Here is a 56001-nt window from a genome sequence, read left to right on the forward strand (position 1 = left end):
ACCAACTGCACCGGCAGGTAGCGCAGGCCGATCAGCCGGCCGATCGGCGGCTTGTCGCCGTCCATGTCGACGATGCGGATACCCAGCATGCGCTTGCCCCAGGTCTGGCCATTGGCGTTGAGCGGAACCCATTGCACGGCCACGAATACGGCAAATCCGACCGCCGCCCACAGCAGCGCGGTCCCGAACGGGATCTCCCCACCGCCCGACATCGCCACCTGCCAGTAGCCGCCCACGAACATCAGCGGAACCAGGATCACCAGCAGGATGAGCGTGTCGATGATGGCCCCGCCCAGCCGCTCACCACGACCGGCGAGGTTGGTGTCGCCCAGGTCTGCGACCACCGCCTCGGGGCTGCCATACGGGTTTTGCTCGTTCATCGTGCTGCGTCCTTGCGGTTGTGGATTCGATGTCGGGAATGGCTGTGCGCGGCCTGCACTCAGGTCCGCGGCAGGGTCACGCCGGTCTGGCCCTGGTATTTTCCGCCCCGGTCGCGATAGGACGTCTCGCAGACGTCATCGGCGTCGGACTGGAAGAACAGCATCTGCGCCACGCCCTCGTTGGCGTAGATGCGCGCGGGCAGCGGCGTGGTGTTGCTGAATTCAAGCGTGACGTGGCCTTCCCATTCGGGCTCGAGCGGAGTCACGTTGACGATGATCCCGCAGCGCGCATAGGTGCTCTTGCCCAGGCACACCACCAGCGTGTCGCGCGGGATGCGGAAGTACTCGATCGTGCGTGCCAGTGCAAACGAATTGGGCGGGATGATGCACTCGTCGGCTTCGATGTCGACGAAGCTCTTGGGGTCGAAATTCTTGGGATCGACGATCGTGGAGTTGATGTTGGTGAAGATCTTGAACTCGCGCGAGCAACGCACGTCGTAGCCGTAGCTGGAGGTGCCGTAGCTGACGATGCGGCCGCCGTTCGCTTCCTTCACCTGGCCGGGCTCGTAGGGCTCGATCATGCCGTGCTGCTCCGACATCCGCCGGATCCAGCGGTCGCTCTTGATGCTCATGCGCGGTTCTCTGCGGCCGATGCGGCCAATCGCCGCATTGTAGGGCGCTTGCCGGGCGGCAGGAACCGTTGCGACCGCGCAGACGCTCCGCGTTCGAGCGGCCTTCGGAATGACAAATCTGACTTTTTCAGCGTTGCCCTAGAGCAGCGAAGCAGAAATGCTGCGCGGCGCGCGCGGACGCTTCTCGAGTTCCTCGACCAGCCGCCGCGCGGTCTCGTGATACGCAGCGGCCGCCGCCGATTGCGGCGCCGACGCCACGATCGGCACGCCCGCATCGCCCTGCTCGCGGATCCCGACCTCCAGCGGCAGCGATCCCAGCAGAGGCACGCCGTACTGCGCAGCCATGCGCTCGCCGCCGCCCTGCCCGAACAGATGCTCCACGTGCCCGCAGTTCGTGCATACGTGCTGGGCCATGTTCTCCACCAGCCCCAGCACCGTCACCTCGACCTTCTCGAACATCCGCAGCGCCTTGCGCGCGTCCAGCGTGGCGACGTCCTGCGGCGTGGTCACCACCACCGCGCCCGCGACCGGGATCTTCTGCGCCAGGGTCAGCTGGATGTCGCCGGTGCCGGGCGGCAGGTCGACGATCAGGTAGTCCAACCCGTCCTCGCCACCCCAGCGCGTCTCGTTGAGCAGCTGCGTCAGCGCCGAGGTCGCCATCGGCCCGCGCCAGATCATCGGTGTGTCCGGATCCACCAGCAGCCCGATCGACATCGCCTCGATCCCGTGTGCGCGCATCGGCAGGATCGACTTGCCGTCCGGACTCTCCGGCTTGCCCGACAGCCCCAACATCATCGGGATGCTCGGGCCGTAGACGTCGGCATCCAGCACGCCCACGCGCGCACCATCGGCGGCTAGCGCGAGGGCGAGATTGACCGCGGTCGTCGATTTGCCCACGCCACCCTTGCCCGAACCGACGGCGAGGATGTTGCGGACCTGCGGCAGCGGCGAAAGCGCGCCCTGCACCGCGCGGGAGTGGATTGCCATGGACGCGTGATCACCTGCGAAAAACCTGCGCCCAGTCTATCGCGCCATCGCAGCGCCACTCCCCCCCGGGACATTCCGTCCTCCCCCTGAGCGCGGTACCCACGCGGGCGTGCAGGCGATGCGGGAAGCTGAACACCGGGCGCGGGCGGTCCGTAGCCATGCCCTTGCACTTGTTGGATACTCCACCGTACGTACCGCGTCGGGTGCTTTTTTCAACCGGACTGCGGGCCAGCACACACACCCGGGAGTGACCATGTACCACTTGCGATCCAGGCTTCTCGTTGCAGCAGGTTTGTTGGCCCTGTGCCTGCCGGCGCTCGCCGCCGACCCAGCCGTTGGCCGCTGGAAGACCATCGACGACGAAACGGGCCAGGCCAAGTCGATCGTCGAGATCACGCAGGGCGCCAACGGCACGCTCAGCGGCCGCATCGTTGAACTGCTCAATCCCGGCAAGCCCAATCCGGCCTGCGACAAGTGCAAGGACGATCGCAAGGGCAAGCCGATCACCGGCATGGAGATCATCCGCGGCATGAAGCGCGACGGCGACGCCTACGCCGGCGGCACCATCCTCAAACCAGACGAGGGCAAGGTGTACAAGTCGAAGATGGAGTTGATCGAGGGCGGCAGCAAGCTCGAGGTATCGGGCTGCGTGGCCTTCATCTGCAAGTCTCAGGTCTGGCAGCGCCAGTAACGGGCTGCAGGTTCGACGCGCCAGGGGCCCGGCCAACGCGCCGGGCCTTTTGCTGTCCGCCGCCGCTGCAGCGGGCGGTCTGCAGCGCCATGCGATAATCCGCCACCGCCGCAGAACGCGAAGACATGCCCCGCTCCGCCATCGTCACCAGTGCCCTGCCCTATGGCAACGGCCACCTGCACATCGGCCACCTGGTCGGCTACATCCAGGCCGACATCTGGGTGCGCGCACGGCGGCAGGCCGGCGGCACGGTGCATTTCGTCTGCGCCAACGACACCCACGGCACGCCGATCATGCTGGCGGCCGAGAAGGCCGGGATCGCGCCGGAGCAGTTCATCCAGGGCACGCAGGCGAGCCAGGAGCGCGACTTCGCGGAGTTCCGCGTCGACTTCGACTGGTACCACTCCACGCATTCGGCCGAAAACCGCGAGCTGACCGAGCGCTTCTATGCCGCGCTCGACGCCGGTGGCCATATCGACCGGCGTTCGATCGAGCAGCTCTACGACCCGGTCAAGCAGATGTTCCTGCCCGACCGCTACGTCAAGGGCACCTGCCCGAACTGCGGCACCGAAGACCAGTACGGCGACAACTGCGAGTCCTGCGGCGCCACCTATGCGCCCACCGAGCTGAAGGACCCGCGCTCGGTGGTGTCGGGCGCAACGCCCGAACTGCGCGCCTCCGAGCACTTCTTCTTCAAGGTCGGTGATTTCACCGACAGGCTGCGCGCGTGGCTGCAAGGCGACGTCGCCATTCCCGGGGTGAGGGCCAAGCTGCGCGAGTGGATCGATGCCGAGGGCGGCCTGCGCGACTGGGACATCTCCCGCGACGCGCCCTACTTCGGCTTCGAGATCCCCGGCCATCCGGGCAAGTACTTCTACGTGTGGCTGGACGCGCCGATCGGCTACTACTCCAGCCTGCTTGCGCTGGCGCGCAGCGGCAGCAAGCCGGGCCTCGACGAGGCCGAGTTCGAACGCCTGCTCCGCCCTGGCGATGCGGCCGAGCTGCACCACTTCATCGGCAAGGACATCGTCAACTTCCACGGCCTGTTCTGGCCGGCGGTGCTGGGCGGCAACGGCCTGCGCCTGCCCGACCGGCTGCACGTCAACGGCTATCTGATGGTCGACGGCGCGAAGATGAGCAAGTCGCGCGGCACCTTCGTGATGGCGCGCACCTATCTCGACAGCGGGCTCGACCCCGAGGCGCTGCGCTACTACTTCGCGGCCAAGTCCTCCGGCGGCGTGGACGACCTGGACCTCAACCTCTCCGACTTCGTCGCACGCGTGAACAGCGACCTGGTCGGCAAGTTCGTCAACATCGCCAGCCGCTGCGCGAAGCTGCTGCAGGGGCAGTTCGACAATGCGCTTGCGACCGGGACGCCGGACGGCGTGAGCGCGGACTGGGACGTCCAGGCTTCGGCGCTGCAGGCGCGTGTGCTCGACGCCGTGCGCCTGGTCCCGGGGCACTACGAGGGCGGCAACTTCGCCGCCGTGGCACGTGGCGTGATGGAAGCCGCAGACTGGGTGAACGAGTACATCGCCCAGACCGCCCCCTGGGCGCTGGCCAAGGATCCCGCGCGCAGCGGCGACTTGCACCTGGTGCTGAGCACCGCGCTGCAGGCCTTCGCCGACATCGCCGGCGCGCTCAAGCCGATCCTGCCGACCATCACCGCCCGCATCGAGCAGTATCTCGGTGTGACGCTGGCGCCGGGCGTGCGCACGCCGCTTGCCGGCCGCACGCTCAGCCCCTACCAGCCGCTGTTCACCCGCATCGACCCGAAGCAGATCGACGCCATGACCGAAGCCTCGAAGGACACCCTGACCACGATGCAGGATGCCGTACCTGCGAAGGCGCCGGACAAAAAGGCCGCGCCTGCGTCCGCTACCGTGGCCAACGATGGCCCCGGCCACATCGGCATCGAGGATTTCTCAAAGCTCGACCTGCGCATCGGCAAGGTGCTCGAATGCGGCTTCGTCGAGGGTTCGGACAAACTGCTGCGCTTCCTGCTCGATGCCGGCGAACTTGGCCAGCGCCAGATCTTTTCCGGCATCCGCGCCAGCTACGCCGAACCCGGGCAGCTGGTCGGCCGCAGCGTCGTGTTCATCGCCAACCTCGCTCCGCGCAAGATGCGTTTCGGCCTCAGCGAGGGAATGATCCTGTCCGCCGGCTTCGACGGCGGCGCCCTGGCCCTGCTCGATGCCGATGCCGGCGCACAGCCGGGCATGCCGGTGCGTTGAGAACGGGCCTCCGCACATTCATCCGCCAGCGCCCGAACGGTCGCTATGGCGGATCATGAAAGGGGCGGCGCCTACGGCGACAGCAAGGAGGATCGCAACATGCTGGTCCTTGCCCATGAGCGCCGGCATGCAGGAACGCGCATCGCATGAGTCTGCCCCGTCCCGACCTGATCGAGCGCCTTGACCGGCTGCTGCCGCAGACCCAGTGCGGGCAATGCGGCTACGCAGGCTGCCGGCCCTATGCCGAGGCGATGGCGCGCGGGGAGGCAGGCATCGATCGCTGCCCGCCGGGCGGCGACAGCGGCTCGCGAATCCTTGCACGCCTGCTCGACGTGCCCGCGCTGCCCTACGACCGCAGCCGCGGCCTGCACAGGCAGCCACAGGTGGCGGTCATCATCGAGGCCGACTGCATCGGCTGCACGAAATGCATCCAGGCCTGCCCGGTCGACGCCATCGTCGGCGCAAGCAAGCTGATGCACACGGTGGTGGTGCCGCTGTGCACCGGCTGCGATCTGTGCGTGCCGGCCTGCCCGGTGGACTGCATCGAGATGCGTCCGCTCCCGGGCGCCTTGTAGGAGCGGCTTCAGCCGCGATGCCGTGGCGGGATGACGAACGGGTGCCGAAGCGCTTGATGCGCCGTTCGCGGCTGAAGCCGCTCCTACAGGGAGCAATGCGAGTGATTTCGCGGCGATACGCCCCGCTGTAGGAGCGGCTTCAGCCGCGATGCGGTGGCGGGATGACGAACGGGCCGAGGCGCTTGATGCGCCATCCGCGGCCGAAGCGGTCAATGCAGGGTCATACGGCCTATTTCGTTACGCAGGCTGAGCAGATGCGTTCGACCTCGTAGCCTTTTGCGCGCAGCTTCTCGACCACGCCGTCCTCGCCGAGCAGATGCAGCGCGCCGACCACGACCAGGACGTCGTCGGTCCCGGGGGCGCGCAGCTTGGCCTCCAGCCTGGGCACCCAGGCTTCGTTGCGCGCGACGTTGATGCGCTGGTACAGGTCCGGGAATTCGCGGCGCATGTCGGCGGCCATGCCGGTCCACAGTGCATCCGCGTCGCCGCTACGCCAGGCGGCGTGCAGTTTGTCGATCTCGGCGCGGCCCTCCGCAGCGCCCTCCAGCGAGCTCTGCAGGAACTGCAGCTGCTCGCCGCGCTGCATGTCGTCCAGGAAGGCGATCTGCTCGACGCCGGTTTCCAGGCCCGACGTCGCCTTGCCGGCCTGGCTGGCCTTGCGCGCGAGATGGGCGTCCAGGCCCAGCGCCGGGTCCAGGCCCGCCTTGGTCATCTCCGCGATCGTCACCATCAACCCGGCGAACCACGGCTCGAACATCTGCATGGTCTGCGGCGGCATCTGCATCTTCTGCAGCTCCGCGGCGTTCGCCTTCAGCCAGGCGGCCAGCGCAAGCCGCGTCTTCTCCGGCAGCTCGCTGTCGAGCAGGGTCCCGTCGGTGCGCAGCCCGGCCTGGCCCATCTGCATGCCCAGCGCGGGCGACCCCAGCTCTTCCGGCGGGATTTCGAACACCAGCTTCTCGGCGTCGGCGAACGCGTCGTCGACATCACGCGAGAGCGGATAGTCGCCTGGCTTGAGCAGGTGGAAAGCGCCAAGCAGGTACAACGAGTTGTTGTCGTCCGACACCTTCCAGAGCAGCGGCACGGGCGCGTCGCCGCGAGGCGTATCGGCTAGAGCCGCGCCGGCGAACGCGACGAGCGCAGCAACGGCAAGGGTGGAGCGGATCAGGCGGCGGGGCATGTTCCAGCGGTCGCGCATCGTGTGTCCTTGCAGTGTGGGTCCGGGCGACTTTACGTCTTGCAGACGCGCTCAACCCGCCGGCCGTACGTACTTCTTCTCGCCCGCGGTCACCGCCAGGTCCAGGCGGTTCTCGGGAGGCGGCAGCGGGCAGGTCGCATAGTCGGTGAACACGCAGGGCGGGTTGTAGGCGCGGTTGAAATCGACCGCGACCGTACCGTCCGCCGCCGGCGCATCGGTGTAGAGGTAGCGGCCTGCCGCGTAGCTGTCATGGCCGCTGGTACGGTCGGAGAAGACCAGGAACAGCCCGCCCTCTTCACCCTCCAGTGCCTCCAGCCGATAGCTGCTGCCGCCATGTTCGAACTCGACGGTCCCCGGGTTCGGCTGCACCGCCTGCTGGCTGGTGATGTCCATGATCGGGATCGTCTTGCCGGCAGGGTGCGCGACGAAACGCGCCTGGACGCGCCAGGCCGGATCCGCCGGCCAGTACTCCAGCGGGCCCAGCCCGGTCAGGGTCTCGGCCTCGGCATGCCTGACGCGCAACGCCCTGCGCCCGCCGCGCTGGATCAGCGACAGCTGGCCCTTGCCGTCATCGAAGCCGACCAGGGTCGGCGTGGCGGTCAGGTCCGATTGCAGTTCGAACCTTGTGATGGCCGGCTGCCCGTCCACGACGAGGCCAGCCTCCGGCTCGGGCGTCAGCAGCACCTTGCCGCCCTGCTGCAGCAGCAGGCCCATCTTCTCCGGCCCCTTGGCCAGGCGGATGCCGTTGGTCGCGCCGCTGCCGACGTAATGCGCGGGCAGCTCGATCCAGTGCAGGCCGACCAGGCTGGGCCAGCCATCGGGCTCTAGCAGGTGCGCGCGCCGCTCGACGCGCCAGGCGTCGTTGTCCGCCACGAATGCAGGATCCGCCGCCGGGCCTGCGGCATCGTCCGTCATCGCAGCGCCATCGCCGCCTCCACAAGCGGCAAGCAACAACATCAGTGAAGCGGCCGCCGCCCCCATCACGCCCTTCGTCATCTCAACGCCCCCTCAGGAACCATCGGTCGATCTCGGACAGCTTGAAGTGCGCCCAGGTCGGGCGCCCGTGGTTGCACTGCCCGGAGCGCTCGGTGGCCTCCATCTGCCGCAGCAGCGCATTCATCTCGGGAACGGTCAGGCGCCGGTTGGCGCGCACGGCGCCGTGGCAGGCCATGGTCGAGAGCAGTTCGTCGCGGGCACCGCGCACACGCAGGCTTTCGCCGCGTTCGCGCAGGTCGGCAAGCACGTCGCGCAGCAGCGCCTCGGTGTCGCCGTCGGCGAGCAGCGCAGGCACGCTGCGCAACAGCAGTGTCTGCGGGCCGCCGCGCGATACCTCGAACCCCAACTCGGCCAGGGTCGCGGCTTCGAGTTCGGCCACGTCCGCCTCACGCTCGGATACCGCGACGGCCTGCGGCACCAGCAGCGGCTGGGTGCGCAGGCCCGCGCTGTCGTGGGCGGTCTTGAGCCGCTCGTAGCCGATGCGCTCGTGGGCGGCGTGCATGTCGACCACGATCAGTCCGTCGGCCGCCTCGCTGAGGACGTAGATGCCGTGCAGTTGGGCGATCGCATAGCCCAGCGGCGGCACGCCCGCGGCCTGGTCGGCGCGCGGCAGCGCTGGCCAGTCCTGGGCGGACGCCGGCGTGGGCGCATACAGCGCCGCATAGGCCGCGCGCGCCTCGTCGACCTGCAGCGACATCGGCACCTGCGGGCCGGACGATGACGCAGCCCAGGATGGGCGCGCGCCCGCAAACCCATCCGGCTGCATCGTGTCGGCGGCACCCGGCAGCGCGTCACGCGCAAACGCAGGGGCCGTGTCCGCGAGCCCGGCGCGCGTGCCGGCCAGCGCGTCGTGCAGCGTGCGGTAGACGAAGTCGTGTACCAGCCGCGAGTCGCGGAAGCGGACCTCGTGCTTGGCCGGATGCACGTTGACATCGACGCGGGTCGGATCGAGCTGCAGGAACAGCACGTACGCCGGCTGCCTGCCGTGGTACATCACGTCGGCGAAGGCCTGCTTCACCGCGTGCGCCACGCTGCGGTCGCGGACCGAGCGGCCGTTGACGTAGAGGTACTGCTGGTCGGCGCTGGCGCGCGAATACGCCGGCTGCGCGATCCAGCCGTGCAGGCGCAGGCCCGCGCCCTCGTGTTCGATGCGCAGGGCCTGCTTCGCGAACTCCTCGCCCAGCGTCTCCACCAGCCGCTCGCCGGTGAACAGCGCACCGCCGGAGCCGTCGAACGCGCGATAGCGCCGCGAAGCCTTGCCGTTGTGCGAGACGCGCAGCTCGACATCGGGCCGCGACAGCGCCAGCGAGCGCAGCCATTCCTCGATGTGCCCCAGCTCGGTGCGCTCGGCGCGCAGGAACTTGCGCCGCGCCGGCACGTTGTAGAACAGGTCGCGGACTTCCACCGTCGTCCCCGCCGGATGCGATTTGGGCGACACCTCGCCAACCCGCCCGCCTTCGACGACGAGTTCCGCGCCATGCGCATCATCCGCCCGCCGGGTCGCGATCCGCAGCCGGCTCACCGACGCGATCGAGGGCAGCGCCTCACCGCGGAAGCCGAGCGTGGCCACCGATTCAAGGTCGTCGAGGCTGGCGATCTTGCTGGTCGCGTGCCGGGCCACCGCCAGCGGCAGTTCCGCGGCAGGCAGGCCTCCGCCGTCGTCGCGAACGCGGATCAGGCGCACGCCGCCTTCCTCGAGTTCCAGGTCGATCCGGGTGGCGCCCGCGTCAAGCGCGTTCTCGACCAGCTCCTTGACCACCGACGCGGGTCGTTCGACCACCTCGCCTGCGGCGATCTGGTTGATCAGGGTGTCGGGCAAGGGCTGGATGGGCACCCGTGCATGATAGCGGCGCGCGCATGCCGCCGCTGGCCGAACGTGCCTGCGTCAGGGGCTGCCGCCGGCGCTTGCGACCGGCCCGGCCGCGGCCCGCGCCGCGTACAGAGTGCCCGGTGGCGGCTGGCTGGAGAAATAGGTGTGCACGCCGTCGAGGATCGCGCGCGCCACCGTGCCCTGGAACTTCGGGTCGATCAGGCGCTTCTCTTCCTCGGGATTGGACAGGAAGGCGGTTTCGACCAGCATCGACGGCATGTCGGAGGTGCGCAGCACCGCGAAATTGGCACGTTCGATGTGCGGCTTGTGGTTGTTGCCGATGCGCTTGAGGCCATCCAGGATGTGGTTGCCCGCATCCTCGGATGCCTTCATCTGCCCGCTCTGGGTCAGGTCGAGCAGCACGCCGGTGAGCACGCTGTCGTTGGACGGCGCGCGCACGCCGCCGATCAGGTCGGCCGCGTTTTCCTTCTCCGCCAGCCAGCGCGCGCGCTGCGACGAGGCGCCGCGCAGCGACAGCACGTACACGGACGATCCCTTGGCGTTGCGGTTTTCGGCCGCGTCGGCGTGGATCGAGATGAACATGTCGGCCTTGCCCTGACGCGCGATGCGGGCGCGGTTGGTCAGCGGGATGAACACGTCGCGGTCGCGCACCAGCTGCGCGCGCAGTCCCGGCGTGGCGTTGACCTGGCGCGCCAGTTCGCGGGCGATGGCCAGGGTGATGTCCTTCTCGCGCTTGCCGCTGGGGCCGATCGCGCCGGGATCCTGCCCGCCGTGGCCGGCGTCGATGGCGATCACCAGCGGACGCCCGGTGCTGGCGATTGCCGGGGGCTGCGCGATCACGCGCGTCGGTTCGCTGGCGGCAATCGCCGGAGTGGCGGCAGTGGTCGCGACAGCGCTGGAAGTGGACGGCACCGCACGCGGCAATGACGGGGCGTCGGTTGACTGCGGCTGCGGCGGCGATGCCGAATCTTGGGGCGGGGCGGTGGCCCGGGCGGCCTGCTGCGCGGTCGCCAGCCCGGCGACGAGGCGCGAGGTCGCTGCGGCCGACGCGGCGACGGGATCGGGTGCGGGCGTCTGTGCCGCGGGTGGGGGTGCGGCGGCTGCGGTGTCCTGGACTTTCGGCGTCGCCGCCGAGGACGCCGCGGCGATGCGGGCGATCGGATCGGCGTGCCCGTCGCCCGGCCACTCGATCACCAGGCGCGCGCCACCGGGCCCGGCCTCGAAGCGTGGCTTGAGCGCCGCGACGGGCTCGGCCAGGTCGAACACGATACGCAGGGTGCCCGGCTCGGGCTGGCCGCGGCGGACGGTCTTCACGACCCCTGCGGGCGTCGGCAGGGCGAGCTTGCCGGCGACGCGGCTGCCCGGCAGGTCGACGACGAGGCGGTCGGGATTGGCGAGCGAGATCAGCCGGTATTCGGCTTCCCCGTCCACCTGCAGTTCGGCACGGGTGCCGGTGGGGCCGGCGTGCAGCTCGATTGCGCGGATTTCGGCCGCGTGGGTGAGGTTCCAGAGCAGGGCCGCCAGCAGCGCTGCCGCCAGCACGATCTGTTGGACGTTGATTCGCCGCGTGCGCATGGGCCGTAGTCAATCACCGTTGATACGGATTTGCAACGCAGTTTTCCTTTCAAATCGGCAACCTGCCGGTCTTTCCTATGGGTTCGGTTCAGGTATCGGGCGCAAATCGCCTTTGTTGGCCAGCCGGCGCACCCAGGCCTGGCCCTCGAGACTGCCGGATTCCAGCCGGGCCGCGCGTCCGCTGCCTGCGATGGCCAGGTGGATGTGCAGGTCGGCCTGTGGCAGGGCCCCGGCCCCGCGATCGGGCCATTCGACCAGCCACAGCGCGGCCTGGCTGTCGTCCAGGCCCAGGTACTCCAGCTCGCCGGATGCGCCGATCCGGTACAGGTCCAGATGCAGCGCTTCGCCCCCCTTCGCCAGCGGGTAGCGCTCCACCAGGGTGTAGGTCGGGCTGCGCACGGTGCCGGTGACCCCCAACGTGCGCAGCCAGGCGCGGGCCAGCGTCGACTTGCCGCTGCCCAGATCTCCATGCAGGTAGGCGACGGCGGCGGCCGGAGCCGTCTGCGCAAGCGTCGCGGCCAGGGCGCGGGTCGCCGCCTCGTCCGGCAGGTGGAGTGCGGTCAAGGCGTGGGCCCTCCGTTCGACCACAGCCGCATTGCATCGAGCAGGTCACCGGGCAACATCCCGCGCTCACCGCCGCGCGCCGCGGTATCGCCTGCGGCCGCGTGCAGGAGCGTTCCGCAGCAGGTCGCCTCGAACCCGTCGAGTCCCTGCGCGCGCAGCGCGGCGATGCAGCCGCTGAGCAGGTCGCCCATGCCGCCCACCGCCATGCCGGGATTGCCCGCGGCGATCACGCGCGGCGTGCGTCCCGGCGCGGCCACCAGGCTGCCCGCGCCCTTGAGCACGACCACGCATCCGCACATCTCCGCCAGCAGCCGCGCCGCGGCGAAGCGGTTGCCCTGGATTTCCGCGACCGAGACGCCAAGCAGGCGCGCGGCCTCGCCCGGATGCGGGGTGAGCACGGTGTCCGCGTGCAGGGCCCGGGGGCTGCGCGCGAGCAGGTTCAACGCGTCGGCGTCGAGCAGCAGCGGTCGCGATGACGCCAGCACGCGTTCGTACAGGCGCTCGCCCCATTCGTCCTGGCCGAGGCCTGGCCCCAGTGCGACCACGCTGGCGCGTTCGAGCATCGCGTCGAGCTGCGCGGGAGAATCGATTCCGCGCACCATCGCTTCGGGACGTCGCGCCAGCAACGCCGCGACATGCTCCGGTCGCGTCGCAACGCTGACCAGGCCCGCGCCGCAGCGCAGCGCCGCATCGGCCGCCAGCATCACCGCGCCGCCGGTGCCCAGGTCACCGCCCACGCACAGCACGTGGCCGCTGTCGCCCTTGTGCGCATCGCGCCTGCGCGGCGCCAGCCAGTCGCGCAGGTCGGCGGCCTGCAGGCGCAGCGCCGCCACCGGCGCGTTGGCCAGGAATTCCTCCGCATCGAGCGTGGCCAGCGACAGGCTGCCGCTGCAGCGCGGCGCGACGCCGCCATGCAGCCCGGCGTGCGCGGCCAGGAACTGCAGCGTGTGCGTGGCCCGCACCACCGCGCCAGGCGCGCTGCCGGTGTCGGCGTCCAGTCCGCTGGGCACGTCCAGCGAAAACACCGGCAGGGCCGAGGCGTTGATCGCATCGATGAGTGCGGCCGTCGCGGCGTCGGGCGCGCGCGACAGGCCGATCCCGAACAGCGCGTCGACGATCAGGTCGGCGTCGCCGAAACCGGCCCCGACGTCGGCCACCTGCCCGCCGGCATCGACGAAGGCTGCGCATGCGCGCTGCGCCAGCGGGGTGCGCGGCGCATGCGTCCCGAGCCGGAGCACGCGCGCATCGCAACCCGAACCCAGCGCGTGCCGGCCCAGTTCGTAGCCGTCGCCACCGTTGTTGCCCGGGCCGCAGACCACGACAATGCGCCGCGCCTGCGGCCAGCGCGCCAGCAGTTCGCGCCAGGCCGCCTGCCCGGCGCGCGCCATCAGCGTGAAGGCATCACCGCTGTGCCCGGCCGCACGTGCTTCCACTGCACGCAGCGCGGCAGTGTCGTAAAGCGGCGTACCGCGGGCGTTGGGGTCGGCGTCCATCGGGCGGATTCTATACTTGCAGCATGTCCTCGCCCCCCGCCCATCCCGCCCTGCCCGGTCCGGTCCCCGCCGATGCGGCCGCGCTTGCGCTGCGCATCAAGGCGCTCGCGCGCGAGGCCGGCTTCCAGCGCTGCGGCATCGCTGGCATCGAACTCGGGCAGGACGAGGACTTCCTGCGCGACTGGCTTGCGCAGGGCCTGTATGGCGACATGGAATGGATGGCGCGGCACGGCGACAAGCGCTCGCGCCCGCAGGAGCTGGTGCCGGGCACGCTGCGGGTGATCTCGGTCGGGCTGGACTACGGGCAGGATCCCGATGACGCCTGGCGCACGCTGCAGGATGGCGAGCGCGCCTACGTCGCGCGCTATGCGCTGGGGCGCGACTACCACAAGCTGATGCGCAACCGCCTGCAGAAGCTGGCCGAACGCGTCGCCGACGAGGTGGGCCCCTTCGGCCACCGCGTCTTCGTGGACTCCGCGCCTGTGCTCGAACGCGCGCTCGCGCGCAACGCCGGGATGGGATGGATCGGCAAACACACCTGCCTGATCGACCGCGACGGCGGGTCGTGGTTCTTCCTCGGCGAGATCTACGTCGACCTGCCGCTGCCGATCGATCCGCCGGCCAGCGCGCACTGCGGCAGCTGCGTGCGCTGCATCGAGGTGTGTCCGACGCAAGCGATCATCGCGCCGCATCGGCTCGATGCGCGCCGCTGCATCTCCTACCTGACCATCGAGCACGAGGGCAGCATCGACGAGTCGCTGCGGCCGCTGATCGGCAACCGCATCTTCGGCTGCGACGACTGCCAGCTGGTCTGTCCGTGGAACAAGTTCGCGCGCCGCACCGACGAGCCGGATTTCCGCGCACGTAATCGCCTGGATGAAGCCTCGCTGGCCGAGCTGTTCGCGTGGACGGAGGACGAGTTCCTGCAGCGCACCGAAGGCTCGGCGATCCGCCGCAGCGGCCATGCGCGCTGGCTGCGCAACATCGCCGTTGCGCTGGGCAATGCGCCGACGACGCCGGAGGTCATCACGGCGCTGCAGTCGCGGCGCGAGATCGGGGATCCGGTCGTGCGCGAGCACGTGGAGTGGGCGCTGCGGCGGCATGGCGCGACGTCGATGCTTGCGGACCCCGCGGCCGCAGATTGATCCGCAGCTGCGGGCCGCCATTCCCAGTGCCATCCCGAGCCCGTTCGCGCTGTCATCCCGAGCGCAGCGAGGGATCTGCTGCAGAGGCAAAGCCAGATCCCTCGCTGCGCTCGGGATGACATCCGGGAGGATCAGGGACGACAACCGGGAGGACAGCCGGGATTGCAACGGAAAGCCCCATTGCGGACCCGCCATGGCGCGTTCGGCGGATCCCCGGCCGACAGCACAAGCGACTCGACAGCCCGCGCTCGCGCTTGAAGGCGCTCCTACTGGCGGGCGGCGATCTCGTCGAGCAGCACGCGCGTGACCGGATCGTCGGCCTGCGCCTTGCCTTCCAGCGCCGGCAGCAGGCGACTGGCGAGCTGCTTGCCCAGCTCGACGCCGAACTGGTCGAAGGCGTTGATGCCCCAGGCCACCGACTGCAGGTAGACGCTGTGCTCGTACAGCGCCACCAGCGCGCCGAGCGCGTGCGGGGTCAGCGCATCGAGCAGGATCATCGTGCTGGGCCGGTTGCCGGCGTAGGCGCGGTGCGGGTCGTCGCTGGCCTGGCCGTTGGCCAGCGCCTCGGTCTGCGCCAGCAGGTTGGCCAGCAGCGCGCGATGGTTGTCGGCGTGTCCATCCTCGCTGCTCACCACGCCAATGAAGTCGGCCGGCACCACCTGGGTGCCCTGGTGCAGCGCCTGGAAGAAGCTGTGCTGGGTGTCGGTGCCTGGGCCGCCCCACCACACCGGCACCGTGTCGACCTGCAGCGGCGCGCCGTCCAGGCGCGCGGACTTGCCGAGGCTTTCCATCACCAGTTGCTGCAGGTAGTTGGGCAGCAGCTTCAGGCGCTCGTCGTAGGGCAGCACGGCCTGCGTGGCCAGCCCCAGCGCGTTGCGGTTCCACAGCGCGGTGAGCGCATGCCACACCGCAAGGTTCCCGCGCGGCGCGGCGGATGCGGCGTGTGCATCCATCGCAGCGGCGCCGGCGAGCAGCTCTTCGAAGCGGTCCATGCCGATCGCCAGCGCAATTGGAAAGCCCACCGCCGACCACAGCGAGTAGCGCCCGCCCACCCAGTCCCACATCGGCAGGATGCGCTCGGGTGCGATGCCGAATGCGGCTGCGCGCTCGACGTTGGCGCTCACGCCATACACGCGGCTGTCGTCGCCCAGCCAGTCGCGCACGATGCGGCCGTTGAGCAGGGTTTCCTGGGTGCTGAAGGTCTTTGAAATCAGGATCGCGGCGGTCTTGGCCGGGTCGAGGCCGGCCAGCGTGCGCTGCGCCGCGTTGCCGTCCACGTTGGACAGGAAGTGCACGCGGAAGCGCGCGCCCGCCAGCGCCAGCGCGTCGGCCACCAGCCTCGGGCCGAGGTCGGACCCGCCAATGCCGACACTGACGATGTCGGTGACTTCACCCGTGGCCAGGGCGTCGATCATCGCGGCCATGCGCGTGCGCGCATCGCGGGCGAACCCGGCGCTTTCGCGCGCGACCGGCGCATCCGACGTATCCCCGCGCAGCGCCGTATGCAGCGCCGCACGCCCCTCGGTGACGTTGACGATGTCGCCATCGAGCAGCCGTCGCATCGCGCCTGCAAGATCGGAATGCTCCGCCAATGCGAACAGCGCATCGAGCGCCGGCGCGTCGTAGCGCTGGCGCGCGAAGTTCGCATACAGCGGGCCCACGCGCAGCGACAGCGACTGCGCCCGCGCCGCGTCGTTGCCGACGAGCGCGGAAACGGCCGTGGCGGAGAGTCGTTCGGCGTGGGTACGGAGGGTCGCGAAATCCGACATGGACGGCCTGCCTGTTGCGTGGAATTGGACGATGCAGATTCAACTGCAACCATGCATGCGCATGCGCATGCCTTGCGGCCCCGAAGTATAGGGCGATCGCGGTGCCGGGTTGACCGACTGGCAGACCCATGCGCCGGCGTCGCGCAGATCCCCTACTGCGTTCGGGATGACATTCCGGGGCGCAACGCGGCCCGGCTTGCAGACTTTCGGGGGGACGTCCGCGCGCGACCCGGCTCAGGCGTCGAGATCGAATTCCAGGTTGTCGATCAACCGCGTCGTGCCGATGCGCGCGGCGATAAGCGCCACCCGCGCCCCACCCTGCGCCTCGCCTGCATCGTCAAGATCCAGGCGCCGCACCGCCGCGTAGTCGACCTCGAAACCATTGCGGCCCAGCCGCGCGACCGCATCGGCTTCGACCTGCGCCGTCGCGGCTCCGTCCCGCGCCGCCTGGCGCATCGCCTGCAGCGTGCGGTGGATTTCCGGCGCCAGCGCGCGTTCGGCCGGAGCCAGGTACTGGTTGCGCGAACTCATCGCCAGACCGTCATCCTCGCGCACCGTGTCGCCGGCCAGCAGCTCGATCGGGAACGCGAGATCGCGCACCAGGTAGCGGATCACCGCGAGCTGCTGGTGGTCCTTGCGGCCGAATGCGGCTACGTCCGGCTGCACCTGGTTGAACAGCCGCGACACGACCGTGGCCACCCCGTCGAAGTGTCCCGGGCGGTGCGCGCCCTCCAGCACGTCGGTGATTCCGGGCACGCGCATGCTCACCGCGTTGGCCGCGCCGTAGGGATACATCGTTTCCACCGACGGCAGCCACAACAGGTCGCAGCCGGCCTCGGCCAACCCACCGGCGTCACGGTCGGGGGTGCGCGGATAGCGCGCGAAGTCCTCGTCCGGGCCGAACTGGGTCGGATTGACGAACACGCTGGCGACGACGCGGTCTGCGCGGCTGCGTGCAAGCCTGGCGAGCGAGTGATGGCCCGCGTGCAGGTTGCCCATGGTCGGGACGAAACCGATCCGCAGGCCGTCGCGCCGCCAGCGCGCCACGCGCGCGCGCAAATCCTCAAGCGTATCGGCGACCTCGATCATCGCGGGCTCAGTAGAGGTGTTCGGGCCCGGGGAAGCTGCCATCGCGCACGGCCTGCACATAGGCGCGCACCGCGCCTGCGACCGATCCACCTTCGGCCAGGAAGTCCTTCACGAACTTCGGGCGGCGGTGGCCGCTGTCCAGGCCGAGCATGTCGTGCAGCACCAGTACCTGGCCGTCGCAGTGCGGCCCGGCGCCGATGCCGATGGTGGGGATCGGCGAGGCGGCGGTGATCTCCGCCGCAAGCGCGGACGGCACGCACTCGAGCACCAGCAGCGCGGCGCCCGCCTCGGCGACGGCAAGCGAGTCGGCGCGCAGTTGCTCGGCCGCGACCGCGTCTCGCCCCTGCACCCTGTAGCCGCCAAAGCGCAGCACCGACTGCGGGGTCAAGCCCAGATGCGCGGACACCGGAATCTCGCGCGCGGACAGGAATCGGATCGCGGCCAGCTTGTGCGGGCCCGCACCCTCGAGCTTGACCATCCCGGCACCGGCCTGCAGCAGCGTGGTCGAGGATTCCAGCGCGCGTTCGGGCGTGGCATCGGCCTGGAACGGCAGGTCGGCGACCAGCAGCGCGCGGCGCAGCACTTTGGCCACCGCACGCGTGTGGTAGGCGATGTCTTCGACGGTGACCGGCAGGGTGGAATCATGGCCCTGCACCACCATGCCCAGGGAATCGCCCACCAGGATCAGGTCGGCGCCGTTGGCGTCGAACACGCGCGCGAAACCGGCATCGTACGCGGTCAGCATCGCCAGGCGGCGGCCGGCCCGGCGCGCTTCGGCCAGTCCGGGAACGGTGATCGGCTTGTCTGCGGCGCTGTTCATGGGCCTAGGGTATCGCCTCGATGCCATCGGCATCCAATGCCGCCAGCGCGGCGCGCACGCTGCCGTGGCCGGGGATCACCGCATCCGCGGCAATCTCGGCCAGCGGAACCAGTGCGAACGCGCGCTCGTGCAGGTGCGGATGCGGCACGCGCAGGCCCGGTTCGTCGACCACCGCGTCGGCGTACAGCAGCAGGTCGAGATCGAGCGTACGCGGACCCCAGCGCCCGCTGTCGTCGGCCGCGCGCTCGCGACCGAAGCGCTGTTCGATCTCGAGCAATGCATCAAGCAATTGCCGCGGCCGCAGCACGGTCTCCAGGGTGGCGGCGGCATTGAGAAAATCGGGCTGGTCGCGCCGCCCCCAGGCCGGCGCCCGGTACACGTGCGAGGCCCGCAGCAGGCGCGAGCCGGGCAACGCGGCCAGCGCGAGCACCGCGTCGGCCAGCGTCCGCGCCACCTCGCCGACGTTGCCGCCGAGGCCGACGCAGGCGACGACGGGATTCATTCGCCGGCGCGGCTGCTGCGGCGGCGGCGGCGACGCTTGCGCGGCGCGTCCGCGTCCCCGTCGGCGTCCGCGTCCACTTCACCCGGCGGGTGGTGCGCGATGGCCGCATCCGGACTGCCCTGCGCCTCCTGCCAGAACGCGATGTCCTCATCGTGCGCGGGCGACGCCGCCCGACGCAGCACCAGGAAATCGAAGGCGGCACGGAAGCGCGGATGCGACAGCGTCCGTACCACCCGCTTGCGCTGGCGCAGCGAGAAGCGCGACTGCATCAGCCAGATCTCCTGCATCGGCAGCGAGAACCGCCGCGGCAGCGCGATCGTGTTGAGCTGGTGCAACGTGACCCGGTCGGCGGCGCGGCGCTCGGCTTCCACCGTGTTCAGCCCCTGCGCCTGCAGCGCCATCAGCGCGCGGCAGTAGGCCGGCCACAGCAGCACGGCGAACAGGAATGCCGGCGACACAGGCTCGTCCGTCGCCACGCGCTGGTCGGTGCTGCGCAGGCCGTCGATCAGCATCCGGCGCAGCGCGCCGCTGCGGTTGGCAGCCAGCGCGGCGGCGGTCTCTGGAAACAGTGCCGGCAGCAGGCCGTGCCGCTCGAGGCCTTCGAAACTGGCCACCGCGTGCCCGGACAGGAACATCTTCAGGCATTCCTCGAACAGCCGTGCTGGCGCGGCTTCAGCCAGCAGCGGCGCCAGCGGCGCCAGCGGCGCGGCCGCCTCGGGCGCGATCTCGAAGCGCAATTTGCCCGCCAGCCGGATCGCGCGCAGCATCCGCACCGGGTCCTCGCGATAGCGCGTCTCCGGATCGCCGATCAGTCGCATGACACGGTTGCCGACGTCCTCGAAGCCGCCGACGTAGTCGCGCACCGAGAAATCGGCGATGTCGTAATACAGCGCATTGGCGGTGAAATCGCGACGGACCGCGTCGTCCTCGATGGTGCCGTAGACGTTGTCGCGCAGCAGGCGGCCGCCATCGTGCACCTGACGATCGCCGCTGCCGTCGTCGATGTTGGCGCGGAAGGTGGCGACCTCGATGACCTCGCGGCCGAACACGACGTGCGCCAGCCGGAAGCGCCGGCCGATCAGGCGGCAGTTGCGGAACAGGTGCCGGACCTCCTCGGGCGTGGCGTCGGTGGCGACGTCGAAGTCCTTGGGGACGAGCCCGGCAAGCAGGTCGCGGACGGCACCACCCACCAGGCATGCGCGATGGCCGGCCTCGTGCAAGCGGTAGAGCACGCGCAGTGCGTTGGGGCTGATCCCGCGGCGCGAGATGGGGTGCTGGTCGCGCGGGATGATCCTCAGCGCGGGAGTGACATGTTTGTAGGTCGGCATCAGGCCAGGCGGTTCCGGGTGGGGGCCGACGTTTTGATATTCGGCAGCCTTGTATCGCTGCTATACTAGCAAGCTGCACCGGCACCCGTGATCTTTCATGGTCACTGCCGGGCAGTCGGACGTCCATCCGGCGCTGCCCAGGCAGCACCCAGCTCCCTTCGTCTAGAGGCCCAGGACGTGGCCCTCTCAAGGCTAAAACACGGGTTCGAATCCCGTAGGGAGCACCATATTCAAAAAAAGGCCCGCGCAAGCGGGCCTTTTTTCTTTTCCGCTCCCATTCGAGGGGAAGTTGGATGCGGAAGTCCCCTTCCGGGCTTCGAATGGACGCCGCGCCCTGTCGACCGGGGGTCGCTTTTCGCTCGGTCAGGGCCGCTGCGCGGTCCGGCCCGGCACAGCATGCCGGGCGCTCGCGTGGATGCGCGGCATGCCGCGCAAGCCATCCACGCTCTCCCTGCCCTGACTCGCGCGCAAAACATCCATGTTTTGCTTTCCGCGACCCCCGGTCGCCAGGGCACAGCTCACTGCTACTGGTGCTTCGATGGCCAGCTTCGATGGCCAGCTTCGATGGCCAGCTTCGATGGCCAGCTTCGATGGCCAGCTTCGATGGCCAGCTTCGATGGCCAGCTTTATCGAAGCCCCGGCAGTGACAGGGCGATGGTCGTTCCGGGCTGGGGGTTGCGGAAAGCAGCGCATGGATGCGCTGCGGCGGCGAGTCAGCCATGGATGGCTGACCGAGCCGGGGAGCAACCCTCAGCCCGGAACGACGCCTGCCGGAGGCCTGAACTCGCCCCTCTCTTACTTGACCAGACTCCCCTCGAATCGGAGAAGAATCTGTTTTTCGGGAGTCTCCCCGGCGCCAAGGGCCAGCCTTCGCCATCGTTGTCCGTTTGATGGCGCGACGGACCCCGCCCGCGGCGAATGCGAACGCTTCGCACCGTTCGGTGCGCGAGTGTTCTAAAATCGCGGGTCATCCCGCCAGAAACCATGGATCGTCGCGAAATGCCCTTCGTCGTCACCGAGAACTGCATCAAGTGCAAGTACACCGACTGCGTCGAGGTGTGCCCGGTGGACTGTTTCCACGAAGGCCCGAACTTCCTGGTGATCGATCCGGACGAATGCATCGACTGCACCCTGTGCGAGCCGGAGTGCCCGATCAACGCGATCTATCCCGAGGACGACGTGCCGGCGGGCCAGGAGCACTTCGTCGCGCTGAACGCCGAGTTGTCGAAGGGCTGGCCGGTGATCACCACCCGCAAGGATGCGCCGGCCGATGCCAAGGAGTGGGAAGGCAAGCCCGACAAGCTGCCGCTTCTGGAACGCTGAGCGGCCGCTCCCGCCCCGATCCGATCAAGAAAAAAGGCGCCTCGCGGCGCCTTCTTCGTTACCGATTTGTGGCCTCAGCCGCCGCTCAGCGCCGCCTTGAGGGCAGAGATCAGCCGCTGCGCCGGATCGCCCGCCGCCGGCAGGCCGCGCGGATCGACCGCCGAGACATAGGCGCCGGTGTCGGTCCTGGTGACGCGGACCAGGAACTTGGCGTCGCCATAGTCGACGTCGTAGGTGCCCAGCAGCTGGGCGCGGTTGACCACGGTCAGGCCCTCGGTTGCCGCCAGCGCCTCGCCCACGCGGGCGTACACCTGGTCGAGTTCGCCGGCCACGGCAAAGCCGTTGGGCTGCGGGCTGCCCGCGTCGGCCACCGCCGAACGCGTGACCGAGCCGGTTTCCGGCAGTGCCATCGCCGCCGAGGTATCAGGACGATCGAGGTCCGGCGGGACTTCCAGGGGGCGGCTTTCAGGGCTGGCCGCGTACAGCTCGCTGCCCTTGCGGAACCACTTGCAGCCGCTGGTGCCGACCACGGCAACGGCGACGAGGCCGACCGCGAGCAGACGGAACAGGGGGCGGGAATGACGCATCATTGGAATCTCCTGCGGAAAAAGGTTCAGGCCGCGATCTGATCGCGGAGGCTGTGTTCGATGGACACGGCGGCGGCGGCAATGCGCGCAGCCATGGGCTGGTGGATGTCGGCCAGTGGGGTCAGCGGCAGGCGCAGACCATGGCCGAGGCCCAGCAGCGAAAGCGCGGCCTTGACCGGGATCGGGTTTGGCGCGATCGACGCGAACTCGTGGAACTGCGCCAGCGCTGCATTCCATTGTTCCGCATCCGAACGGCAGCCGGCGCGGGCCAGATCGCACAGGCGACGCATCGCAGCCGGCACCAGGTTCGACACGACCGAGACCACGCCGTCGGCGCCGGCCAGCATCGCCGTCGCCGCGCTGGCATCGTCACCGCACAGTACGGCGAAGCCGTCGGTGCGCAGCGCCAGCCACTCCGCGATACGTGCCTGGTCGCTGACCGCCTCCTTGATGCCGACGATCCGCGGATGGCCGACCAGGGCCGCCATGCTTGCCGGCAGCAGGTCGCAGCCGGTACGCGCGGGTACGTTGTACATCACCACCGGCAGCGCGCCGTCATCGGCCAGCGCCGTGTAGTGCGCCAGCAAGCCTGCCTGGGTCGGACGCACATACGGCGGCGTCACGACCAGCGCGGCATCGGCGCCGAGCGCCGCGGCGCGGCGGGTCTGTTCGATCGTTTTCGCGGTGGCCGACTGCCCGGTACCGGCCAACACCGGGACACGCCCGGCCACGGTTTCAACCGCCGTGCGCAGCAGCGCGTCGAACTCGATGTCGAGCAGCGCGGTCGCTTCGCCGGTGGAGCCGGCGACCACCAGGCCCTGCGTTCCCGCCTCGCACTGGGCGTGCAGCAGGCGTCGCCAGGCGTCGAGATCGAGTTCGCCCGCCACCGTGAAAGGCGTCGCCAGCGCGGTGATGCTGCCGGAAAGTCGCAAGGGCCGGGGTCTCGTGCGAAGCGCCGGATCCGGGCGCATGAACGGATGATTCGAATGCCCGCATGTTACTTGCGGCCCGGAAGCACGGGCAAGTATGCTGGCCACTGCACCCGGCCATGCCCGGGCCACCGTTCAGAACCCGAGCCATCACGGAACCCATCGTCGCGGACGCCGCCTTGACCGATCCAGATACCGCATCGCGGCCCTCGCCGAACGAGAACCACCTGCTGATCAACGCCTACACGACGCATCCGGCATCGCCCCTGCTGGCGGTGTCGCGGCGCATCGCCGACAGCGGCTGCAACCTCGTCGATACCCGCCTGTCGACCGTCGGCCGCGACGTATCGGTGACCGCGCTCGCCACCGGCTCCTGGGATTCGGTGGCCAAGCTCGAGGCGATGCTCACCCGGCTCGAGCGCGAGGAAGACCTCAGGCTGGTGTGGTACCGCACGGGCCCCAAGCCCGTGCAGTCCAACCTGCTGCCCTACATCGTCGAGGTAGTGGCCGCCGACAAGCCCGGCATCCTGTTCCAGCTCGCCGATTTCTTCGATCGCCAGGGCATCACCATCGAGAGCCTGCACTGCTCGCGCTACCGCGCCATGCAGACCGGCGCCGACATGTTCTCGGCCCAGGTCACCATCGGCGTGCCGGCGAACATGCACATCGCCGCGCTGCGCGACGACTTCCTCGAGTTCTGCGACCACCTGAACCTCGACGCGATCATGGATCCGATGAAGTTCTGATGCGCCCGGCCGCCACGATAGACGTGCAATGACACAAGTCGGCAAGACCCTCCCGAAGTCCACGCTCGAACTGCCGCTGGCGCTGTCCGGTGGCGCCAACGCCACGCTCGCCGATTACGCCGGCCGTTGGCTGGTGCTGTACTTCTATCCGAAAGACTCCACGCCCGGCTGCACCACCGAGGGCCTGGATTTCAACGCGCTGCTGCCGGACTTCCACGCACTGGGCGCGGACGTCCTCGGCGTCTCGCGCGACTCGGTGAAATCGCACGACAACTTCTGCGCCAAGCAGGGCTTTGCCTTCGCGCTGGTCAGCGATGGCGACGAGAAGCTCTGCCGTGCTTTCGACGTGATCCACGAGAAGAACATGTACGGGCGCAAGGTGATGGGCGTGGTGCGCAGCACCTTCCTCGTCGCGCCCGACCACCGTCTCGCCATCGAGTGGCGCGGCGTCAAGGTCGCCGGCCATGCCCAGGCCGTGCTGGATGCGCTGAAGGTCGCGCAGCACACGTGATTCCCATTGCCGACCGCCCCGACCGCCGCCCTGCCCCGCAGGTCGCGGCGGCGCGCGGCCGTGCCCGTCTTTCCGTCGCCAGGAGGCGAACATTTCGATGATGACCCACGGCAAGCGCGTCTACGTGCTCGACACCAACGTCCTGATGCACGACCCCACCGCGCTGTTCCGGTTCGAGGAACACGACGTGTTCCTGCCCATGCAGGTCATCGAGGAACTCGACAACGGCAAGAAGGGCACATCCGAAGCCAGCCGCAACGCGCGCCAGGTGAGCCGCTTCATCAATGAGCTGATCGAGGCGCACGGCAGCGACAAGATCGGGACCGGCCTGCTGCTCCAGCGCCCCAACGGCCTGCAGCTGCGCGGCGCGGCGAGCATCGGCAAGCTGCGTTTCCAGACCACGATGCCGAAGGAGGACAAGACCTCGTTTGGCGCGGTCGCGCCCGACAACCGCATCCTCGGCGCGATCCTGCAGCTGCGGCGCGACGAGCCCGAGCTGCCGGTCGTGTTCGTGTCCAAGGACATCAACCTGCGGATCAAGGCCGCGATCGCCGGCCTGGTCAGCGAGGACTACGAAAACGACCGCGCGCTCGACGACTTCAGCCTGCTCTACACCGGTGCCAACGCGCTGCCGGAAGACTTCTGGACGCGCCACGGCAAGGACCTGCGCTCCTGGACCGATCGCGGCCGCACCTACTACGAAGTCGCCGTCGACGAGGACAGCGACTGGCATCCCAACCAGTACCTGTACCTGCCCGGCGACGACGACGCCGAGTTCCGCGTGGCCAAGGTCGACGAAGGCAAGGCGGTGCTGCAGATCGTCGACGACTACCGCCGCAGCCAGCACGCGGTCTGGGGCATTTCCGCGCGCAACCGCGAGCAGAATTTCGCGCTCAACGCGCTGATGGACCCGGAGATCGACTTCGTCACCCTGCTTGGCACCGCCGGCACGGGCAAGACCCTGCTCGCGCTGGCCGCAGGCCTGGCGCAGACCATGGACCAGCAGCGCTACCGCGAGATCATCATGACCCGCGCGACGGTGAGCGTTGGCGAAGACATCGGCTTCCTGCCCGGCACCGAGGAGGAGAAGATGACGCCGTGGATGGGCGCGCTCACCGACAACCTCGAGGTGCTGACCCACAACCAGGAAGGGGGCGCGTGGGGACGCGCGGCCACCAACGACCTGCTGGCCTCGCGGATCAAGATCCGTTCGCTCAACTTCATGCGCGGACGCACCTTCCTCAGCCGCTGGCTGATCCTGGACGAGGCGCAGAACCTCACGCCCAAGCAGATGAAGACGCTGATCACCCGCGCAGGGCCCGGCACCAAGATCGTCTGCCTGGGCAACGTCGAGCAAATCGACACGCCCTACCTCACCGAAACCACGTCCGGCCTGACCTACGCGGTCGACCGTTTCAAGAACTGGGCGCACAGCGCGCACGTGACCCTGCGTCGCGGCGAGCGCTCGCGGCTGGCGGATTACGCCTCGGAAGTGCTGTAGGAGTCAGCGGCACGCTGCCCTTCAGCAGCGCCGCGCGAACGGACAGTCCTGCTTCGGGAGCCGGACTTGTCATCCCGAGCGCAGCGAGGGATCTGCTCATGATGCCCTAAGGCAGATCCCTCGCTGCGCTCGGGATGACAGCCTCAGGACGGCGTGACAGTCCGCGGCCATCCGCGCGACAAGGCTACGGACGCGATGCACAATACCGGCATGAGCCGACGCGGGACCGAAAAAGCCGCCCCGAAGCCCAGCCGCGCAGACAGCCGGCCCAGCCTGCGCGAGCGCTTCGACGCGATGCGCAACCTGCCGCCGTTCCTGCGCCAGATCTGGGCCACCAGCCCTGCGTTGAGCATGACCAGCCTCGGCCTGCGCGTGATCCGCGCGTTCCTGCCGATCCTCACGCTCTACATCGGCAAGCTGATCATCGACGAGGTGATCCGGCTGGTCGGGCTGGGCCTTGGCTTCGACTCGATCGGCGAGGCCTGGCGCGGCGGACAGCTCGAACACCTGCTGTGGCTGCTGGTGATCGAGTTCGGCCTGGCGATCCTCTCCGACCTGCTCGGGCGGATCGTGAGCTATGCCGACGCGCTGCTCTCGGAGCTGTTCACCAACGCTACCAGCGTGCGCCTGATGGAGCACGCGGCCACGCTCGACCTGGAGGATTTCGAGGACCCGGAGCTGCAGGACAAGCTCGACCGGGCGCGCCGCCAGACCATGGGCCGCATGAACCTGATGGGCCAGCTGTTTGGCCAGGTGCAGGACGCGATCACGGTGGTGAGCTTCGCGATCGGCCTGCTGGTCTACGCGCCCTGGCTGATCGTGCTGCTGGCGGTGGCGCTGGTGCCGGCCTTCCTCGGCGAGGCGCATTTCAGTGCGCTGAGCTATTCGCTCAACTTCCAGTGGACGCCCGAGCGCCGGCAGCTCGAGTACGTGCGCCAGACCGGCGCCAGCGTCGAGACCGCCAAGGAAGTGAAGATCTTCAACCTGCACCGCTTCCTGGTGGACCGCTACCGGACGCTGGCAGACAAGTTCTTCCTCGCCAACCGCGCGCTCGCGCGGCGGCGCGCGTTCTGGGGAGCGCTGCTCGCAGCGCTGGGTACGCTCGGCTATTACGTCGCCTACGGCTACATCGCCTGGCGCACGGTGCGCGGCGACTTCACCATTGGCGACCTGACCTTCCTCGCCGGCAGCTTCCGACGGCTGCGCCAGCTGCTCGAGGGCCTGCTGATCGGCTTCTCGCAGGTGGCCGGGCAGGCGCTGTACCTGGACGACCTGTTCTCGTTCTTCGAGGTCGAGCCGGAAATCACCTCGCCGGACAACCCGCGGCCATTCCCCAGCCCTATCGCGCAGGGCTTCGTGTTCGAGGACGTCGGCTTCCGTTATCCCAGCGCGGAGCGCTGGGCGGTGCGGCACATGGACTTCGAGCTGCGCGCCGGCGAGGTGCTGGCTTTGGTCGGCGAGAACGGCGCCGGAAAGACCACGCTGGTCAAGCTGCTGGCGCGCCTCTACGACCCGGACGAGGGCCGCATCCTGCTCGACGGCCACGACCTGCGCGAATACGACATCGACGCGCTGCGTGCCAATATCGGCGTGATCTTCCAGGACTTCGTGCGCTACCACCTCACCGCCGGCGAGAACATCGGCGTCGGCCAGATCGACCGCATGGATGACCGTGCCCGGATCGAGGACGCCGCACGCCGGGCGATGGCCGACGAGGTCATCGACGCGCTGCCGGGCGGCTACGACCAGTTGATCGGCCGCCGCTTCAAGACCGGCGTCGACCTGTCCGGCGGGCAGTGGCAGAAGATCGCGATCGCACGCGCCTACATGCGCGATGCGCAGGTGATGATCCTCGACGAGCCCACCGCCGCGCTCGATGCGCGCAGCGAGTTCGAGGTGTTCCAGCGCTTCAAGGAATTGTCCGACGACCGAACCGCGGTGCTGATCTCGCACCGCTTCTCCAGCGTGCGCATGGCCGACCGCATCCTGATGCTGGCCGACGGCCGGGTCGAGGCGAGTGGCACCCACGAGCAGTTGATGGCGCAGGGCGGGCGCTATGCGGAGCTGTTCGAGCTGCAGGCGGCCGGGTATCGGTAGCCGGCCCGCTCGTGGACCACTGTAGGAGCGGCTTCAGCCGCGAATCGCGACCATCGGGCGCGTTGCTGCGGATCCAGCGATCGCGGCTGAAGCCGCTCCTACGCCGGTCTGTGGACAAAGTGTCACCCCTTAGCCACCTGGAAGATGAGAGCCAGTCTCATCCATTCGCTATAATTTGTGGCTGACTCTTCCGACCCCCTTTCCCATGTCCTCCGCTTTCGGCACCGAGACGGTGCTGGACGTCCGCCACTGGACGGACAGCTACTTCAGTTTCACCACCACCCGCGACGACGGTTTCCGCTTCGAGAACGGCCAGTTCGTGATGATCGGGCTGCAGGTCGCGGGCAAGCCGCTGCTGCGCGCGTACTCGATCGCGAGCGCGAACTGGGAGGAGCAGCTGGAGTTCTTCAGCATCAAGGTGGCCAACGGCCCGCTGACATCGCGCCTGCAGCACATCCAGCCCGGCGACGAAGTGCTGATCGGTCGCAAGCCGACCGGCACCCTCCTGATCAGCGACCTGCATCCCGGCCGCAACCTCTACCTGCTGGGCACCGGCACAGGCCTGGCACCGTGGATGCCGGTGATCAAGGATCCGGAGACCTACGAGCGCTTCGAGCGCGTGATCGTCGCCCACGGCGTGCGCAGCGCGGGCGACCTCGCCTACCGCGACTACATCGTCAACGAGCTGCCGCGGCATGAGTTGCTGGGCGAGCAGATCGCGCGCCAGCTGCTGTACTACCCGGCGGTGAGCCGCGAGGCCTTCGAATGGCAGGGCCGCGACCAGCGCGGCCGCCTGACCGACCTGCTCGACAGCGGCCGCATGGCCGCCGACCTCGGCCTCGACCCACTCGATCCGGCGAAGGACCGCGCCATGATCTGTGGCAGCACGCAGATGCTGGCCGACTTCCGCGCGATCCTCGACCGCCGCGGCTTCACCGCCGCACCGCGCATCGGCACGCCGGGCGACTATGTGTTCGAGCGCGCCTTCGTCGAAAAATAGCGCGTCATCCGCGCCGGTCGCGATGCCGGCCGGGTTGCAGCAGCGCCAGCAGCTCGGCCTCGTCCACCGCCGGGATGTGCGCGCCAAAGTGGCGGTCGATCAGATCGACCAGGGCCCGGGCCCACAGTGCGTTCCATGCGCTGCCGGCGTGACCATCGGCCAACACCGCATGCGAAGGCGCATCGCCCTGCGTATTGCTGACGCGCATGCGCCCGCCGATGTTGACGTCACGATAACGCGGCCGTCCATCCGGGCCGCGCGACCCCCACAGCGCTGCGAACCAGGCCCGGTCGTCGAAGAACGCGATGCGGGAATCGCGCACCGCCATTGCCCGCAACGCGTCGTCATAGCGGTCCAACGCGGTGGCGATGTTGCGCAGCGCGGCAGGCGCACGCGGGGCGAGCGCGGCGTCGCCGATGTTGCTGTTGTCGAAGATGCCGACCAGCACCACGCGGGTATGCGGATGGCTGTGGTGCACGTGATGCACGGCCTCGCGCATGGCCGAGATGCAGCGGGTGATCGTGCCCGAAAGCTCCGGATCGTCCGGGTTGGTGGCGAGCCGTTCGAGGCTGTCGCTCTGTCCGAAACTGTTGACGCCGATACGGATCACCACCACTCCGCTACGCCACGCGTCCGGTTCCTCGTCCATCAGGCCGACCAGTTGTGGCACCTGTCGTTCGCCTCCCATCAGGCTCTCGCAACGGGCGCCGGAAACCGCGAAGTTGTAGCGGAAGTCCTCCTTTTCCGGCGCACGCGCCGACAGGCCCACCCATCCGGCGGCCCGTGCGATGGCGCCGGGACTGCCGTGGTGCGCCCATTCGCCCTGGTCGATCCAGCCGCTGCGCAGGCGCTGCAGGGCCTCGGTCCACTGCCAGGTGGTGGCGTGGTGAGCGCCGCCACGGGCGCCGTCGTTCCCGCTGAAACGCAGGCGATCGTGGTAGGAATGGCTGTCGGAGTCGCCGACGACGGCGAGCCGGATGCGCGCACCTTCCTCCAGCGCCGCGTGCGCCGCCCCTGTTGCGAGCGACAGTGTGAGCATCAGTGCGCAGGCCAGCTTTTTTGCGGTGGGGTCGATTGCCATGGCGGAGCCAACGCAAAGCCATGCGCGGCCCGGACATATCCAGGTCGGCACCACGGACGGCGCGCTGCCCGCTGGCCCGTTCGGGGGTAGCGCATCCGACGCCGGAGGGACGGGTAGAATCACACCAACATTCGGAGAACCCCGCAAATGAAGATCCTGGTACCGGTCGACGGTAGCGACACAAGCACGCGCGCCCTGAAACACGCCCTGGGCCTGGCCAAGTCGTTGGCCAAGCCCGGCAAGGTGGTGGTGGTTGCGGTCGACGACACCCTGTTCCCGGGCGTGGAGCGCAGGATCGGCGCCGAAGCCGCGCGCACCCTGCACGCCGAGAACTTCGAACGCATGTTCGCACCTGCGAAAAAGGCGCTGGCCCGCAGCAAGGTCCAGGTGAGCTTCGTCGAGAAGGTGGACGGCATCGCCGAGGGCATCCTCGATGCCGCGGCCAAGCAGAAGGTCGACCTGATCGTGATGGGCTCGCGCGGCAGCGGCGCGATCAAGGGCACCCTGCTCGGCTCGGTCTCGATGAAGGTGCTGGCCGGCATGCCGGTGCCGGTCACCATCGTCCATTGACCTTGCGCGCCGCGGCTCAGCCTTGCGCCAGCGCCGCTTCGATGTCGGCGCGCAGCGCGTCGGGCGTTTCGGTCGGCGCATAGCGCTTGCGCACGCGACCGTCGCGGCCGACCAGGAACTTGGTGAAGTTCCACTTGATCGCGTCGATCCCGAGCAGGCCGCCCTTCTCGCGCTTGAGCCATGCCCACAGCGGATGCGCGCTTGCGCCGTTGACCTCGACCTTGGCGAACATCGGGAAGTCGACGCCGTAGTCGAGCGTGCAGAACGCGCGGATCGCGGCCTCGTCGCCGGGCTCCTGGTGGCCAAACTGGTCGCAGGGGAAGCCCAGCACGACCAGGCCGCGTTCCCGGTAGTCGCGCCACAGCTGCTGCAGCCCCGCGTACTGCGGGGTGAAGCCGCATTTCGAAGCGACGTTGACGATCAGCAGCACCTTGCCGGCGTAATCGGCCAGCGCCACCTCGTCGCCATCGATGCCCGTCGCGGAAAACCCGTGCGCGGTAGTCATCGCGCGCCATCCGCGGCCTGCACGCGCAGGGGTTCGGCAAACGGGCGGATGCCCAGCTCGGTGAGGATTTCCGCCGGGTAGTAGGCGGTCTGGCCCTTGATCACAGTGACCACCTTGCGGATGTCGGCGATGTCGGTGGTCGGGTCACCGTCAACCAGCACCAGGTCGGCCTGCTTCCCGGGCGCGATGCTGCCCAGCTGCTCCAGCACGCCGGAATACTTCGCGCCGTTCCAGGTCGCCACCTGCAGCGCTTGCGCCGGCGTCAGCCCCGCGCGCACGTACAGCGCCAGCTCGTGCTGCAGGGTGAAGCCAGGCACCTCGTCGGTGCCGGCCACCAGCGGCACGCCGGCACGGTACGCGCGCCCGACGAACTCGACCATCCGCTGGAACGACTCGCGATAGCGCGCCCCGGTTGCGTCATCGGGAATGTCCATCTCCGCGGCACGACGGCCACGCTGCACGTCCGGCGGCAGGTGGTCCTCGATGCCGGCGAAGATCGGCGTGATCTCGCCGTTGCGCTGGTGCAGGAACTCGAACGTCGCAAGCGTCGGGTCGAGCACGATCTGCTTCGCTGCGAGCGTGCCGATGAAGTCCTGCACCGCATCGGAGTCGAGGTCCAGGTCGATGGCCTCGCGCGCGGGCAGGTAGAAGCGCTCGAGCGTGCGCGTGTCGGTGTCGGGCTTGACCAGGAAGTTCAGCACCACCTGGTTGATGTGGTTCAACTCGTCGAAGCCTGCATCGACCGCGTCCTGCGCGCGCAGGAACACCGGCACATGGCCACTCACGCGCAGCCCCTTTTCGTGCGCGTAGGCCACGGTCGCCGGCAGGATTCCCTTCGGGAACGAGTTGTAGATCTTCAGCTGCGGGTAGCCATTGGCCGCATACCAGTCGATTGCCTTCTTCGCCCCATCGAGGCCCCCGACCACGAACCCGTTGCGCGCGGACTGCTTGCTCTCGCCCTCGAGGAAGCCGGCGGCGACGATGCGCGGCATCAGCAGCGTGCCGGCGCGCTCTTCGGCCATCACCTGCTGCAGGGTGGCGTTGTCGTTGCCCATGTCGCGCACCGAGGTGACGCCCGCGGCCAGCTGCAGGCCGCCGCCCCAGCGGTCGACGTGGGTGTGCATGTCGAACAGCCCAGGCAGCAGCACGCGCCCGCCCGCATCGATGACGTGGTCGGCCGCGGCGACATCCGCGCCGGCCGCCAGCACCGATACGATCCGTCCATCGGCCAGCCGCACGTCCGACGCCACGCCCAGCCGCACCTGCTCGCTGTCGAACACGCGCGCGTTGCGGATCAGGGTGCTGCCGGCAAGCGGGTGCGCCAGGCGCTGCTGCAGCGACACCAGCGCCTCGGCTTCCGCGGCCTTCTGCGCCGTTTCGAGCGCGTCGGCATTGCCTTCCCAGCCGGCCTCGATCATCTGCATGAAGCCCGGGAAGATGTAGGCGAACAGGCGCGGCCGCGCCTCGTCGGTGGCCCAGGCGAAGGTCGGGGTGAAGCCGATGCCGGTAATCGCCACCAGCTGCACCGTGCGGGCTTCGTCGCCCCTGCGCACCTGCGCTTCGGTCACCTTGCGCACGCTCAGGGTGCCGCTGGGGATCAACGGCAGGCGCCCGTCCCCGCGAGCGGCAAGCGCCGAGAGCGCAACCGATGCCACCGCAGGCGTCCCGCCCAGCGGCGAGTACTGCGCGCCGTCGGCGACGCGTTGCTCGCCCTGGTCGGAGGTCGATTTCCAGCGCGCGACGCCATCGAGCAGTTCGAACTGCTCGTCGACCGGTGCGCCGTACGTGGAGATTCCGGCCACACGGTAGCGGCGGAACGTGCCGTCATCGTTGAGGGTGAACTCTTCCTTCAGCTCGGGTCCGCGGCCGTTGTCCTTGAAGATGAATTCGGTCCGGACCACGCCGTCCTCGCCGGTGGTCACCGTCTGCTGGCCGGCCTGCTTGCCGCCGTCCACCAGTGCCACGTAGCGCAGCGTCTCGGCCGCCCCGGCGGTACCCGCCAGGCCCAGGGCCAGCAGCAGGAACAGGAACCTGTCGCACTTCATGCAACCCCCGATGCCGCGCCGCGGCCGTGTGAAGAGATCCCCGCCGTCGAGGGAGTGTAGCGCTGGACCTGCCCCCTCCGCGCAACCCGGCCATGTGCCGTTTGTCAGGGGCCTGGTCAGCCGCCATCGGCTACCCTTGGGTTTTCCAGTTTCACGAGGATTGCCCATGAAGCACCCGCTCGCTGCCGCCCTGGCCATCGCGCTGACCGCCGCCGTGTCCACCGGGGCCACCGCCCAGACCACCGCCGACGGCCCCGTGAACGCGACCGCTGCCGCCAGCCCCGAGGCGCAGGCGGCCAATCCCCTGTTCGTGCAAAGCCCGCTGCCGCTGCGCTACCCGCAGTTCGACAAGCTCAAGGACGAACACTTCGCGCCGGCCTTTGACGCGGGCATGGCGCGCAACCTGGAAGAGATCCAGCAGATCGCCACCGTGAAGACGGCGCCGACCTTCGAGAACACGATCCTGGCGCTGGAGAAGTCCGGCCAGCTGCTGGACAACGCGCGCCGCATCTTCGGCAACCTCAACGGCACCGACACCAACGACACGCGCAAGCAGATCAACAACGAGTACGCGCCGAAGTTCGCCGCGCACCGCGACGCGGTCATGCTCAACCCGCAGCTGTTCGAGCGGGTGCAGGCCGTCTACAACCAGCGCAACGAGCTTGGCCTCGACGCCGAGGGCGTGCGCCTGGTCGATGAGTATTACGACAGCTTCGTCCGCTCCGGCGCCAAGCTCTCCGAGGCCGACAAGGTGCGCCTGAAGGAGATCAACTCGCGCATGGCCGCGCTCGGCACGCAGTTCTCCAACAACGTGCTCGACGAGGTCAACGACTCGGCGGTGCTGGTGGACGACGCGTCCGAACTGGCCGGGCTCAGCGAGGGGCAGATCGTCGCAGCCGCCGCGGCCGCGAAGGCCAAGGGCCAGCACGGCAAGTACCTGCTGACCCTGCTCAACACCACCGGCCAGCCGCTGCTGCCGCAGCTGGACAACCGGAGCTTGCGCGAGCGCATCCACAAGGCCTCGGTGGTCCGCGGCAGCCGCGGCAACCAGTGGGACAACACCGGCATCGTCGCCGAGGTGCTCAAGCTGCGCAGCGAGCGCGCCAAGCTGCTGGGCTACGACACGCCGGCCGAGTTCGTGCTGGCCGACGAGACCGCGGCCACCGTCGAAGCGGTGAACGAGATGCTCGGCCGCCTAGCACCCGCCGCGGTGGCTAACGCGCGCCGCGAGGGCGCCGACCTGCAGGCGATGATCGACCGTGAGCAGGCCGCCAAGGGCGAAGCCAGCTTCAAGCTCGAGCCCTGGGACTGGGCCTACTACACGGAGAAGGTGCGCAAGGACAAGTACGCCTTCGACGACAACCAGCTCAAGCCCTACTTCGAGATGAAGAACGTGCTCGAGAACGGCGTGTTCTTCGCCGCGACCGAGCTGTACGGCATCACGTTCAAGGAACGCAGCGACCTGCCGAAGTACCACGCCGACACCCTCACCTACGATGTCTTCGACAAGGACGGCAAGCCGCTGTCGATCTTCATCTTCGATCCCTATGCGCGTCCGTCCAAGCGCGGTGGCGCGTGGATGAACTCCTACGTCGGCGAGTCCGAACTCGAAGGCACGCTGCCGGTGGTCGCCAACCACCAGAACATCCCCAAGCCGCAGGCGGGCGAGCCAACCCTGCTGACCTGGGATGAAGTCACCACCATGTTCCACGAGTTCGGGCACGCGCTGCACGGCATGTTCTCGGACGTGAAGTACCCGTACTTCTTCATGAACGTGCCGCGCGACTTCGTCGAGTTCCCTTCGCAGGTCAACGAGATGTGGGCCGATTGGCCGTCGATTCTGGCCAACTACGCCAAGCACCATGAGACCGGCGAGCCGCTGCCGAAGGAACTGCTGGACAAGAAGATGGCCTCGGCCACCTTCAACGAAGGGTTCGCCACAACCGAATACCTCGGCGCGGCCATGCTCGACCAGTACCTGCACCAGTTGCCGCAGGACAAGCTGCCGGCGGCCGGCGAGATCGTAGCGACCGAAGCGGCTGCGCTGAAGTCGGTCGGACTGGACTACGCACCGGTGCCGCCGCGCTATCGCACGCCCTACTTCAGCCACATCATGGGCGGCTATGCGGCGGCCTACTACGCCTACATCTGGTCGGAAGTGCTGGACGCCAACACGGTCGAGTGGATCAAGGCCAACGGCGGCCTGAAGCGCGAGAACGGCGACCGCCTGCGCTCGACACTGCTCTCGCGCGGTGGCGCCAAGGATGCCAAGCAGCTGTTCGTCGACTTCACCGGTCACGAGCCCAGGATCGAGCCGCTGCTGAAGAAGCGTGGCCTGGATGCGGCACCGACGGCGAACTGATCCGCGCCATCGCAGCACAGGAAACGCCGCCGGTCATCCGGCGGCGTTTTTCGTTCTGCAGGCGCAATGCTCCGGTTAGGATCGCGATATGTCCGCGATCCCCGAACCTGCGCCGCGCGCCGGATCAGCCGAAGCCCTGCGCGAATGGATTGCGCGCCATCGCCGCATCTTCGTGCTCACGGGTGCCGGTTGCAGCACGCAATCAGGCATCCCCGACTACCGCGACCGCGACGGCGAGTGGAAGCGCACGCCGCCAATCACCTTCCAGGCCCTGACCGGCAGCGAGGCCACCTACCGCCGCTACTGGGCGCGCAGCAGCGTCGGCTGGCCGCGCTTCCTGTCGGCCCGTCCCAACGCCGCCCATGCCGCACTGGCGGCGCTTGAACAGCGCGGACAGGTGCGAACGCTGCTCACCCAGAACGTCGATGGCCTGCACCAGCGCGCCGGCAGCCAGCGCGTGATCGACCTGCATGGCCGCCTCGACGACGTTGTCTGCCTGGGCTGCGGCGCACGCAGTCCACGCGAACGCATCCAGTCCGATATCCAATCCGCCAATCCCGGCTGGCAGTCCCGCCTTGCCCGCACCGCACCGGACGGCGACGCCGACATCGACGACAGCGCCGTCGACGGCTTCACCCCGCCGTACTGCATACAGTGCAGCGGCCTGCTCAAACCCGACGTGGTGTTCTTCGGCGAAAGCGTCCCGCGCCAGCGCGTGGCCGATGCGCAGCAGGGCCTGCACGAATCCGACGCACTGCTCGTGGCAGGATCCTCGTTGATGGTCTGGTCGGGCTTCCGCTTCGCACGCATGGCGGCCGCGATCGGCCTGCCGATCGCGATCCTCAACCAGGGCCGCACCCGCGCCGATTCCCTCGCCACCCTGCGCATCGACGCGGACATCGCCACATCCCTGCAGGCGACCCTGCGATGACGCTTCTCCGCCGCCTTCTTCTCGCCGCGTACGTTCGGCGCGCAGCGCTGCTGCCGTATCCAGAAGCGAGCAGGCATTGAGTCTGCTGTGGCGCGATATCACCCGCGCACGCCGCGCGCGAAATCCACCTTGACCATGCTTCGGCGCCCTCTGGCGAGTGCACCCGCTGAAGTCTGCCGGCGGATCTAGTTTGCGGCGACCGATCTCGAAAACAGCGGCTGGTACGCCGACGCCACATGCGGCAGCAGCACCGCGGCAGGCACTTCAACGGTCTGCACGCCATCCGAGTACGGCCCCACCTGGTAGGGCGGGAACACGAAACGCAGGGCGACCACGCTGCCGTCGGCGCCCATCACGGGTTCGAACTGTGCGAAGTTGTCCGGTTCGGGTGCCGTGCCCTCCTCGATCATGCGGCCGGCCGAGCGCATCACGCGCGCGCGCTCGCCCGGCTCAAGCTCGTCGGCGTCCACGCGCTGCGACAGCGCCGCGTGCAACTGTTCACGCACGTACGAGGACACCTCCCGCCACGCACTCGCATCGGCGACCAGGTCGGCCGGCGTGAGCAGGCGGTCCTCCTGCGGCAGCCAGACGAAACGCGCGATGAGCGGCGTGCCGTGCGCGCCGCCGGTATAGCTGCCGCCGTCGGCGGCCACGGCGAACACCTGCGGCGTGTCGGCGATCACCCTGAACTCCAGCGCCAGGTCGTACATCGCGGTTGCGTCCGGCCCGAGTCCCTCGACCGCCTGCATCACCTCGGCGCGTGCCGCATCCGCGTAGTCCTTGAGCAGCACGGCCAGCTTGGGATAGCGATCCACGCCGTCGGGCCAGGTGATGCCGATGATGTAGCGCGGATCGGTTTCCACCACATCCTCGAGCACCACGGGCGCCGCTGGTTCTTCCTGCGGCATCGGCGCCTGCGTGCCGGGCACGGCGGATGCACCCGGCTGGGTCGGCGCTTCAGGGCGGCAACCCGCCAGCGCGCACACGACGAGGATCGTTACCAGTAACCGCTTCATGAGTCCCCCTGCTGGGATGGCGGCATGAACATGCACGCCAACGCTTTTGTAACTCCGCGCGCGTGCAGGGGCGGTCAAGGTTGTCCGAGCAGGCATGGGACGATAGGGCCGGATGCTTGGCGGGCGCGGCCGCACGAGCATGCAACACCCTCCTTCGGTCGGGATCGTCCCGGGGCGGGGGTTGCTCCCCGGCTCGGTCAGCCATCCATGGCTGACTCGCCGCCGCAGCGCATCCATGCGCTGCTTTCCGCAACCCCCGCCCCGGAACGACTATCGTCCAGTCACTGGCGTGGCTTCGAAAAAGCTGGCCATCGAAGCATCACGGCAGCAGTCGCAGTGAGCCGTGCCCTGGCGACCAATCCGAAGCACGCGCGGGACTTCCAGCAACCGTGTCCATCCTTCTCCCTCGAATGGGAGAAGAACCACGAAAAAGCCCCGGGTGTCTCCACCCGGGGCTTTCTGGCATTGCCTGAGCGACGTGTCGCTTAGACCGGCTGTACTTCGTCAGCCTGCAGGCCCTTCTGGCCCTGCACAACCTTGAAGGTGACCTGCTGGCCTTCCTGCAGCGACTTGAAGCCGGTGCCCTGGATCGAACGGAAATGGACGAAGAGGTCCTGGCCGCTTTCCGGCGTGATGAAGCCGAAGCCCTTGGCGTCGTTGAACCACTTGACGGTACCGGTCTGACGTTCGGACATGCTGCTACTCCTTGAAACTGGACAGTGGATGGATACCGGGCCCTGTCAGGGATGCCTGGACTGTATCGAGCAAGGGGTAACGCGAACGATGGAGCGGATCGCCTGGAGCAACCGCCGGGGGGGACGGCTCGTGACTCTTGTGATCTACCGCATCGGAGTCACGATGTACCGTGATCCCGGCCTTGAACAGTTCGCGAAAGATACCAAACTTTTGCGGAAAGTGTAAATCCCGATTTGTCAACCGGTTACCAGTCCTCGCGGCCCGGCAGCAGGCCTGCCAGCTCGGCATCGGTGAGATTGCGCCACTGCCCCGGTTTGAGGTGGGCAAGCCTGACGCTACCGATGCGAACGCGCTGCAACTGTTTGACTCGCAAGCCGAAATGCGCCGTCATCAGGCGAATTTGCCGGTTCAACCCCTGCGTCAGCACGATCCGGAACCCGAAGCGCCCCAGCTTGGCGGTCTTGCACGGCAGCGTGGTCTGGCCGTGGATGGGCACTCCGCGGCTCATTCCACGCAGGAACTCGGGCGTGACCGCGTGGTTCACCGCCACCAGGTATTCCTTCTCCAGCCCGTTCTCGGCGCGGAGGATGGCGTTGACGATATCGCCGTTGCTGGTCAGCAGGATCAGCCCCTCGGAGTCCTTGTCCAGGCGCCCGATCGGGAAGATCCGCTGCTCGTGATCCACGAAGTCCACGATGTTGTCCTTCACCGCCGACTCCGTGGTGCAGGTGATGCCGACCGGCTTGTTGAGCGCGATGTAGACGTGGCGGCGGCCGCGTGCGGCGGCACGCTGTTTCAGCGGCTGGCCGTCCAGCAGCACGGCGTCGCCCTCGCCCACCTCGGCGCCGATGCCGGCGCGCTGGCCGTTCACGGTGACGCGGCCTTCGCCGATCAGGCGGTCGGCCTCGCGCCGGGAACAATGGCCGGTGTCGCTGATGTAACGGTTGAGCCGCATGGGTCGCACGGGTCGTGGGAAGACGCGCAGTCTCGCAGATCGCGTGCTGCGCGGGCCATCCGTCGCGACCTGGATGCGTCCAGGTCCGGGACGGCGCAGTGCTCCGGAAGGCCCGCAACGGCCCCCGGCCTGCACTACGGCCACCGCATTCGCGCGCCGGCTCAGTCCCCGACAACGAGGTCGGCGTACTCCGGGTGCCGTTCGACCCAGGACGCCGCGTACTCGCACTGGGTTACGACCTGCCACCCTTCCGAACGCGCATGCTCGAACGCGGCACGTACCAGTTGTCCGGCGATGCCGCGTCCGCGCAGGGCGTCCGGGACCAGGGTGTGCGTGATCCGCATGCGGTCGCCTTCCAGCGTGTAGTCCACGACGCTGCGATGGCCATCCGTCTCCACACTGAAGCCACGTCCCTCCAAGTGTTCGATACCCATCGCGTCCTCCCGATCAGATGCAGCCGCACGGCCGCAGGCGGCTGCGCTTCGAGTCAGTATGCGCGCGACCAGCCAGGTGCTGACCTCCAGCGTCAGCCAGTATCTTGACGGCGATCACGGTTCACTTTGGCACGCAACGTGCTTCCAAGCAGGGAACGGACACCATTTTGCAAGGGGAACACCATGATCGACAGCAGCACGCGGCATGAGGCGGTCAACCGCCTGTTCGATCTGGTTCGCAATGGTGACGTCGACAACCTGGAATTCTCGCAGCTCGACTCGCTGATCTACGGCGGTCTCGAGCAGACCTACCGGGTCACCGACACCGACATCGAACACCACCACGTGCAGACCAGCGCCGTCTGACCGCGCCGCCGGCAACCTGCCGCGCCGGGCATGCCGGCGCGCCGCATCCGATCATCCGCCCAGCGTTGGACTGAGCAGCCGGGCCAGGAACGTGCTGGCCACGCGTGGCTCCATCAGCACCGTGAACAGGATCCCGTAGGCCGCGCCCCACAGGTGCGCGCTGTGGTTGACGTTGTCGCCGCCGCGCCGGTCCATCCAGATCGAGTAGCCGATGTACAGCGCCGCGTACACGATTGCCGGCACCGGGATGAAGAACACGAAGATCAGGCTCCACGGCGCGAACAGGATGAAGCTGAAAAGCACCGCAGAGACGGCCCCCGACGCGCCAAGGCTGCGATAGTTCGCGTCCTTCTGGTGGCGGAAGTAGGTCGGCATGATCGCCATCACGATGGCCGACAGGTAGAACGCGGCGAAGCCCAGGTGTCCGATGCGGTCCACGAACACCGGCTCGATCGCGCGCCCGAAGAAGAACAGCGTGATCATGTTGAACAGCAGGTGCTGGCTGTCGGCGTGGATGAAGCCGTGGGTGACCAGGCGGTCGTACTGGCGGTGGCGGTCGATCGCCGGCGGCCACAGGATCAGGCGGTCCAGCAGGACGCGGTTGTTGAACGCCTGCCAGGAGACCAGCACGGTCACGCCGATCAGGATGAAGGTGACGATGGACATGCGAAGGTTCCTGCGACGTCAGCTGGCGATGCGGTAATTGTCCTGCATCGGGTAGCGCCGCGCATACAGCGCGAACGCAGCGGCCGCGACGAAGGCGAATGCGGCGAAGAAGAACATCAGGAACGCCGGTTCGCTCATGCCGGTCTGCACGATCAGCGCCTTGAAGCCGTCGTTGCGCACGCCGGCGTTGGTCAGCAGCACCCACAGGCTGCCGAAGGTGCTGGTGAGATACCAGAACGCCATGATCACGCCCTTCATCGCGTGCGGCGCCTGGCTGTAGGCGAACTCGAGCGCGGTCGCCGAGACCAGCACCTCGCCGAAGGTCAGCAGCAGGTAGGGCAGCGATTGCCAGGCCAGCGAGACCTCGGCGCCGCTGTCGATCCACAGCTGCAGCAGGCCGGCCACGATCCACGACACGCCCGAGATCGCGATGCCCCAGCCCATCCGCCGCAGCGCGGTCACCACGAATCCCATCCGCCGCAGCAGCGGGTACAGCACGATGTTGTTGAACGGGATCAGCAGCATCACCAGCAGCGGGTTGAGCGCCTGCATCTGCGCCGGCTCCAGGATCAGCCGGCTCGGCCACCACCACTGGTCGTGCGGGATCACCATGGCGTTGCCCTGGATGATCCAGGTCGAGGCCTTCTGGTCGAACAGTGACCAGAACGGCGTGACCAGCGCGAACACGATCAGGATCCGCAACACGGCGCGCACGCCGTCCACCGCCGCATCCGGATGCAGGCCACGCGCCCGCTCGAGCTGCAGCGACGCGCCCCAGCCGCCAAAGGCGATCAACACGCCCAGCGCCAGGCAGGCGGTGATGACGAAGCCGAACGCGTCCGGCCACGGCACACCCGCGCCGATCGCATCAAGCGCCCACAGCGCCAGCATCAGCGCGGCGACCGTGACGCCGCTCCAGGCCACGATCGCGCCGGCATTGCCCTGCCCCACGCGTCGCTCGCGCAGCGCGGTGCGGATCACGTTGAGGAACGAGTGCGGGTCGTTGCCCGACGGTGGCACGTTGACGTACTGCTTGCGGCCCAGCCAGAACATCACCGTGGCGATGAACATCAGCACGCCCGGCACGCCGAAGGCGACGGCCGGACCATAGTGGCGCAGCAGCAGCGGCGCGAACAGCGAGGCGAAGAACGAACCGAAGTTGATGATCCAGTAGAACGCGTCGAAGACCAGCTTGGCCTTGTCCTTGTTGGTCTGGTCGAACTGGTCGCCGCAGAAACTGACCACCAGCGGCTTGATGCCGCCCGATCCCAGCGCAATCAGGAACAGGCCGGTGAAAAATCCGGTGCGGTTGCCCTCGAACATCGCCAGGCAGGCGTGGCCGGCGCAGTAGATCAGCGAGAACCACAGGACGGTGTTGTACTTGCCGAAGAAGCGGTCCGACAGCCAGCCGCCCAGCAGCGGGAAGAAGTACACGCCGATCACGAAGGTGTGGAAGACCTCCTTCGCCATCGCCTCGCGCTCGCTGCCCGCGGGCAGGTACTGCAGCAGTACCGAACTGATCAGGAACGGCACCAGGATGTTGCGCATCCCGTAGAAGCTGAAGCGCTCGCAGGCTTCGTTGCCGATGATGTATTTGATCTGGCCGGGCATCCGGCCCTGGGCCGGGGGAACCGGCGTGGCGCTTGTGCTCATGCGGGTGTTCCGGGGAGAAAGTCCCGCAGGCTAGCCGATCCCGGGCCCAGTCGCCCATGCGGTCCGTACCATTGACACATGGCCCCGGCGCGACGCGCTGGCATCATCGCGGCACCGTTCCCGCATGAGTCACGATGAAGCAGCCCATCCTCGCCGCCCTCCTCGCCGTCCTGGCTACCGCCCTGCCCGCCGCAGCACAGCCGCCCCTGGCCACCGTGGCCGAGCGCAGCGGATTCGTGAAGACCGGCCGCTACGACGAAACCGTGGCGCTGTGCGCGGCCTTCGAGCAGCGCCATCCCGAGGCGGTGCGCTGCATCGATTTCGGCACCAGCCCCGAAGGCCGGCCGATGAAAGTGCTGGCTGTCTCGCGCAGCGGCGCGCTGACGCCCGAGGCCGCACGCGCACGCGGCCTGCCGGTGGTGCTGATCCAGGGCGGCATCCACGCCGGCGAAATCGACGGCAAGGACGCCGGGTTCCTGGCGCTGCGCGAGGCGCTGGCCGGCGAGGCCGCGCCCGGCGCGCTGGAGCAGCTGGTGTGGCTGTTCGTGCCGGTGTTCAACGTCGATGGTCACGAGCGCTTCGGCGCCTGGAACCGCCCCAACCAGAACGGACCGGAGGAAATGGGCTGGCGCACCACGGCGCAGAACCTCAACCTCAACCGCGACTACGCCAAGGCCGACTCGCCGGAGATGCAGGCGATGCTGCGGCTGGTCGAAGCCTGGGACCCGATCGCCTACATCGACCTGCACGCCACCAACGGCGCGCAGTTCGAACACGACGTCTCGATCCAGGTCGAACCGCTGCACGCCGGCGACGAGGCGCTGCGCCAGGCCGGCCTGGCCCTGCGCGAACGCACCATCGCCGACCTGGCCGCGCAGGGCTCGCTGCCGCTGCCGTTCTATCCCTCGTTCGAGGACTATCAGGACCCGGCCTCGGGCTTCGAGGATGGCGTTTCGCCGCCGCGCTTTTCCACCGGCTACTTCCTGCTGCGCAACCGCCTGGCGATGCTGGTCGAGACGCACTCGTGGAAGCAGTACCCGGTGCGCGTGCGCATCACCCGCAACACCATCGTCTCGGTGCTGGAGCAGGTGGCGCGGCACGGCCGCGAATGGATGGCGGTGGCGCAGGCGGCCGATGCGCGTGATCTGTCCGGCCAGCCGGTCGCGCTGGATTACCTGGCAACCACGGACAGCCGCATCATCGATTTCCGCGGCTATGCCTACACGCGTACGCCGTCGGAGGTGTCCGGGGCGCCGATGACCCGCTATGACACGACCACGCCACGGGTGTGGCAGGTGCCGCTGCGTGACGTGGTCGTGCCGCACACGGTCGTCGAAGCCCCGCGTGGCGGCTACCTCGTGCCGGCGGGCTTCGCCGACATCGTCGCCGCGAAGCTCGACCAGCACGGCGTCCGCCATCGCCGCGTCGACTGCCGCCCGGACTCCAGCCCGTGCGAGGCGCTGGACGTGCAGGTGTTCCGGGCCGACGCCAAGCGCTTTGCCGGGCAGCCCCTGGAAGGGCGCCAGCGGCTGACGATCGAGGGCGAGTGGCAGCCGGAGTCGCGTGCGGTGGGCGGCGGCGCGCTGTTCGTGCCGATCGCGCAGCCCAAGGCGCGCCTGGTGATGGCGCTGCTCGAGCCGCGGGCGCCGGATTCCCTGCTGCAGTGGGGCGTGTTCAACAACGCCTTCGAAAGCAAGGAATACATGGAAGCCTACGTGGCCGAGGCGGTGGCGCGCGAGATGCTGGCGGCGGACCCGGAGCTGAAGCTGGAGTTCGAGCGGCGACTGCGCGAAGACGAAGCCTTCGCCAGCGACCCTTCGGCGCGGCTGCAGTTCTTCCACCGACGGCACCCGTCCTGGGATGAGCGCCTGGACCTGTATCCGGTGCTGCGGGTCGATCACGTGCTGGAGTAGCGCAAGCTTCGGCGCGCGCCTGGCGACCTGCGGCCCCCACCCCAACCCTCCCCCGCAGCCGGGGGAGGGAGCAGCGCGCGGGCCGGGCGCAACTTCACGCCGACGCGCAACGCTTCGACTCCCTCCCCCGCGGAGCAGCGCGCGGGCCGGGCGCAGCGTCACGCCGACGCGCAACGTTCGGCCCCCTTCCCCGCTTGCGGGGGAGGGTTGGGGTGGGGGCCACCGGAGCCGCCAGCCCCGCCGTTTGCGTTCATCACCACGAAGTCGGACATTGGCCATCCCCCGTCTCCAGGGAAGCCCCATGCGCATCGCCCACCCTTGCCTCGTCCTGGCCCTGTCGCTCGCAGCCGGCTGCCAGCCGGCCCCGCCACCAGCGTCGCCGGACGCCGTGGCGGTAGACCCCGCCTTGGCGGACGCACCGCCAAGCGGCACGCCCGCAGCGCCGCTTCCCGACTCCACCACGGCCAACTTCCGCTGCGGCGACGTGCTCGCCAACGCCAGGTTCGACAACGCCAGGGGCGAACTCACCCTGACCATCGCCACCCGCCGGACGGTCCTGCCGCAGGTGATGGCGGCGTCGGGCGCCCGCTACGCCGACGCGCAGGGCAACGAGTTCTGGAACAAGGGCGACAGCGCCACGCTGACCCTCGGCGGCCAGACCCTCGACTGCCGCGTCACCGACGAGGTTTCGCCCTGGGACGAGGCGCGCGCGCGCGGCGTCGCCTTCCGCGGATTGGGCACCGAGCCGTTCTGGTCACTGGAGGTGGACGCCGGACCGACGCCACGGATGCGCCTGGCACTGGACATGGGCGAACGCCCGCTCGTGGTGGCGCAGGCCACGCCGCTCGAGGCGGGCGAAGGCTTCCTCGGTAGCGCCGACGACGGCAGCGCGGTTGAACTGCGGATTACCCGCGGCAGCTGCAGTGACGGCATGAGCGACCTGGACTATCCCGCGTCCATCGCGCTGACGGTGGGCGCCGAAACGCTCAAGGGTTGCGGAGCGTTCCTCGACGAATGACGGTCACGAACTGCAGGAGAGGGCCGAACACCCGGCCCGGTTGCGCGCCCAGTCCGGGCGCCTGGCCGCCAGGTCTTCGCGACCGGGCTGGTCGGTGTAGGGCCGGCGCATGACCTCCAGCAGCTCGGCGATGCCCGACGGATCACCGGCCGTGGCCTGGTCGATCGCCTGCTGGGCCAGGTAATTGCGCAGCACGTATTTCGGGTTGGCCGCCTGCATGCGCGTAAGGCGCGCAGCAGGATCGAGCGTGTCGCCGCGCAGCCGCTGCGTGTAGTCGTCGAGCCACTCGTCGAAGGCGGGCGCATGTGTCTCGCGCAGCTCCGCGTCGTAGAACGCATCCGCCAGTGGCTCGAGCGAAGGCGCGTCGAGGTCGATGTCCGCCAGCGCGCGGAAGAAGATCGTCATGTCCACCTGCGCCGTCTGCATCAACGCCTGCAGCCGCTCCATCCGGCCCACATCGTCTTCGCGGCAGTCGGCCAGGCCGAGCTTGGCCGCGATGTTTGCGCGGTCGCCGGCCTGCCAGGCCTGGGCATAGCGATCGAGCCCGGCTTCCAGCACCGCGAGATCGTCGAACAGCGGCGTCAACGCCTGCGCCAGGCGCGACAGGTTCCAGTGCGCCACCCGCGGCTGCCATCCAAAACGGTAGCGACGGCCCTGCGCGTCGGTGGTGTTGGGGGTCCAGTCCGGATCGTAGTCGTCGATCCAGCCATAGGGGCCGTAGTCGATGGTGAGGCCCAGAATCGACATGTTGTCGGTGTTGAGTACGCCGTGCACGAAGCCCACCCGCATCCAGCCCGCGACCATGTGCGCGGTGCGTTCGCAGACTTCGTTGAACCATTCACCGAACAGCGCCTCGGTGAATACCTCCTGCGCGCGCAGCGCATCCAGCGGCTGCCCAGCGCGGCTGCCGAGCAGGTGCGGGAAATCCCGCCAGATGCAGAATTCCGCGAGCTGGCGCAGCAGTCCGCTGTCGCCGCGCGAATACGGCAGCTCGAAGTGGCCGAAGCGCAGGAACGAGGGCGCGACGCGGCACACGATCGCGCCCGGCTCGGGCGCCGCGTTGCCGTCGTAGAACATGTCGCGCACCACCGCATCTCCCGTTGCCACCAGCGACAGCGCGCGCGTGGTGGGGATGCCCAGGTGGTGCATCGCCTCGCTGCACAGGAATTCACGGATCGACGAGCGCAGCACGGCGCGTCCGTCGGCGCTGCGCGAATACGGCGTGGGGCCGGCGCCCTTGAGCTGGAGTTCGTGGCGCGTCCCGTCGGCCGGCACCGCCTCGCCGAGGCTGATGGCACGACCATCGCCAAGCTGGCCGGCCCACTGGCCGAACTGGTGGCCACCGTAGTTGCCGGCAAACGGATCCATGCCCGGGAGCAGCACATTGCCGCCAAAGACCCGGGCGAACCCGTCCGAATGCAGCCAGCCCTGGTCGATGCCCAGCATGGCGGCGACTTCGGCCGAATGCGCCAGCAGCCGCGGGGCGGCCACGGGCGTGGGCTGGACCCGCGACCAGACGGCCTGCTCCACCTGGCGCCGCCGCGGCCCCTGCTCCGGATCGCCGGGCATTTCGCGCAGCAGCGCGTTGTCGAAACCGGGCGCGTACACGTTCAGCAGGCCCCGGTCCTGCGGCGGGGCCGCAGGAGGACGGGGTTGGGAAGGCTCGTGGACCGGGTCATTCGAAGGCACGTGTGGATGGAGCGCCCATCCTAGCCGCAGCACTGTCTGCAGCGCGCGACGCCGCCCTGACGCAGCGACGCGTACACTGTCTCCCCGATTTTCAGGACCGGCTCGCCGGATTCCATGAGCGCCGAAGCCCCGCCCACCAGTTTTTCCGATTTCGCACTCTCGCAGCCGTTGCTCCAGGCGCTGTCCGACGTCGGCTACGAATCTCCATCGCCCATCCAGGCCGCGACCATCCCGCCGCTGCTGGCAGGTCGCGACGTGCTCGGGCAGGCGCAGACCGGCACGGGCAAGACCGCCGCTTTCGCCGTGCCCGCGCTTGCGCGGCTCGATCCGGCCGCGCGCAAGCCGCAGGTGCTGGTGCTGGCGCCCACGCGCGAGCTGGCCATCCAGGTGGCCGAGGCATTCCAGAAATACGCCACCCACCTGCCCGGCTTCCAGGTGCTGCCGATCTACGGCGGCCAGGGCTATGGCCCGCAGCTGGCCGCGCTCAAGCGCGGCGTGCAGGTGATCGTCGGCACGCCCGGGCGCGTGATCGACCATCTCGACCGCGGCACGCTGGACCTCTCCGAACTGCGCACGCTGGTGCTCGACGAAGCCGACGAAATGCTGCGCATGGGCTTCATCGACGACGTCGAGACGGTGCTGAAGAAGACGCCCGCGACGCGCCAGGTGGCGCTGTTCTCGGCGACCATGCCGAGCCAGATCAAGCGCATCGCGCAGACCTACCTCAAGGACCCGGTCGAGATCGCGATCAAGTCGCAGACCACCACCGCGCCCAACATCCGCCAGCGGGTGTGGATGGTCAGCGGCACCAACAAGCTCGACGCGCTCACCCGCATCCTCGAGGCCGAGCCGTTCGAGGCGATGATCGTGTTCGCACGCACCAAGCTCGGCACCCAGGAGCTGGCTGATCGGCTGGCTGCGCGCGGGTTCGCTGCGGCCGCGATCAACGGCGACCTTGACCAGAAGCAGCGCGAGAAGACCATCCAGTCACTCAAGGACGGCCGCATCGACATCCTGGTGGCCACCGACGTGGCCGCGCGCGGGCTGGACGTGGACCGCATCAGTCACGTTCTCAACTACGACATTCCCTACGACACCGAAAGCTACGTGCACCGTATCGGCCGCACGGGCCGCGCCGGCCGCAGCGGCGAAGCGATCCTGTTCGCAGCGCCGCGCGAGCGCGGCATGCTCGGCGCGATCGAGCGTGCGACCCGGCAGAAGATCGAGCCGATGCAGCTGCCGAGCGTGGACACGGTGAACGAACGCCGTGTCGGCAAATTCATGGACCGCATCACCAGCGCGCTCGAAAGCCCGGACCTGGCGCTGTACCGCGACCTGGTCGAACGCTACGAGCGCGACCACAATGTGCCCGCCGCCGAGATCGCCGCCGCGCTGGCGCAGGCCGTGCAGGGCGATACGCCGCTGCTGATCGCCGCGCCGCCACCGCGCAAGGACCGCGACGACGGCCGCGGTCCGCGCGAGCGCATGGAGCGGCGCGAGGCTTCGACCCCGTTCGCGGCGAGACCCCCGATCGCCCGGGGTCGGCCCGAACGCGCGCATCACAACGCCGGCGAAACGTTGTTTGCCACGCCGCCCGAAGCCGGGCAGCCGCAAGCCGCGTCGCCGACACCGCCGGCAGCGCGGCGCGAGCCCGCCACGCGCGACGCGCGTCCGGCGTCCGCGCCCGAGCACGGTTTCGATACGGAGACCTTCCGCATCGAGGTCGGCCACATGCATGGCGTGCAGCCGGGCAATATCGTCGGCGCCATCGCCAACGAGGCGGACCTGGAGAGCCGCTACATCGGCCGCATCGACATCCGCGAAGACCACAGCCTGGTCGACCTGCCGCAGGGCATGCCGCGCGAGGTGCTCGAGCACCTGAAGAAGGTGTGGGTGTCCGGCCAGCAGCTGCGCATGCGCCACGCCAGCGAGGACGAACGCGGACCGCCGCGCGGCAGGCCCGGCCCCAAGCCGGCAGGCAAGCCGCGCAGCAAGGGGGGGCCGCCACCGCGCGGCGCGAAGCCGGGGCCGCGCGGGCGCCGGGACTGATCCCGGCTCCGCGGCAGCAGGAGCGGCCTCGGCCGCTCCTGCACGCCGGACAGCGCCAGCCAAGCGTCACAACCGCAACCATCGGCACACGCGGCTGCGATCCTTTCTAGAATCGCCCCATGTCCCGCATCCTCGTCTTCCAGCACGTCGCGGCCGAGCCGCTGGGTACGCTCGACCCCCTGATCCGGCGCCGCGGCCACCGCATCCGCTTCGTCAACTTCGACCGCGATCCCGAGGCGCAGCCCGACGTCGACCGCTATCGCGGCCTGATCGTGCTGGGCGGGCCGATGAACGTCGAGGACCAGCAGGCGCGGCCGCACCTGCGCACCGAGCTGCGCGCGATCGAGCGGATGCTGGGCCAGGGCAAGCCGATGCTCGGCATCTGCCTGGGCGCACAGCTGCTCGCGCACGCGCTGGGCGCACCGGTCAGGCGCCAGCAGGTGCCGGAAATCGGCTGGTACCACCTGCGTGCCACCGAGGCCGGGCGCAGCGACCCGGTGCTGGCTCCGCTCGGCGAGGAGGCGCCGGTGTTCCAGTGGCACGGCCGGCATTTCGAGATCCCGCGCAGCGCCGTGCACCTGGCACGCAGCGAGACCTGCGAGCAGCAGGCCTTTCGCTGGGGCGAGAAGGCCTACGGGTTCCAGTTCCACCTGGAGATGGACCAGCCGCTGATCGAGCGCTGGCTGGCGACGCCCGGCTACCGGGCCGAGCTCGAGCGCCGCGAAGGCGCACACGACGAGGCCGCGATCCGCGCCCACACCCACGAGCACATCGCCGCGATGCAGGCCGGCGCCGACGCGGTGTTCAACAGCTTCCTGGACCTGGTCGGCCGTCCGCAGCGCCGCATCGCCCTGCCCTCACGGGAGTTCGGCGAGTAGCGCCTGCGGCGTGTTCAGGGCTTCCCTAATGGATCGGCTGATCCGCGCCTGTCGGCGCAAGCGCGTCCGCTGGCGCCGGCGCCGGCTCCGGCAGCGGCTCGACGTCGGGCAGCGGCTGCGACGGCAGGATGCGGTCGATCACCCCGTCGACGACGCGATCCGTGACTTCGCCGGCAATGGCGCCCGGCTGGACGACCTCCTCGATGCGGCGCCCGCCAAAGTCCGGACCCAGCACGTAGAACAGTTCCGACACAGTCGGCCAGCCCAGGTGCGGCGCCAGGAACCAGTACGCGCCGACCAGCGCCAGCACGAACATCAGCAGCTTCAGCAGCGCGCCGGCCAGCTTGAATGCCAGGTACGCGCCCAGCACCAGCAGCACCAGGCCAAGCCAGCTCATGCGGCGCGCGCCTGCGCTGCTTCGTCGACCAGCGGGCGCAGCGCCGGGTCCAGCGCCACCCGTTCGTCGAACACGAAACAGCGGCCCGCGTAGCCCGCGCCGCCGACCGCCTCGAAATAACCGAGGATGCCGCCGTCGAGCTGCAGCACGTTGTCCATGCCGCTGGCGCGCATCCACAGCGCGGCCTTCTCGCAGCGGATGCCGCCGGTGCAGTAGCTGACCACGGTGGCGTCGGCCAGGGCGCCGCGATGCGGTTCGAGCGCGGCCGGCAGGTCGGTGAAGTTGTCGATCGGCAGCACCAGCGCGCCGGCGAACGCGCCATGCGCGGTCTCCTCGCGGTTGCGCGTGTCGAGCATGGCGACACGGCGACCCTCGTCGTCGTGGCCCTGGGCCAGCCAGCGCGCAAGGTCCGCGGGCGCGACTGCGGGCGCGCGGCCGCCCAGCGGAGACGCATCGTCACGGCGGAAGCTGATGATCTCGCGCTTGCGCTTGACCTTGAGCCGCGAGAACGGGACGGTCGCGCTCCAGCTGTCCTTGACGGTGACCCCGGCAAGGCGCGGGTCGCGGCGCAACTGATCGAGAAAGCCTTCGATGGCGGCATCCGCGCCGGCCAGGAACAGGTTGATGCCTTCGGGGGCCACCAGCACCGTGCCGCGCAGCGCTGCGGCCTCGGCCCACTCGCGCACGCGCTCGGCCAGCGCCTGCGTGTCAGCGATCTCGACGAAGTGGTAGGCGGCGATGTTGCGGATCATGGATTGGCCGGGTCGCGACGGGGGCTACGGTGGGGCGGGCGGCGACCGTCGTGCTCGCAGCTGCGGGTGCGGGCGAAACCGGGCTGAAGACCCGCTGCCCTGTCTGCGGCCGTCGAAGGACGTCTCGCGAGGATGGCGGCGGCGTCCGGCCCGCCTGCGCCGATTGTAGCCGGCGACTGGCGCAGCCGCCCGACCGCCCTATTCGCGCGGCTGTTCGTGGTGGTCGCGCACGAAGCGATCCAGCAGGCGCACGCCGAAGCCGGTGGCGCCCTCGGGCACGGTCGGTTCGGCGCTGGAGACCGAGAACGAGCCGGCGATGTCCAGGTGCGCCCAGGGCAGCTTGCGGTCGACCCACTCGCCGACGAAGTACGCGCCCACGCCGGCGCCCGGCGAGCCACCGCCATTGCGCAGGTCGGCGATCGGCGATTTCAGCCGCTTGCCGTACTCCTCGCGCAGAGGCATCCGCCACAGCTCCTCGCCGCTGGCCTCGCCCGCCGCCAGCAGTTGCCCGGCCAGCACGTCGTCGCGCGAGAACAGGCCCGCATAGTCGCCGCCCAGCGCGGCCACGATCGAGCCGGTGAGCGTGGCCACGTCGACGACCAGCTGCGGCCGGTCCCGCTGCTGCACGTACCAGAGCGCGTCGGTCAGCACCATGCGCCCTTCGGCGTCGGTGCTCATGATCTCGAAGGTCTTGCCCGAGGCGGTGCGAATCACATCGCCGGGACGCGCCGCACTGCCCGAGGGCATGTTCTCGGCCAGCGCCGCCACCGCGACCGCATTCACCGGTGCCTTGCGGCCGGCCAGCGCGATCACGGTCGACACCACCGTGGCGGCACCGCTCATGTCGCCCTTCATCTGCCACATGTTGGTGTTGGGCTTGATCGAGATGCCGCCGCTGTCGAAGGTGATGCCCTTGCCGACGAAGGCGAGCGGCGCTTCACCGGCTGCAGCGCCCGAATAGCGCAGCACCAGCAGCCGCGGCGGGCGCACGCTGCCTTGGCCGACGGCGAGGATGCCGCCCATGCCGAGCTTCTGCATCGCCGGTACGTCGAGCACCTCGATGCGCAGCGGCAGGCCTGCCGCCGCCGTGCGCACGCGCGCGACGAACTCCTCGGGCCACAGCGCATTGGCAGGCTCGGTGGACAAGTCGCGCGCGAAGGCGACTGCGTCGGCGACGGGCTTCCACTGCGCGGTCCAGGCGTCGGCCGCAGCCGCGCCGGCCCGCGTGCGGATCACCAGTTCGCCGGTGCCGGCCTGCGCATCCTCGCCCTCATCCTTGCGCGAGCGGTACTTGTCGAAGCTGTACTGGCCCAGCGAAGCGCCCAGCGCCAGGTGCGAGGCGGCATCGGCCTCGCCGCCATCCCAGACCAGGTCCACGCGCGGCGCACGGATGCGCGCCACGGCGCTGGCGACGCGGCCGCCGGCATCCTGCAGCGCGGCGGGCGCCAGCGCGTCCTTGCCCGTGCCCAGCACCAGCAGGCGATCGTAGCCGGCAAAACCGCGCAACTCGAGCAGGCTTTCCGCCTTGCCCTTGAAACCGTCGGCCTCCGCCGCGCGGCGCAGCGCGCCGCCGCTGCGCGCGTCGATCGTGGCAAAGCTGCCGCCTTCGGGCAGTCCCTCGGCCACGGCGATCGCGACGATGCCTTGCTCCGGCAGCGCGTGCGCCTCGAACGACAGGCTGCGCTGCGCGAGCGCGGTGGCTGGCCAGGCGCAGACCAGGGCCAGGAAAAACAGGGGCGCAAGGATTCTGGACATCGAGTGCCCCAAGGCAAGGTCGGAAGACAGGCCGGTGCGCAATGCGATCCGGACCCGGGACCTTACCCCGCGTGCAGCATCACCGGGTCATGCCGAAAGTCATGCGCCGCCTGGCCTGCGCAGACGCAGGCGGCCCGCGATCACCATCAGCAGAGCGCCCGCCAGCATCGCGAACGCCACGTTGCGAAGTTCCGCGGCCCCCGCATGCAGCACCAGCCATGCAATCACCAGCAGGGCGCTACCCACCACCCAGGGCGCCGCCGGCACCCGGAACGCGGCGGGCGCGACCTCGCCGCCCTCCCGCCGCCGCAACACCGGCACCGCGATGCATGTGGCCGCGTACGCCAGCAGGCGGGTGATGGTGCTCAGCGCCACTGCGCTCAGGAACGACCCCGACAGCGTGAGCGCCAGCATGCAGGCCGCGGTCAGCGCGATCGCCCAGTGCGGGGTATGAAAGCGCGGGTGCGTGCGCGCTAGCAGCGCCGGCAGCTGGCCACGTTCGGCCATGGCGTAGAGCAGCCGCGGCGCCGACAGCACCAGGCCATTGAGCGTGCCCGAGATCGACACCAGGGCGCCGAGCACGATCACGCCCGCGCCGATGCTGCCGGCAAACCCGCCCGCTGCATCGGCCAGCGGCGTGCTCGACTGTGCAAGCTCCGGCAGCGTGCCGATCGCCACGAACTGGATCAGCAGGTACAGCGGCACGATCACTGCCATCGAGGCCAGGATCGCGAACGGCAGCGTGCGCCGCGGATCGCGCACCTCGCCGGCCGGCACGGTCGCGGTCTCGAATCCGGTGAAGGCGAACACCAGCAGCAACACGGCGCTGGAGAAATCAACGGAACTGGGCGCCTGCTCCGGCACGTAGCGCGCAGGCTCGATGAAGAACAGCCCCACCGCGACGAACAGCACCAGCGGCACCAGCTTGCCGACGGTGAACACGTTGGCGACGATCGCCGCGGTGCGCACGCCGCGCAGGTTGACCGCAGCGATGGCCAGGGTGGCGAGCGTGGCGACGGCGACGCGCCCGGTGCCGCTCGCCAGCGCGGGCGCAACATGCGCGAGATAGTCGATCAGCAGGTTGCACAGCGCGGCGAATGCGGTCACCCGCGTCAGCCACACCAGCCAGCCCACCTGGAAACCGACCACCGGTCCGAACGCGACGCGGGCATACAGGTAGGGCCCACCGGTCTGTTCGAAGCGGCTGCCGGCCTCGGCGAAGCACAGCACCACCAGCAGCACCAGCAGCGCGCAGGCAACGTAGGCCAGCAGCGCGTACGGACCAAGCAGTTCGTGCACGCGCGACGGCAGGCCGAAGATGCCGGCACCGATCACCGAGTTGATGAACAGCGCGACCATGCTGCCGCGCCCGATGCCGCGGACCAGCTGGCCAGGCGCAGCCGCCACCGGTCAGCGCCCGATGAGGATCGCGGGCAGCGCCATCAGCCCGACCAGCAGCAGGATCGCCAGGACGGTCAGCACGATCCGCAGCGGCTGCGCGCGGGCGATGTCGGCAAAGGTTTCGGCGGTGCCTTCGCGCTCGGCGCGCTCGTGGTCGGCGCGCACCCGGATCGCGCGGTCGCGCTGGTAGTCGGCCATCAGGCGCTTGGCCTGGGGTACGTCGTCGTTCTCGCGCACCCAGATGCCGCCAGCGGAGATGCCGAACGGCCCGGGACGCGTTTCGTAATGTTCGATCCGGGCCGCGCGCAGGAAGGCGCGGACGTCGTCGGCCTCGTCGTCGGGCACGTTGCGCAGGTTGAGCAGCAGTTTCGCCATCGCCGGATCATAGCCGCTCCGGGGCGATTCCCGGGCAGCAGGCCTCAGCGTTTGCTGGTGACCGCCCTGCGCAGGTTGCTGCGCGCCTGCGCGTCGAAGCGCTCGTGGAAGAAATCGCTGAGATAGATCCGTGGCCGTGCCAGCAGCGCCTTGAGGAAGCGGCGGCGGTTGATCCGGAACAGCCAGTCCGGCACATGGCCGCGGTACTCGGCGGCGATCGCGCGGTCGTAGGTATCGAACGCGGGAGGTTCGGCGCCGAGGATGGCCATGTCGCAGTCGAGGAAATGGCAGGTGTCGTCTGCCACCGCGGTCTTGCCGAAATCCTGGGGTCCATGCTGGCCGTGGCGCGCGGTGAGTTCGATCAACTCGGCCACGCGCGATGCTTCCACCCCGGCATCCGGCAACCAGCGCGCGATCTCTTCGAGCGCGAACGCGGCCGAACGCGTTTCGTTGCCCTTGCGCCCGGGCTCGTACACCGCGTCGTGGTACAGCACGGCCAGGCGCACTTCCCGCGGCTGCACCCAGCCCGGCCCGGCGGCCACGGCGTCGTAATGGCGCAGCACTTCGCCCACGTGGCCGAAGTCGTGATAGGCGCGCGGCGGCTTCGCATACGCCGCTTCCAGCGCGTGCATCTGGCCGGCCGGCAGTACGTCGATGCCACTCATCCCGGCTGCCATGGCCGCACCACGAACGCGGCGCCGACGATCACCAGCAGCGCGCCACCGATCCGGACCGTATCCGCCGGCCGCTGCGCGCCCAGCACGCCAAAATGATCGAGCAGCAGCGAACCCAGCAGTTGCCCCAGCACGATCAGGCAGATCAGTGCGGCTGCGCCGATCTTGGGCACCAGCAGGGTCGCCACCAGCACAAGGCAGGCGCCTATCACGCCGCCAACCCAGACCCAGGCCGGCAGCGTATTGAGCGGCTGCGTCGGCAGCAGCGGCGTGCGGGTGATCAGCAGCATCAGCCCCAGCAGGCAGGTGCCGACCAGGAACGAGACGAAGGATGCGTACAGCGCGCCATGCGTCAGCGCACCCAGGCGCGCATTGACCAGCGCCTGCAGCGGCAGCAGTGCGCCGACGGCAATGACGACAACGATGCCGAACGTGGTCCAGGCTTTCACGTGATGTCCCTCCGCCGCAACCACGCCAGTCTAGTGCGACGCGGTGAAGTTGCGACGTGAATGGCTTTCGGGTGGTCCTGGCCGTGTCGGCTTCAACTTGCCGGATCCAACTGGTGCTGGAAACGGTGCGGGAGCACGCCTTCGGAAGGGGCCGCAGCGCCCCGAGGGGAGGTGACGCACCGCTCGGCAGACATCCATGTCCGCACTCGCGGCCGTGGCACATCCATGTGCCACTTGCGCCACCTCCCCCTCGGGGCGCTACAGCCTCGCTGCTTCGGGATTCCACCTCCGGAAGCGATTCAACGCCTGCCCTTGTAGGAGCGGCTTCAGCCGCGATCGCAGACGCCACGCGCCCCGCCACGACGATCGCGGCTGAAGCCGCTCCTACAAACGCGCCGACGCCTGCCTCCAGCTGTCGCAAGCATTGAAAGAGCAGTTCGTCGACGAAGAATGCAATCCAGACGCGCGACAGACGCGGCAGGCGGGGTGTATCGCGGGAGCGGCCATGGATGGCCGCGCCGGCGAGTCGCACATGGATGTGCGACCGAGCCGGCCGTGATACACCCCGCCTGCCGCGGCCCGGCCCGAAGGCGCGGCCCCGCCTTTCACCAGACGAGCCACAACGGGCACGCCACATAGGCTCTGACACGGCGCCCTGCTTCAACTCATCGAGGAACGCGGCTGCTTCCGACCAACCCTAGCGAGCAGCCGGATCCCGACGCACCACCAGCAACGCAAGCAGCGTCAACACCCCCATCGCCGCGAGATACCACCCCACCGAGGCGAGTCCGTAACGCTCACCGAGCCGCGTGGCGATGTACGGCGCCGGCGATGCGCCAATGATGCCGGCCATGTTGAACGCCAACGACGC

The 56001-nt window shown here is 69.1% G+C and carries 52 protein-coding genes and 1 tRNA gene (2 of these 53 only partly in view); 19 read left to right on the top strand and 34 right to left on the bottom strand.

Annotated features, from left to right (window positions below; translation table 11 throughout):
- The 3 genes from ACW5EG_RS09100 to apbC form a co-directional block, all read right to left on the bottom strand.
- Positions 1–380, bottom strand: partial view of an RDD family protein gene (locus ACW5EG_RS09100; RefSeq protein ID WP_457021294.1) — the 5' portion only. 121 nt of this gene lie to the left of the window's left edge; the window shows 380 of its 501 coding nt (coding positions 1–380); the start codon lies at positions 378–380; its stop codon lies off the left edge, out of view.
- A gap of 59 nt (positions 381–439) precedes the next feature.
- Positions 440–1012, bottom strand: coding sequence for a dCTP deaminase (gene dcd, locus ACW5EG_RS09105; protein ID WP_457020050.1), 573 nt, complete (start codon positions 1010–1012; stop codon positions 440–442).
- Between the two features lie 138 nt (positions 1013–1150).
- The gene (gene apbC / locus ACW5EG_RS09110) at positions 1151–1999 is read right to left on the bottom strand and encodes an iron-sulfur cluster carrier protein ApbC (protein WP_457020051.1); all 849 of its coding nucleotides are present in this window, start codon (positions 1997–1999) and stop codon (positions 1151–1153) included.
- Between the two features lie 253 nt (positions 2000–2252).
- Between apbC and ACW5EG_RS09115 the strand changes: the two genes are divergently transcribed.
- The 3 genes from ACW5EG_RS09115 (at position 2253) to rnfB (ending at position 5499) form a co-directional block, all read left to right on the top strand.
- Entirely contained in the window at positions 2253–2690 is a 438-nt protein-coding gene (locus ACW5EG_RS09115; protein ID WP_457020052.1) for a DUF2147 domain-containing protein, read from the top strand.
- Between the two features lie 125 nt (positions 2691–2815).
- Positions 2816–4924: a methionine--tRNA ligase gene (metG, locus tag ACW5EG_RS09120; RefSeq protein WP_457020053.1), complete on the top strand. Its 2109-nt coding sequence runs from the start codon at positions 2816–2818 to the stop codon at positions 4922–4924.
- A gap of 146 nt (positions 4925–5070) precedes the next feature.
- Complete coding sequence (rnfB, locus tag ACW5EG_RS09125) at positions 5071–5499, top strand: Rnf electron transport complex subunit RnfB (RefSeq protein ID WP_457020054.1); 429 nt, start codon at positions 5071–5073, stop codon at positions 5497–5499.
- Positions 5500–5728: 229 nt separating this feature from the next.
- Here the strand turns inward: rnfB and ACW5EG_RS09130 are convergent, their stop codons facing one another.
- From ACW5EG_RS09130 to ACW5EG_RS09155, 6 genes are all read right to left on the bottom strand, one after another.
- Positions 5729–6694, bottom strand: a complete 966-nt coding sequence (locus ACW5EG_RS09130; RefSeq protein WP_457020055.1) for a TraB/GumN family protein — start codon at positions 6692–6694, stop codon at positions 5729–5731.
- Positions 6695–6745: 51 nt separating this feature from the next.
- On the bottom strand, positions 6746–7675 hold the full coding sequence (locus ACW5EG_RS09135; protein ID WP_457021420.1) for a DUF1684 domain-containing protein: 930 nt from the start codon (positions 7673–7675) through the stop codon (positions 6746–6748).
- Positions 7676–7691: 16 nt separating this feature from the next.
- A complete protein-coding gene (gene mutL / locus ACW5EG_RS09140; protein WP_457021295.1) occupies positions 7692–9524 on the bottom strand; it encodes a DNA mismatch repair endonuclease MutL in 1833 nt (610 codons plus the stop codon).
- Between the two features lie 51 nt (positions 9525–9575).
- Positions 9576–11096: an N-acetylmuramoyl-L-alanine amidase gene (locus ACW5EG_RS09145; protein WP_457021296.1), complete on the bottom strand. Its 1521-nt coding sequence runs from the start codon at positions 11094–11096 to the stop codon at positions 9576–9578.
- A 75-nt stretch (positions 11097–11171) separates the two neighbouring features.
- The gene (gene tsaE, locus ACW5EG_RS09150; RefSeq protein WP_457021297.1) at positions 11172–11660 is read right to left on the bottom strand and encodes a tRNA (adenosine(37)-N6)-threonylcarbamoyltransferase complex ATPase subunit type 1 TsaE; all 489 of its coding nucleotides are present in this window, start codon (positions 11658–11660) and stop codon (positions 11172–11174) included.
- Positions 11657–13153 (bottom strand): NAD(P)H-hydrate dehydratase, encoded by a 1497-nt coding sequence (locus tag ACW5EG_RS09155; RefSeq protein WP_457021298.1) that lies wholly within the window; start codon positions 13151–13153, stop codon positions 11657–11659. Before ACW5EG_RS09155 ends, tsaE begins: the two co-directional genes overlap by 4 nt.
- A gap of 23 nt (positions 13154–13176) precedes the next feature.
- Here ACW5EG_RS09155 and queG point away from each other — a divergent pair, with 23 nt between their 5' ends.
- Positions 13177–14298 carry a tRNA epoxyqueuosine(34) reductase QueG gene (gene queG, locus ACW5EG_RS09160; protein WP_457020060.1) on the top strand — a complete coding sequence of 374 codons (1122 nt, stop codon included), beginning with the start codon at positions 13177–13179 and terminating at the stop codon, positions 14296–14298.
- A 266-nt stretch (positions 14299–14564) separates the two neighbouring features.
- On the opposite strand, the gene pgi is transcribed toward queG, so the two are convergent.
- The 5 genes from pgi to pcnB all read right to left on the bottom strand — a co-directional run bounded on the left by pgi (position 14565) and on the right by pcnB (position 19806).
- Positions 14565–16067 (bottom strand): glucose-6-phosphate isomerase, encoded by a 1503-nt coding sequence (gene pgi / locus ACW5EG_RS09165; protein ID WP_457021299.1) that lies wholly within the window; start codon positions 16065–16067, stop codon positions 14565–14567.
- Positions 16068–16301: 234 nt separating this feature from the next.
- Positions 16302–17156: a pantoate--beta-alanine ligase gene (gene panC / locus ACW5EG_RS09170; protein ID WP_457021300.1), complete on the bottom strand. Its 855-nt coding sequence runs from the start codon at positions 17154–17156 to the stop codon at positions 16302–16304.
- Between the two features lie 7 nt (positions 17157–17163).
- On the bottom strand, positions 17164–17976 hold the full coding sequence (gene panB / locus ACW5EG_RS09175; RefSeq protein ID WP_457021301.1) for a 3-methyl-2-oxobutanoate hydroxymethyltransferase: 813 nt from the start codon (positions 17974–17976) through the stop codon (positions 17164–17166).
- Between the two features lie 4 nt (positions 17977–17980).
- Positions 17981–18478: a 2-amino-4-hydroxy-6-hydroxymethyldihydropteridine diphosphokinase gene (folK, locus tag ACW5EG_RS09180; RefSeq protein ID WP_457021302.1), complete on the bottom strand. Its 498-nt coding sequence runs from the start codon at positions 18476–18478 to the stop codon at positions 17981–17983.
- Complete coding sequence (pcnB, locus tag ACW5EG_RS09185) at positions 18475–19806, bottom strand: polynucleotide adenylyltransferase PcnB (RefSeq protein ID WP_457021303.1); 1332 nt, start codon at positions 19804–19806, stop codon at positions 18475–18477. The genes folK and pcnB overlap by 4 nt, the downstream gene beginning before the upstream one ends.
- Positions 19807–19957: 151 nt before the next feature.
- Here pcnB and ACW5EG_RS09190 point away from each other — a divergent pair.
- Together ACW5EG_RS09190 and fdxA are read left to right on the top strand one after the other, a co-directional pair.
- Positions 19958–20033: transfer RNA gene (locus ACW5EG_RS09190), tRNA-Glu, on the top strand.
- A gap of 772 nt (positions 20034–20805) precedes the next feature.
- Positions 20806–21129: a ferredoxin FdxA gene (gene fdxA, locus ACW5EG_RS09195; RefSeq protein WP_457020106.1), complete on the top strand. Its 324-nt coding sequence runs from the start codon at positions 20806–20808 to the stop codon at positions 21127–21129.
- Positions 21130–21203: 74 nt separating this feature from the next.
- Here the strand turns inward: fdxA and ACW5EG_RS09200 are convergent, their stop codons facing one another.
- Positions 21204–21716: a hypothetical protein gene (locus ACW5EG_RS09200; protein WP_457020068.1), complete on the bottom strand. Its 513-nt coding sequence runs from the start codon at positions 21714–21716 to the stop codon at positions 21204–21206.
- Between the two features lie 26 nt (positions 21717–21742).
- Positions 21743–22648, bottom strand: coding sequence for a 4-hydroxy-tetrahydrodipicolinate synthase (dapA, locus tag ACW5EG_RS09205; protein ID WP_457021304.1), 906 nt, complete (start codon positions 22646–22648; stop codon positions 21743–21745).
- Positions 22649–22764: 116 nt separating this feature from the next.
- Here dapA and ACW5EG_RS09210 point away from each other — a divergent pair, with 116 nt between their 5' ends.
- From ACW5EG_RS09210 to ACW5EG_RS09230, 5 genes are all read left to right on the top strand, one after another.
- Complete coding sequence (locus ACW5EG_RS09210; RefSeq protein WP_457020070.1) at positions 22765–23391, top strand: glycine cleavage system protein R; 627 nt, start codon at positions 22765–22767, stop codon at positions 23389–23391.
- A gap of 28 nt (positions 23392–23419) precedes the next feature.
- Positions 23420–23902, top strand: a complete 483-nt coding sequence (locus ACW5EG_RS09215; protein ID WP_457020071.1) for a peroxiredoxin — start codon at positions 23420–23422, stop codon at positions 23900–23902.
- Positions 23903–24002: 100 nt separating this feature from the next.
- Positions 24003–25403 (top strand): PhoH family protein, encoded by a 1401-nt coding sequence (locus ACW5EG_RS09220; protein ID WP_457020072.1) that lies wholly within the window; start codon positions 24003–24005, stop codon positions 25401–25403.
- A 210-nt stretch (positions 25404–25613) separates the two neighbouring features.
- Positions 25614–27500: an ABC transporter ATP-binding protein gene (locus tag ACW5EG_RS09225; RefSeq protein WP_457020073.1), complete on the top strand. Its 1887-nt coding sequence runs from the start codon at positions 25614–25616 to the stop codon at positions 27498–27500.
- Between the two features lie 205 nt (positions 27501–27705).
- Positions 27706–28500, top strand: coding sequence for a ferredoxin--NADP reductase (locus ACW5EG_RS09230; RefSeq protein WP_457021305.1), 795 nt, complete (start codon positions 27706–27708; stop codon positions 28498–28500).
- A gap of 4 nt (positions 28501–28504) precedes the next feature.
- On the opposite strand, the gene ACW5EG_RS09235 is transcribed toward ACW5EG_RS09230, so the two are convergent.
- Positions 28505–29581 (bottom strand): hypothetical protein, encoded by a 1077-nt coding sequence (locus ACW5EG_RS09235; protein ID WP_457021306.1) that lies wholly within the window; start codon positions 29579–29581, stop codon positions 28505–28507.
- A gap of 147 nt (positions 29582–29728) precedes the next feature.
- On the opposite strand from ACW5EG_RS09235, the gene ACW5EG_RS09240 reads away from it, so the two are divergent.
- The gene (locus ACW5EG_RS09240) at positions 29729–30151 is read left to right on the top strand and encodes a universal stress protein (RefSeq protein WP_457020077.1); all 423 of its coding nucleotides are present in this window, start codon (positions 29729–29731) and stop codon (positions 30149–30151) included.
- A gap of 16 nt (positions 30152–30167) precedes the next feature.
- Here the strand turns inward: ACW5EG_RS09240 and ACW5EG_RS09245 are convergent, their stop codons facing one another.
- Positions 30168–30656, bottom strand: a complete 489-nt coding sequence (locus ACW5EG_RS09245) for a glutathione peroxidase (RefSeq protein WP_457020078.1) — start codon at positions 30654–30656, stop codon at positions 30168–30170.
- Positions 30653–32701, bottom strand: coding sequence for an amidohydrolase family protein (locus tag ACW5EG_RS09250; protein ID WP_457021307.1), 2049 nt, complete (start codon positions 32699–32701; stop codon positions 30653–30655). Before ACW5EG_RS09250 ends, ACW5EG_RS09245 begins: the two co-directional genes overlap by 4 nt.
- Before the next feature lie 166 nt (positions 32702–32867).
- On the opposite strand from ACW5EG_RS09250, the gene ACW5EG_RS09255 reads away from it, so the two are divergent.
- Both ACW5EG_RS09255 and ACW5EG_RS09260 read left to right on the top strand, forming a co-directional pair.
- Positions 32868–35063, top strand: coding sequence for a M3 family metallopeptidase (locus ACW5EG_RS09255; protein ID WP_457021308.1), 2196 nt, complete (start codon positions 32868–32870; stop codon positions 35061–35063).
- 88 nt (positions 35064–35151) lie between these two features.
- Complete coding sequence (locus tag ACW5EG_RS09260; RefSeq protein WP_457021309.1) at positions 35152–35994, top strand: NAD-dependent protein deacetylase; 843 nt, start codon at positions 35152–35154, stop codon at positions 35992–35994.
- 185 nt (positions 35995–36179) lie between these two features.
- On the opposite strand, the gene ACW5EG_RS09265 is transcribed toward ACW5EG_RS09260, so the two are convergent.
- From ACW5EG_RS09265 to ACW5EG_RS09280, 4 genes are all read right to left on the bottom strand, one after another.
- Positions 36180–37010 carry a hypothetical protein gene (locus ACW5EG_RS09265; protein WP_457020083.1) on the bottom strand — a complete coding sequence of 277 codons (831 nt, stop codon included), beginning with the start codon at positions 37008–37010 and terminating at the stop codon, positions 36180–36182.
- A 485-nt stretch (positions 37011–37495) separates the two neighbouring features.
- Positions 37496–37705, bottom strand: coding sequence for a cold-shock protein (locus ACW5EG_RS09270; protein WP_457020085.1), 210 nt, complete (start codon positions 37703–37705; stop codon positions 37496–37498).
- 245 nt (positions 37706–37950) lie between these two features.
- Positions 37951–38661 carry a pseudouridine synthase gene (locus ACW5EG_RS09275; RefSeq protein ID WP_457020107.1) on the bottom strand — a complete coding sequence of 237 codons (711 nt, stop codon included), beginning with the start codon at positions 38659–38661 and terminating at the stop codon, positions 37951–37953.
- 161 nt (positions 38662–38822) lie between these two features.
- Positions 38823–39095, bottom strand: coding sequence for a GNAT family N-acetyltransferase (locus ACW5EG_RS09280; protein ID WP_457020086.1), 273 nt, complete (start codon positions 39093–39095; stop codon positions 38823–38825).
- Positions 39096–39278: 183 nt separating this feature from the next.
- Between ACW5EG_RS09280 and ACW5EG_RS09285 the strand changes: the two genes are divergently transcribed.
- Positions 39279–39461, top strand: a complete 183-nt coding sequence (locus ACW5EG_RS09285) for a hypothetical protein (RefSeq protein WP_457020087.1) — start codon at positions 39279–39281, stop codon at positions 39459–39461.
- A gap of 51 nt (positions 39462–39512) precedes the next feature.
- On the opposite strand, the gene ACW5EG_RS09290 is transcribed toward ACW5EG_RS09285, so the two are convergent.
- Together ACW5EG_RS09290 and ACW5EG_RS09295 are read right to left on the bottom strand one after the other, a co-directional pair.
- A complete protein-coding gene (locus tag ACW5EG_RS09290) occupies positions 39513–40121 on the bottom strand; it encodes a rhomboid family intramembrane serine protease (RefSeq protein ID WP_457020108.1) in 609 nt (202 codons plus the stop codon).
- A 24-nt stretch (positions 40122–40145) separates the two neighbouring features.
- Positions 40146–41780 carry a POT-type proton-dependent oligopeptide transporter gene (locus ACW5EG_RS09295; RefSeq protein ID WP_457021311.1) on the bottom strand — a complete coding sequence of 545 codons (1635 nt, stop codon included), beginning with the start codon at positions 41778–41780 and terminating at the stop codon, positions 40146–40148.
- 134 nt (positions 41781–41914) lie between these two features.
- Between ACW5EG_RS09295 and ACW5EG_RS09300 the strand changes: the two genes are divergently transcribed.
- The gene (locus ACW5EG_RS09300) at positions 41915–43693 is read left to right on the top strand and encodes a M14 family metallopeptidase (RefSeq protein WP_457021312.1); all 1779 of its coding nucleotides are present in this window, start codon (positions 41915–41917) and stop codon (positions 43691–43693) included.
- Between the two features lie 301 nt (positions 43694–43994).
- Positions 43995–44711, top strand: a complete 717-nt coding sequence (locus ACW5EG_RS09305; protein ID WP_457020091.1) for an MliC family protein — start codon at positions 43995–43997, stop codon at positions 44709–44711.
- Between the two features lie 3 nt (positions 44712–44714).
- On the opposite strand, the gene ACW5EG_RS09310 is transcribed toward ACW5EG_RS09305, so the two are convergent.
- Positions 44715–46280: a protein adenylyltransferase SelO gene (locus ACW5EG_RS09310; RefSeq protein WP_457021421.1), complete on the bottom strand. Its 1566-nt coding sequence runs from the start codon at positions 46278–46280 to the stop codon at positions 44715–44717.
- A gap of 234 nt (positions 46281–46514) precedes the next feature.
- Here ACW5EG_RS09310 and ACW5EG_RS09315 point away from each other — a divergent pair, with 234 nt between their 5' ends.
- Complete coding sequence (locus ACW5EG_RS09315; RefSeq protein WP_457020092.1) at positions 46515–48449, top strand: DEAD/DEAH box helicase; 1935 nt, start codon at positions 46515–46517, stop codon at positions 48447–48449.
- 119 nt (positions 48450–48568) lie between these two features.
- On the top strand, positions 48569–49327 hold the full coding sequence (locus ACW5EG_RS09320) for a type 1 glutamine amidotransferase (protein ID WP_457021313.1): 759 nt from the start codon (positions 48569–48571) through the stop codon (positions 49325–49327).
- A 25-nt stretch (positions 49328–49352) separates the two neighbouring features.
- Here ACW5EG_RS09320 and ACW5EG_RS09325 read toward each other — a convergent pair whose 3' ends face one another.
- The 8 genes from ACW5EG_RS09325 to ACW5EG_RS09360 all read right to left on the bottom strand — a co-directional run.
- Complete coding sequence (locus tag ACW5EG_RS09325) at positions 49353–49724, bottom strand: hypothetical protein (RefSeq protein ID WP_457020094.1); 372 nt, start codon at positions 49722–49724, stop codon at positions 49353–49355.
- Positions 49721–50476: a sulfurtransferase gene (locus ACW5EG_RS09330; protein ID WP_457021314.1), complete on the bottom strand. Its 756-nt coding sequence runs from the start codon at positions 50474–50476 to the stop codon at positions 49721–49723. The genes ACW5EG_RS09325 and ACW5EG_RS09330 overlap by 4 nt, the downstream gene beginning before the upstream one ends.
- Before the next feature lie 198 nt (positions 50477–50674).
- Entirely contained in the window at positions 50675–52231 is a 1557-nt protein-coding gene (locus ACW5EG_RS09335) for a leucyl aminopeptidase (RefSeq protein WP_457021315.1), read from the bottom strand.
- Between the two features lie 99 nt (positions 52232–52330).
- Positions 52331–53638, bottom strand: a complete 1308-nt coding sequence (locus ACW5EG_RS09340) for an APC family permease (RefSeq protein WP_457021316.1) — start codon at positions 53636–53638, stop codon at positions 52331–52333.
- Positions 53639–53641: 3 nt separating this feature from the next.
- Positions 53642–54007, bottom strand: coding sequence for a DUF6164 family protein (locus ACW5EG_RS09345; RefSeq protein ID WP_457021317.1), 366 nt, complete (start codon positions 54005–54007; stop codon positions 53642–53644).
- Positions 54008–54051: 44 nt separating this feature from the next.
- Entirely contained in the window at positions 54052–54672 is a 621-nt protein-coding gene (locus ACW5EG_RS09350; RefSeq protein WP_457021318.1) for an HD domain-containing protein, read from the bottom strand.
- Positions 54669–55130 carry a DMT family transporter gene (locus tag ACW5EG_RS09355; RefSeq protein ID WP_457021319.1) on the bottom strand — a complete coding sequence of 154 codons (462 nt, stop codon included), beginning with the start codon at positions 55128–55130 and terminating at the stop codon, positions 54669–54671. The genes ACW5EG_RS09350 and ACW5EG_RS09355 overlap by 4 nt, the downstream gene beginning before the upstream one ends.
- A 697-nt stretch (positions 55131–55827) precedes the next feature.
- Positions 55828–56001 carry the 3' portion of an MFS transporter gene (locus ACW5EG_RS09360; protein ID WP_457019886.1) on the bottom strand. The gene runs 1050 nt beyond the window's last position, so 174 of the gene's 1224 nt are visible here — the last part of the coding sequence; its start codon lies beyond the right edge, outside the window; the stop codon is at positions 55828–55830.

Source organism: Luteimonas sp. A611 (genome assembly GCF_054072715.1).

What these genes read in the sequence shown, in the direction of transcription:
- panB (WP_457021301.1), bottom strand. Translation starts at nt 17,976, where the DNA reads ATGAACAGCGCCGCAGACAAGCCGATCACCGTTCCCGGACTGGCCGAA.
- fdxA (WP_457020106.1), top strand. Translation starts at nt 20,806, where the DNA reads ATGCCCTTCGTCGTCACCGAGAACTGCATCAAGTGCAAGTACACCGAC.
- ACW5EG_RS09200 (WP_457020068.1), bottom strand. Translation starts at nt 21,716, where the DNA reads ATGCGTCATTCCCGCCCCCTGTTCCGTCTGCTCGCGGTCGGCCTCGTC.
- panC (WP_457021300.1), bottom strand. Translation starts at nt 17,156, where the DNA reads ATGATCGAGGTCGCCGATACGCTTGAGGATTTGCGCGCGCGCGTGGCG.
- ACW5EG_RS09215 (WP_457020071.1), top strand. Translation starts at nt 23,420, where the DNA reads ATGACACAAGTCGGCAAGACCCTCCCGAAGTCCACGCTCGAACTGCCG.
- ACW5EG_RS09270 (WP_457020085.1), bottom strand. Translation starts at nt 37,705, where the DNA reads ATGTCCGAACGTCAGACCGGTACCGTCAAGTGGTTCAACGACGCCAAG.
- ACW5EG_RS09130 (WP_457020055.1), bottom strand. Translation starts at nt 6,694, where the DNA reads ATGCGCGACCGCTGGAACATGCCCCGCCGCCTGATCCGCTCCACCCTT.
- ACW5EG_RS09155 (WP_457021298.1), bottom strand. Translation starts at nt 13,153, where the DNA reads ATGGACGCCGACCCCAACGCCCGCGGTACGCCGCTTTACGACACTGCC.
- ACW5EG_RS09275 (WP_457020107.1), bottom strand. Translation starts at nt 38,661, where the DNA reads ATGCGGCTCAACCGTTACATCAGCGACACCGGCCATTGTTCCCGGCGC.
- ACW5EG_RS09250 (WP_457021307.1), bottom strand. Translation starts at nt 32,701, where the DNA reads ATGAAGTGCGACAGGTTCCTGTTCCTGCTGCTGGCCCTGGGCCTGGCG.
- ACW5EG_RS09335 (WP_457021315.1), bottom strand. Translation starts at nt 52,231, where the DNA reads ATGTCCAGAATCCTTGCGCCCCTGTTTTTCCTGGCCCTGGTCTGCGCC.
- ACW5EG_RS09230 (WP_457021305.1), top strand. Translation starts at nt 27,706, where the DNA reads ATGTCCTCCGCTTTCGGCACCGAGACGGTGCTGGACGTCCGCCACTGG.
- ACW5EG_RS09345 (WP_457021317.1), bottom strand. Translation starts at nt 54,007, where the DNA reads ATGGCGAAACTGCTGCTCAACCTGCGCAACGTGCCCGACGACGAGGCC.
- ACW5EG_RS09265 (WP_457020083.1), bottom strand. Translation starts at nt 37,010, where the DNA reads ATGAAGCGGTTACTGGTAACGATCCTCGTCGTGTGCGCGCTGGCGGGT.
- ACW5EG_RS09310 (WP_457021421.1), bottom strand. Translation starts at nt 46,280, where the DNA reads ATGCCCGGCGATCCGGAGCAGGGGCCGCGGCGGCGCCAGGTGGAGCAG.
- ACW5EG_RS09320 (WP_457021313.1), top strand. Translation starts at nt 48,569, where the DNA reads ATGTCCCGCATCCTCGTCTTCCAGCACGTCGCGGCCGAGCCGCTGGGT.
- apbC (WP_457020051.1), bottom strand. Translation starts at nt 1,999, where the DNA reads ATGGCAATCCACTCCCGCGCGGTGCAGGGCGCGCTTTCGCCGCTGCCG.
- ACW5EG_RS09240 (WP_457020077.1), top strand. Translation starts at nt 29,729, where the DNA reads ATGAAGATCCTGGTACCGGTCGACGGTAGCGACACAAGCACGCGCGCC.
- ACW5EG_RS09325 (WP_457020094.1), bottom strand. Translation starts at nt 49,724, where the DNA reads ATGAGCTGGCTTGGCCTGGTGCTGCTGGTGCTGGGCGCGTACCTGGCA.
- metG (WP_457020053.1), top strand. Translation starts at nt 2,816, where the DNA reads ATGCCCCGCTCCGCCATCGTCACCAGTGCCCTGCCCTATGGCAACGGC.
- ACW5EG_RS09235 (WP_457021306.1), bottom strand. Translation starts at nt 29,581, where the DNA reads ATGGCAATCGACCCCACCGCAAAAAAGCTGGCCTGCGCACTGATGCTC.
- ACW5EG_RS09285 (WP_457020087.1), top strand. Translation starts at nt 39,279, where the DNA reads ATGATCGACAGCAGCACGCGGCATGAGGCGGTCAACCGCCTGTTCGAT.
- ACW5EG_RS09260 (WP_457021309.1), top strand. Translation starts at nt 35,152, where the DNA reads ATGTCCGCGATCCCCGAACCTGCGCCGCGCGCCGGATCAGCCGAAGCC.
- folK (WP_457021302.1), bottom strand. Translation starts at nt 18,478, where the DNA reads ATGAATCCCGTCGTCGCCTGCGTCGGCCTCGGCGGCAACGTCGGCGAG.
- ACW5EG_RS09245 (WP_457020078.1), bottom strand. Translation starts at nt 30,656, where the DNA reads ATGACTACCGCGCACGGGTTTTCCGCGACGGGCATCGATGGCGACGAG.
- pcnB (WP_457021303.1), bottom strand. Translation starts at nt 19,806, where the DNA reads ATGCCGACCTACAAACATGTCACTCCCGCGCTGAGGATCATCCCGCGC.
- ACW5EG_RS09115 (WP_457020052.1), top strand. Translation starts at nt 2,253, where the DNA reads ATGTACCACTTGCGATCCAGGCTTCTCGTTGCAGCAGGTTTGTTGGCC.
- ACW5EG_RS09305 (WP_457020091.1), top strand. Translation starts at nt 43,995, where the DNA reads ATGCGCATCGCCCACCCTTGCCTCGTCCTGGCCCTGTCGCTCGCAGCC.
- ACW5EG_RS09280 (WP_457020086.1), bottom strand. Translation starts at nt 39,095, where the DNA reads ATGGGTATCGAACACTTGGAGGGACGTGGCTTCAGTGTGGAGACGGAT.
- rnfB (WP_457020054.1), top strand. Translation starts at nt 5,071, where the DNA reads ATGAGTCTGCCCCGTCCCGACCTGATCGAGCGCCTTGACCGGCTGCTG.
- ACW5EG_RS09135 (WP_457021420.1), bottom strand. Translation starts at nt 7,675, where the DNA reads ATGGGGGCGGCGGCCGCTTCACTGATGTTGTTGCTTGCCGCTTGTGGA.
- ACW5EG_RS09350 (WP_457021318.1), bottom strand. Translation starts at nt 54,672, where the DNA reads ATGAGTGGCATCGACGTACTGCCGGCCGGCCAGATGCACGCGCTGGAA.
- dcd (WP_457020050.1), bottom strand. Translation starts at nt 1,012, where the DNA reads ATGAGCATCAAGAGCGACCGCTGGATCCGGCGGATGTCGGAGCAGCAC.
- ACW5EG_RS09255 (WP_457021308.1), top strand. Translation starts at nt 32,868, where the DNA reads ATGAAGCACCCGCTCGCTGCCGCCCTGGCCATCGCGCTGACCGCCGCC.
- ACW5EG_RS09300 (WP_457021312.1), top strand. Translation starts at nt 41,915, where the DNA reads ATGAAGCAGCCCATCCTCGCCGCCCTCCTCGCCGTCCTGGCTACCGCC.
- ACW5EG_RS09295 (WP_457021311.1), bottom strand. Translation starts at nt 41,780, where the DNA reads ATGAGCACAAGCGCCACGCCGGTTCCCCCGGCCCAGGGCCGGATGCCC.
- pgi (WP_457021299.1), bottom strand. Translation starts at nt 16,067, where the DNA reads ATGTCGGATTTCGCGACCCTCCGTACCCACGCCGAACGACTCTCCGCC.
- ACW5EG_RS09220 (WP_457020072.1), top strand. Translation starts at nt 24,003, where the DNA reads ATGACCCACGGCAAGCGCGTCTACGTGCTCGACACCAACGTCCTGATG.
- ACW5EG_RS09145 (WP_457021296.1), bottom strand. Translation starts at nt 11,096, where the DNA reads ATGCGCACGCGGCGAATCAACGTCCAACAGATCGTGCTGGCGGCAGCG.
- ACW5EG_RS09210 (WP_457020070.1), top strand. Translation starts at nt 22,765, where the DNA reads ATGCCCGGGCCACCGTTCAGAACCCGAGCCATCACGGAACCCATCGTC.
- ACW5EG_RS09225 (WP_457020073.1), top strand. Translation starts at nt 25,614, where the DNA reads ATGAGCCGACGCGGGACCGAAAAAGCCGCCCCGAAGCCCAGCCGCGCA.
- ACW5EG_RS09315 (WP_457020092.1), top strand. Translation starts at nt 46,515, where the DNA reads ATGAGCGCCGAAGCCCCGCCCACCAGTTTTTCCGATTTCGCACTCTCG.
- ACW5EG_RS09330 (WP_457021314.1), bottom strand. Translation starts at nt 50,476, where the DNA reads ATGATCCGCAACATCGCCGCCTACCACTTCGTCGAGATCGCTGACACG.
- queG (WP_457020060.1), top strand. Translation starts at nt 13,177, where the DNA reads ATGTCCTCGCCCCCCGCCCATCCCGCCCTGCCCGGTCCGGTCCCCGCC.